Annotated in this window: 37 protein-coding genes and 1 pseudogene; 24 read left to right on the top strand and 14 right to left on the bottom strand. The window is 60.0% G+C overall.

From position 1 onward, the window contains the following. Positions 1-211 (top strand): amidohydrolase family protein (locus FJ320_06385; GenBank protein MBM3925603.1); only part of this gene is annotated, 211 nt, incomplete at its 5' end. A gap of 507 nt (positions 212-718) precedes the next feature. Here FJ320_06385 and FJ320_06380 read toward each other — a convergent pair. After that, a complete protein-coding gene (locus FJ320_06380) occupies positions 719-1726 on the bottom strand; it encodes a polyprenyl synthetase family protein (GenBank protein MBM3925602.1) in 1008 nt (335 codons plus the stop codon). Between the two features lie 497 nt (positions 1727-2223). Then, positions 2224-3912, bottom strand: coding sequence for a methionine--tRNA ligase (gene metG / locus FJ320_06375; protein ID MBM3925601.1), 1689 nt, complete (start codon positions 3910-3912; stop codon positions 2224-2226). A 780-nt stretch (positions 3913-4692) separates the two neighbouring features. Here metG and FJ320_06370 point away from each other — a divergent pair. Continuing rightward, positions 4693-5067: a hypothetical protein gene (locus FJ320_06370; protein ID MBM3925600.1), complete on the top strand. Its 375-nt coding sequence runs from the start codon at positions 4693-4695 to the stop codon at positions 5065-5067. A 320-nt stretch (positions 5068-5387) separates the two neighbouring features. Here FJ320_06370 and rsmI read toward each other — a convergent pair whose 3' ends face one another. Next, entirely contained in the window at positions 5388-6236 is an 849-nt protein-coding gene (gene rsmI, locus FJ320_06365) for a 16S rRNA (cytidine(1402)-2'-O)-methyltransferase (GenBank protein ID MBM3925599.1), read from the bottom strand. A gap of 270 nt (positions 6237-6506) precedes the next feature. Between rsmI and rpsO the strand changes: the two genes are divergently transcribed. The 4 genes from rpsO to FJ320_06345 all read left to right on the top strand — a co-directional run bounded on the left by rpsO (position 6507) and on the right by FJ320_06345 (position 12165). After that, positions 6507-6770, top strand: coding sequence for a 30S ribosomal protein S15 (gene rpsO / locus FJ320_06360; GenBank protein ID MBM3925598.1), 264 nt, complete (start codon positions 6507-6509; stop codon positions 6768-6770). A 72-nt stretch (positions 6771-6842) separates the two neighbouring features. Beyond that, complete coding sequence (locus FJ320_06355; protein MBM3925597.1) at positions 6843-9302, top strand: polyribonucleotide nucleotidyltransferase; 2460 nt, start codon at positions 6843-6845, stop codon at positions 9300-9302. A gap of 340 nt (positions 9303-9642) precedes the next feature. Then, positions 9643-11565, top strand: coding sequence for a hypothetical protein (locus FJ320_06350; GenBank protein ID MBM3925596.1), 1923 nt, complete (start codon positions 9643-9645; stop codon positions 11563-11565). Between the two features lie 201 nt (positions 11566-11766). Further along, a complete protein-coding gene (locus tag FJ320_06345; protein MBM3925595.1) occupies positions 11767-12165 on the top strand; it encodes a phage holin family protein in 399 nt (132 codons plus the stop codon). Positions 12166-12185: 20 nt separating this feature from the next. Here the strand turns inward: FJ320_06345 and FJ320_06340 are convergent, their stop codons facing one another. Next, the gene (locus FJ320_06340; GenBank protein ID MBM3925594.1) at positions 12186-12626 is read right to left on the bottom strand and encodes an ester cyclase; all 441 of its coding nucleotides are present in this window, start codon (positions 12624-12626) and stop codon (positions 12186-12188) included. Positions 12627-12818: 192 nt separating this feature from the next. After that, complete coding sequence (locus tag FJ320_06335; GenBank protein ID MBM3925593.1) at positions 12819-14261, bottom strand: HD domain-containing protein; 1443 nt, start codon at positions 14259-14261, stop codon at positions 12819-12821. Between the two features lie 174 nt (positions 14262-14435). Here FJ320_06335 and FJ320_06330 point away from each other — a divergent pair, with 174 nt between their 5' ends. From FJ320_06330 to FJ320_06315, 4 genes are all read left to right on the top strand, one after another. Further along, positions 14436-15233 carry a 4-hydroxy-tetrahydrodipicolinate reductase gene (locus FJ320_06330; protein MBM3925592.1) on the top strand — a complete coding sequence of 266 codons (798 nt, stop codon included), beginning with the start codon at positions 14436-14438 and terminating at the stop codon, positions 15231-15233. A 16-nt stretch (positions 15234-15249) separates the two neighbouring features. Beyond that, entirely contained in the window at positions 15250-16365 is a 1116-nt protein-coding gene (locus tag FJ320_06325) for an aspartate-semialdehyde dehydrogenase (protein MBM3925591.1), read from the top strand. A 278-nt stretch (positions 16366-16643) separates the two neighbouring features. Then, on the top strand, positions 16644-17555 hold the full coding sequence (gene dapA / locus FJ320_06320; protein MBM3925590.1) for a 4-hydroxy-tetrahydrodipicolinate synthase: 912 nt from the start codon (positions 16644-16646) through the stop codon (positions 17553-17555). Positions 17556-18279: 724 nt separating this feature from the next. Continuing rightward, entirely contained in the window at positions 18280-18720 is a 441-nt protein-coding gene (locus FJ320_06315) for a hypothetical protein (protein ID MBM3925589.1), read from the top strand. 94 nt (positions 18721-18814) lie between these two features. On the opposite strand, the gene FJ320_06310 is transcribed toward FJ320_06315, so the two are convergent. The 5 genes from FJ320_06310 to FJ320_06290 form a co-directional block, all read right to left on the bottom strand. Beyond that, on the bottom strand, positions 18815-19828 hold the full coding sequence (locus FJ320_06310) for a hypothetical protein (protein MBM3925588.1): 1014 nt from the start codon (positions 19826-19828) through the stop codon (positions 18815-18817). A gap of 24 nt (positions 19829-19852) precedes the next feature. Next, positions 19853-20434, bottom strand: a complete 582-nt coding sequence (locus FJ320_06305; protein ID MBM3925587.1) for a hypothetical protein — start codon at positions 20432-20434, stop codon at positions 19853-19855. 487 nt (positions 20435-20921) lie between these two features. Next, on the bottom strand, positions 20922-22205 hold the full coding sequence (locus tag FJ320_06300; protein MBM3925586.1) for an adenylosuccinate synthase: 1284 nt from the start codon (positions 22203-22205) through the stop codon (positions 20922-20924). A gap of 556 nt (positions 22206-22761) precedes the next feature. After that, positions 22762-23433, bottom strand: a complete 672-nt coding sequence (locus tag FJ320_06295; GenBank protein MBM3925585.1) for a response regulator transcription factor — start codon at positions 23431-23433, stop codon at positions 22762-22764. A 3-nt stretch (positions 23434-23436) separates the two neighbouring features. After that, positions 23437-24816, bottom strand: a complete 1380-nt coding sequence (locus FJ320_06290; GenBank protein ID MBM3925584.1) for a HAMP domain-containing protein — start codon at positions 24814-24816, stop codon at positions 23437-23439. Positions 24817-25090: 274 nt separating this feature from the next. Here FJ320_06290 and FJ320_06285 point away from each other — a divergent pair, with 274 nt between their 5' ends. After that, complete coding sequence (locus FJ320_06285) at positions 25091-26161, top strand: ABC transporter substrate-binding protein (GenBank protein MBM3925583.1); 1071 nt, start codon at positions 25091-25093, stop codon at positions 26159-26161. Positions 26162-26168: 7 nt separating this feature from the next. On the opposite strand, the gene FJ320_06280 is transcribed toward FJ320_06285, so the two are convergent. Then, positions 26169-26498: a hypothetical protein gene (locus tag FJ320_06280; GenBank protein ID MBM3925582.1), complete on the bottom strand. Its 330-nt coding sequence runs from the start codon at positions 26496-26498 to the stop codon at positions 26169-26171. A 246-nt stretch (positions 26499-26744) separates the two neighbouring features. Between FJ320_06280 and FJ320_06275 the strand changes: the two genes are divergently transcribed. The 6 genes from FJ320_06275 (at position 26745) to FJ320_06250 (ending at position 34910) form a co-directional block, all read left to right on the top strand. Continuing rightward, positions 26745-27695, top strand: a complete 951-nt coding sequence (locus FJ320_06275; protein ID MBM3925581.1) for a ribose-phosphate pyrophosphokinase — start codon at positions 26745-26747, stop codon at positions 27693-27695. A gap of 192 nt (positions 27696-27887) precedes the next feature. Then, a complete protein-coding gene (secA, locus tag FJ320_06270) occupies positions 27888-30590 on the top strand; it encodes a preprotein translocase subunit SecA (protein MBM3925580.1) in 2703 nt (900 codons plus the stop codon). A gap of 301 nt (positions 30591-30891) precedes the next feature. Continuing rightward, positions 30892-32667 (top strand): DNA polymerase/3'-5' exonuclease PolX, encoded by a 1776-nt coding sequence (gene polX, locus FJ320_06265; GenBank protein ID MBM3925579.1) that lies wholly within the window; start codon positions 30892-30894, stop codon positions 32665-32667. 335 nt (positions 32668-33002) lie between these two features. Next, a complete protein-coding gene (locus tag FJ320_06260) occupies positions 33003-33710 on the top strand; it encodes a hypothetical protein (GenBank protein ID MBM3925578.1) in 708 nt (235 codons plus the stop codon). Positions 33711-34034: 324 nt separating this feature from the next. Further along, complete coding sequence (locus FJ320_06255; protein MBM3925577.1) at positions 34035-34436, top strand: hypothetical protein; 402 nt, start codon at positions 34035-34037, stop codon at positions 34434-34436. Between the two features lie 120 nt (positions 34437-34556). Next, positions 34557-34910: a hypothetical protein gene (locus FJ320_06250; GenBank protein MBM3925576.1), complete on the top strand. Its 354-nt coding sequence runs from the start codon at positions 34557-34559 to the stop codon at positions 34908-34910. Positions 34911-35155: 245 nt separating this feature from the next. Here the strand turns inward: FJ320_06250 and FJ320_06245 are convergent, their stop codons facing one another. Further along, a complete protein-coding gene (locus tag FJ320_06245) occupies positions 35156-36643 on the bottom strand; it encodes an aspartate aminotransferase family protein (GenBank protein MBM3925575.1) in 1488 nt (495 codons plus the stop codon). 568 nt (positions 36644-37211) lie between these two features. On the opposite strand from FJ320_06245, the pseudogene FJ320_06240 reads away from it, so the two are divergent. After that, positions 37212-37337 (top strand): annotated as a pseudogene (locus tag FJ320_06240) (peptidoglycan-binding protein). Positions 37338-39289: 1952 nt separating this feature from the next. Here the strand turns inward: FJ320_06240 and FJ320_06235 are convergent. Both FJ320_06235 and FJ320_06230 read right to left on the bottom strand, forming a co-directional pair. Further along, positions 39290-39706, bottom strand: a complete 417-nt coding sequence (locus FJ320_06235; protein ID MBM3925574.1) for a PIN domain nuclease — start codon at positions 39704-39706, stop codon at positions 39290-39292. Further along, positions 39696-39902: a type II toxin-antitoxin system VapB family antitoxin gene (locus tag FJ320_06230; protein ID MBM3925573.1), complete on the bottom strand. Its 207-nt coding sequence runs from the start codon at positions 39900-39902 to the stop codon at positions 39696-39698. The genes FJ320_06235 and FJ320_06230 overlap by 11 nt, the downstream gene beginning before the upstream one ends. A gap of 136 nt (positions 39903-40038) precedes the next feature. Here FJ320_06230 and FJ320_06225 point away from each other — a divergent pair, with 136 nt between their 5' ends. The 6 genes from FJ320_06225 to hisB form a co-directional block, all read left to right on the top strand. Further along, positions 40039-41280, top strand: coding sequence for a histidine--tRNA ligase family protein (locus FJ320_06225; GenBank protein ID MBM3925572.1), 1242 nt, complete (start codon positions 40039-40041; stop codon positions 41278-41280). 379 nt (positions 41281-41659) lie between these two features. Next, complete coding sequence (gene hisG / locus FJ320_06220) at positions 41660-42676, top strand: ATP phosphoribosyltransferase (protein MBM3925571.1); 1017 nt, start codon at positions 41660-41662, stop codon at positions 42674-42676. A gap of 385 nt (positions 42677-43061) precedes the next feature. After that, positions 43062-43826 (top strand): zinc dependent phospholipase C family protein, encoded by a 765-nt coding sequence (locus FJ320_06215; GenBank protein MBM3925570.1) that lies wholly within the window; start codon positions 43062-43064, stop codon positions 43824-43826. Between the two features lie 149 nt (positions 43827-43975). After that, complete coding sequence (hisD, locus tag FJ320_06210) at positions 43976-45322, top strand: histidinol dehydrogenase (protein MBM3925569.1); 1347 nt, start codon at positions 43976-43978, stop codon at positions 45320-45322. Positions 45323-45762: 440 nt separating this feature from the next. Beyond that, entirely contained in the window at positions 45763-46866 is a 1104-nt protein-coding gene (gene hisC, locus FJ320_06205; protein ID MBM3925568.1) for a histidinol-phosphate transaminase, read from the top strand. Then, positions 46863-47447, top strand: a 585-nt coding sequence (gene hisB / locus FJ320_06200) for an imidazoleglycerol-phosphate dehydratase HisB (GenBank protein MBM3925567.1), incomplete at its 3' end; no start/stop codon positions are given. The genes hisC and hisB, both read left to right, overlap by 4 nt.

The following is a 47447-nucleotide window of genomic DNA, read 5'->3' as shown; positions in this document are numbered from 1 at the left end:
GGGGGGTGGAGTGGTGGGGGAGAGGGAGTCGGTGGGGGTGGAGGAGGCGGTGCGGGCGTGGACGCTGGGAGGGTCGTACGTGGGGTTGCAGGATGGGTTGCTGGGGTCGGTGCAGGTGGGGAAGGCGGGGGATTTGGTGGTGGTGGAGGGGGAGTTGGGGGAGAGGGGAGCTAGGGTGGGGATGGTGGTGCTGGGGGGAGAGGTGGTGTAGGAGGGGTGAGGGGGAGAAGGGAGTGCTAGGAGTGGGAGGACCCCTAACTAACCTTCTCCCGCCGAGCGGGGGAAGGGGGCAGTGGAGAGGAAGGGGCTATGTGAGAGGTTGGTGATGACACAGCATCGTTGAGCCAGGGTTACACCCTCACCTTTTATCCTCTCCCGTCAAGGGAGAGGAAAGAAGAGGGGCCAGGCAAAAGGTTGGTTTTGGACATAGATCCTTCGGCTGCGTCGGAGTACCGACTTCGCTCAGGATGACAATCCTGTTTTTACTGCCTACTCTGGGAATGTTTAGCCGACGCTTAGGAACAGTGTGGTCAGCAATATGAAAGGTGATGGTAGCGGACGGGACGTTGAGGTCTCTCGACTTCCCCATTCGGCTACGTCCGAGTACGGACTTCGCTCAGGGCTAAAGGCTCACCTAAATGACGTATATGGCGCTTGGGTGCTAATAACTAATAAATGGTAAGTGACAGGAGCTGCTTAAGTCTATTAGAAGATGTCACTATTTGCGGCGGGTGGTGACGTAGCCGGCGAGGGTGAGGAGGGAGTCGCGGGAGGGGGAGAAGGGAAGGGCGGAGAGGTCTGAGGTGGCGCGGCGGCAGTAGGCCTCGGCATCGGCGTAGCAGCGGTCGATGATGTCCGAGTTTTGGATCATGGACAGAGCTTTGTCTAAGTGCTGGCGCTGGTCCGGGGCGGCAAAGAGTTTGGGGATGGGGTTGTCGTCAGGGTAACGCTCCAGGAGCATGAGGGTGGGGAGGGTGAGGACGCCCTGGAGGAGGTCATTGCCGACGGGCTTGCCCATTTCGGCGGCGGTGCTTTTGACGTCCAGGATGTCGTCAACGATCTGGAAGGCCATGCCGACGTTGTAGCCATATTGTTTGAGGGCCTGAACGGCGTTTTCCGGGGCGCCGCCCAGAATGGCTCCGGTCTCGGCTGCGGTCTGGAAGAGGGAGGCGGTCTTTCGGAAGATGCGGCCCTCGTAGGTCTTACGGTCCACGTCCGGGTTGCGGGTGTTGAAGAACTCCATGAGCTGGCCGCTGGATAGCTCCATGATGGTCTCGGAGAAGCGTCGGATGACGCGGACGTTGTGGGTGTCGCAGACAAAGGTGGCGGAGGTGGCGAAGACGTAGTCGCCGAGGAGGACGGCGACGTTGCGTCCCCACCGGCTGCTGATGGTCTGCTGGCCGCGCCGCAGGTCAGAGTTATCGACGGTGTCGTCATGAATGAGGGTGGCGATGTGGAGGAGTTCGACGGCGACGGCCATGATGACGGCGGCGTCGGAGCCTTTGCCGAAGAGTTTGGAGGCGAGGAGGGTGAGGGCGGGTCTCATGCCTTTGCCGCCGCGTTCGAAGAGGTAGGAGAGGAGGTCGTCGAGGTGTTGTTCCTGGCCCTGGCCGAGGTCTCGGAGGCGGGTTTCTACCTGGGCGAGTTCCTGCCGGACGGGGGCGTAGATCTGGGTGGTGGTGGGATCTAGGTTTTTAAGCATTCTGGGAACACCGCCCATCACCACCCCGACCCCCCATCTTAATCTTCCCCCTCAAGGGTGGAAGAGACCAGAAGGAGAAGTCCAGAGGGAAGGGTAGTCTGGCCTGGCGGACGGAGCGTTGTGCTAGTGATTCACCCTCTCTTCTATTCTCCCCCATCAAGGGGGAGAAGGAGTGGAGAGGGCGTGGCGACCTTGCCTCTACATTAAAAAGAGGTGAAGTAGACAATGGGGTGTTGGGGTTTCTCCACTTCGGTCGCAATGACGGGACACCACACCTGGCCACGTCCCGAGAAGGGCGAGAAGCCAAGGTGTAGGTAATCGATAGGTTGGTGCTGGGCATAGATCCTTCGGCCGCGTGCGAGTACGCTCTTCGCTTAGAATGACAAGAGAGAGAGGGCGAGGCGACCTCGCCCCTACATTTAGAAATTGAGACGGGAGTAATGGATGGGATGTGGCAGCGGTCACGGCGATTAGATCCTTCGCGGGGCTCAGGATGACATGTTCGCAAGGTAGGCATAGGGTTAGGTGGGGGAGCGGAGTTTGGCGGTTTCGGATTCTATTAGGGACTCGTCTAGTTTAGTGAAGAGGGGGGTGGGTTCGGGGAAGGGGTGTCCACCTTTGATGTTGTGGAGGCGCCAGCCGGAGGACTGGACATCGCCGGCGAAGCCGAGGAGGGTGTGGAGTTTCTGGGCGGAGAAGGGGAGGAAGGGGTAGGTGATGGTGCGGAGGCAGGAGATGACGTTCAGGCAGACCCAGAGGGTGGTGGCGGTGCGCTGGATATCGGTCTTGCGGGTCTTCCAGGGGGCTTTGGCGTCGATATATCGGTTGGCGTCCTGGGCGAGACTCATGGCGACGCCGAGGGCTTGCCGGAAGCTGCATTTGGACAGGGCGTCGCTGGTGGAGTCGAGGGCCTGGGGGAGGCGGTGGAGGAGGGCGTGGTCGTCGGGGTCGAGGGGGCCTGGCTGGGGGAACTTGCCATCGAAGTTGCGATGGACCTGGGTGAGGGTGCGGTGGACCAGGTTCCCGTAGGTGGCGACCAGCTCCTGATTGTTGCGTCGAACATAATCGGCCCAGGTGAAGTTGGCGTCGCTGGTCTCGGGCATGGCGGCGGACAGGACGTAGCGCAGGGGGTCGGGCTCATACTTATCGAGATAGTCGGGGAGCCAGACGGCGTAGTTTCGGCTGGTGGAGAACTTCATGTCGGCCAGGTTGAGGAACTCGTTGGCGGGGACATCGTGAGGGAGATTGAGGCCGCCGTGGCCCATGAGCATGGCGGGCCAGATGATGGTATGGAAGGGGATGTTGTCCTTGCCGATGAAGTAGTAGGCGCGGCAGGAGGGGTCTTGCCAGAAGTGCTGCCAGGCGTCCGGCGCGCCCTGTTTCTGGGCCCATTCTTTGGCGGCGGAGAGGTAGCCGCAGACGGCCTCAAACCAGACGTAGATGCGCTTGGAGTCGAAGCCTGGAACGGGCACGGGGATGCCCCATGAGATGTCTCGGGTGATGGCGCGGTCCTTGAGGCCGTCGGCGAGATATCGGGCGGTGAAGTTGCGGACGTTGAGCCGCCAGCCGGCCTTCTCACTCTGCTGGGCGACCCAGTCCTGGAGGGGCTTCTCGAAGGCGGTGAGCTTGAGGAAGAAGTGCTCGGACTCACGGAACTCGGGGGTGGACATACAGACGCGGCATTTGGGCTCGATGAGGTCCTGGGGGTCGAGGGTGCGGCCGCAGTTGTCGCACTGGTCGCCGCGGGCGCCGACGTATCGACAGTGGGGGCAGATGCCTTCGATATATCGGTCTGGCCGGAACTGGCGGCAGGTGGGGCAGTATGGGAGGAGCATCGTACCCTTAGTGATGTAGCCCTTGTTGAGGAGGGTGAGGAACATGTCGTGGGCGACCTGGCGGTGGTTGGGGGTGCCGGTGGTGGTGAAGAGGTCGAAGGTGATGCCGAGTCGCTTCCAGGAGTCGAGGAAGCTGGCGTGGTACTTATCGACGACCTGCTGGGGGGTGAGGCCCTCCTGCTCGGCGCGGACGGTGATGGGGGTGCCGTGCTGGTCGGAGCCGGAGACCATGAGGACTCGATTGCCTTTGAGGCGGTGGTAGCGGGCGAAGATGTCGGCGGGGAGGTAGCAGCCGGCGATGTGGCCGAGGTGGAGGGGGCCGTTGGCGTAGGGCCAGGCGACGGCGATGAAGACTTTTTCACTCTGTGCAGGCATGGGGATAGTCTAGCATACGAAGGGAGAGGGGGGCAGATGTGGAAGGGGGAGCCCTACCGCACCATGAATGGTGCGGCATTGGTCTAAGCGGGCTGTGGCAGGGTGGGGGTTGGGACAGGGCAGGTCTAAGACCTGCCCCTACGAGGGAGAGAGGGGAGGGGATCAGTACCGCCCCGATTGTCATCGGGGTCTCCGTTATGTGTTTTTAAGGTGCTCGACGCACTGAAGGGTGCGGCATAGGCTCGTTCAGTGCGTTCGCTGGCTACATGGTGTGATTCGTTTTCAGGGAGTCGTTTTGCGATTTTTTCTCAAAGCGAATCGAATATTTAGGCACGAGCTAGGCATGGAGCCGTTTTGGTCGTTTTTAAGGTGCGGGGTTGGTTTTCGGAGGTAGGGAAGGCGAGATGATTAGCGGGGATGGGAGGAGGTTGTTTCTCCAAAAAGGGGGATGTTTGGTGCCTAAAATGCCTGAAAACAACCGGAACAACCTCTCGGCAATCGGTTCATTTTGGTGTCTGACAGAAATTAACATCTTTATTATTTGACGAACGAATCACAAACGAATCCGAAATTCGTAGAAGGGGAATGAGAGGAAGGGCGAGATGACCTCGCCCCTACATTATAGGGACAGGTGGCGATGGGATAGCGGTTGGTGGGCATGGGGAGAGGATAAGGGAAGGGAGGAGGTTGGCGCAACAAAAAGTTGTCACAACAGACAAGGTCTATTAGTGGGTCGTTGGTCAAGGTACAATCACCGGCAATCGCGCCTTTGGAGGATAGATGTCTAATCACACGGAAGCTGGCCAAGGGTCCAGAGATTTATGCGATGCTCTCTATTCAAGCCTAAAGGCAAAGGTGCCAGATTTGCAGAGGTCGCAATCAGCTAAGTGGTGCGGCTATTTTCAAAAAGGAAACAAGAGATTTGCCTATATGAACCATAGAAAGGAGCAGGGCCGCATCGAAGTTTGGTTCCTGGGGGAGGTTGATGATGAGTCGAAGTATCCCAACATTAGTATTCAGGCGAGGATGCCGACGAGTGGAGGCTTCGGAAGGGACTTTGGGGCGAGGTTTTTCTTGGACAGCCCAAGAGCGGTTCCGGAGGCTGCCAGATTATTGTTAAATGTGTCGCATGCGGCCTCACTGGAGCATAGTTAAAAAATAGGGGCAGGCCTTAATGCAATGTCAAAAGTGTCATACTAATGAAGCCACGAGGTGGGCGTGCTTAGAACTGGGTATGTATCACCTGGATGAGGATGGAGAACCTCATTGGGGGCACGGAGACCATTTTGATGTTGGCGAGCCGCTTAAGCTTTGCGACGATTGCTACTTTGCGATTGACCTTGATGATATAAAGCCCTTGTCGTTGGATGACATAAAGAGTTCTCGTTAAGACTACCATGGCAGCAAAAACAGCGGGTAAAGGTGGCGGACGGCACGCTGAGGTTTCTCCGCTTCGGTCGAAATGACGTATCACCTCACCCCACCCCTTTGCCAGCTTGCTTTCCTAGCTCCAGCCAGGCCTTGTAGACGTCTCGTTTGGGGAGGCCGGTGGAGGCGGTGACTTGGGCGACGGCGTCTTTGGCGCGGAGGCCCTGGGCTTTGAGGGCGGCGAGTTGTTGATGGAGAGGGATGGCTTGGGGTTGGGGGGGGAGAGAGGGGACGGATGAGGAGCCTTCGATGACCAGGGTGAACTCGCCGCGGGGGGCGGTGAAGTGGGCGAGGGCGTCGCTGATGGAGCCTCGGAAGATTTCTTCGTGGAGTTTGGTTAGCTCGCGACAGACGGCGATGGGTCGGTCGCCGAGGGCGGTGAGGAGGGATTGGAGGGTGTCTTGAAGGCGGTGGGGGGCCTCGAATATAACCAACGTATGCTGAAGAGAGACGACGGATTTGAGGGTGGAGAGCCGGTCTTTGGAGCGTCGAGGGAGGAAGCCGAGGAAGGTGAAGGTGTCGGCGGGGAGGCCGGAGGCGGAGAGGGCGGCGGTGATGGCGGAGGGACCGGGGATGGGGACGACGGGGCAGCCGGCCTGGGCGGCGGCGCGGACGAGGTGGGCGCCCGGGTCGGAGAGGGTGGGTGAGCCGGCGTCGGTGACGAGGGCGACATCGTGTTTAGCCAAGGCGTCGAGGATGGCGGGGATTCGGGCGGGCTCGTTGTGGGCGTGGAGGCTGAGGAGGGGTGTGGAGATGGAGTGACGGGCGAGGAGCTTGCGGGTGACGCGGGTGTCCTCGGCGGCGATGAGGGGGGTGTCGCGGAGGATGCGGAGGGCGCGGAGGGTGATGTCTTCGAGGTTGCCGATGGGGGTGGAGACTATAAATAAAGTCGGCATATCCTATCCTTAGCGGGGACTCGTGTTATTGTACGGCATGTTGTTCACCTACAAGCCAACTCATCCCCCTTTGTCCCCCTTCTCTTTTCTGAGAAGGGGGAAAGATAAATAGGAGCACCTCATCATCCCCTAGCCCCTTCTTCTCCTTTGCAATAGGAGAAGAAGGGGAACCAGAGGGGATTGGGACGGGAGGGGCGGGGGTTGCGGATTTGGATTGTGTGGTATAATGGCTGCGAGTAAAAAGAAAAAGATAAGGGAAGTAAGGGATTAGTGGATAAGGACAGGAAGGCGGAGGTAATAGCCGCTAACAGGCTCAGCGACAGCGATACAGGTTCAGTGGATGTACAAGTGGCGGTGCTTACCGAGAGGATTAACGAGTTGACGCGCCACCTCAAGACCCATCGCAAGGACACCTCCACACGAGCAGGCCTCCTGAAGATGGTAAGCCGTCGAAGGAAGCTATTAAGCTATCTGACCCGGCACGACGTCGCACACTACAGGACCCTTATCGGCAGATTAGGTCTGCGGAAATAGCACCCTGCGGGGTGCTTTTTTCTTTTCTGCGCTCCAATTTTAGGAGGTATTGCTTTACCTATGGTTCAGAGCATGGTCCGCGTTTTTGAGAGGCAAATTGGAAGGCAGAAGCTAGTCCTTGAGACTGGCCGCATGGCGTTTCAGGCCAGCGGGTCGGTGCAGGTGAGGTATGGGGACACGGTGACGCTGGTGACGGCGACGATGTCGAAGTCGGCGAGGCCGGATATCGATTTCCTGCCTTTGACGGTGGAGTTTGAGGAGAGGCTGTACGCCGTGGGGAAGATACCGGGCAGCTTCTTCCGCCGCGAGGGGAGGCCCACGTCGGAAGCGGTGCTGAGCGCGCGATTAATCGACCGCCCCATGAGGCCGCTTTTCCCCAAGTCGTTACATAACGATTTACAGATTGTTGTCACAGTGCTGTCGGCAGACCGGCAGAACCCGCCGGACGTGCTGGGGATTGTGGGGGCGTCGGCGGCGGTGTCGATATCGGACATACCGTTTGGCGGGCCGGTGGGGGCGTGCCGCGTCGCGTATAAAGACGGGCAGTATATTGTCAACCCCACATATGAAGAGATAGAGGCCAGCCAGCTCAGCGTGGTAGTGGCGGGGGCAAGGGACAGCGTGGGGATGGTGGAGGCCGGGGCCACGGAGGTTTCGGAGGAGGTGGTGATAGAGGCCATCAAGCTGGCGAAGCGCACCAACAACGAGATCATCGATCTGATTGAAGAGATGGCCGGAGCCGTTGGGAAGGCCAAGCAGGAGCCGCCGCCGGAAGCTGACAAGTCGGAGCTAGAGGGCTCCGTGAGGGAGATACTGGGGAACCGGCTGGTGGAGACACTGGAGCGGGCGCCGATGAAGTCGGAGCGAGAGGACGCCATCGAGGCGCTGCGGTCGGAGGCGGAGGAGGCGCTGAAAGAGAAGTATGACGCCAAGGCCGTCGCCGGCGTGTTCAAGAGCATTTTGAAGGACCTGGTGCGGAGCCGCATCCTGGAGCGGGGCGTTCGACCGGATGGCCGCAAGTCGGACGAGATACGGCCCATATCGATAGAGGTGGGGCTGATACCTCGGACGCACGGCAGCGGGCTGTTTACTCGAGGGCAGACGCAGGTGCTGAGCCTGGCGACGCTGGCCAGCATAGGGATGGAACAGAAGCTGGACACCTTGAGCCCGCAGGAGAGCAAGCGCTATTTGCACCATTACAACTTCCCGCCGTATTCGACGGGGGAGACGGGCCGCATGTTCACGGGCCGCCGTGAGATAGGGCACGGGGCGCTGGCGGAGCGGGCGTTGGAGCCGATGCTGCCGAGCGAAGAAGAGTTCCCCTACGCTATTCGTGTGGTATCGGAAGTGGTCAGTTCCAATGGCAGCACATCCATGGCCAGCGTCTGCGGCAGCACGCTGTCGCTGATGGACGCGGGGGTGCCTATTAAGGCACCGGTGGCGGGTATTGCCATGGGCCTTATTATGGGCGAGGACGGAAAGCACGCCGTTCTGACGGACATCCAGGGAATCGAAGACTTCCTGGGGGACATGGACTTCAAGGTGGCGGGGACGTCGGAAGGCATCAACGCCCTGCAGATGGATATGAAGATTCACGCCCTGCCGGACGAGATTCTGGCGATGGCGCTGGAGCAGGCGAGGGCGGCGCGATTGTTCATCCTGGACAAGATGAAGGCGGCACTGCCGGAGCCTCGCGCGACGCTAAGCCCTTACGCGCCGAAGATGTACCGCATGACCATACCTGTCGAGAAGATTGGAGCGGTCATAGGGCCGGGAGGCAAAAATATAAGGTCGATCATCGAAGAGTCCGGCGCCACGGTGGACATAGACGACGCGGGCGTGGTGGTCATCGGGGCGGTGGACGACGCGTCGATACAGAAGGCGCGAGCGAGAATCGAGGGGATGACTCGCGAGCTGCAGATAGGCGACATCTTCACCGGCAAGGTGACGCGAACGGCCAACTTCGGCGTGTTCGTAGAGCTGCTGCCGGGGAAGGACGGGTTGCTGAGGCGCGAGGAGATGTCCGAAATGGACAATGGATATTCGATAGGACAGGAAGTCACGGTGATGATCCACGAGATAGACTCGATGGGCCGCGTGAACCTGTCCCGCCGGGCGCTGTTCGAGGACAAGGACAAGCCCAGGCCGGTGGCCGAGAGGGCGCCGGACCGCGGGTTTGACCGGGACCGGGGGCCCAGGGGCGGGTTCGGCGGACGGGACCGGGGGCCGGCGCCGTCTCGAGACCGGGATAGCGGGCCTCGCGATTTTGGCCGTGGCGGAGACCGGGACCGCGCGCCCAGATACGGCGATGGAGACCGGGGCGGCGATAGAGGGCCGGATAGAGGTCCCGATAGGGGGCCAGACCGTGGCCCTGATAGGGGCGGAGACCGCGGCCCCAGGTATGGCGGAGGCGGCGACCGCGGCGGTTACGGCGGAGGCCGGGGCGGCTACGGTGGCGGCGGCGGCGGTGGTGGATATCGCGGAGGCGGCGGTGGAGGCGGCGGGTACCGGAAGCCGTATCAGAGGCCGTAGGAAGAGACAATAGAGATAATGGAGAGAAGGCCCCCGATATATCGGGGGCCTTCTGGTTTTTGGGGAAGCGTGGTGAGGGCGTAAGGGGATGGGCGCGGTCACCGCGCCCCTACATAAATAGTTGCATCGTTTAATAGTAGGCGAAGACTAGGCCGCATTTGGAATGACACAGGTGGTTGGGCGTCTAGCGGGCTGGTAGGCATCCTTTTGGATTAGTGCGGGCGATAAAGGATTCGTCTGTCTGTTTGTTGTCGCAGAGGCGCGGGACGAAGCTAATAGTAGTAATGGTTTGTGAGCGCATTGCACCAAAAGCAGCGCCTAGCTGCGTCGCGAGTTAATGATGCCCTTAAAAGTCGCCGGATGTATTATCTCATTTACTTTGCTGCTGCTGGCGGCGGGGTGCGGCGGCACGGATGCCTGGGTGCCACCGACGCCGACGCCGACAACGGTAGCTAATAATCCGCAGGGGGAGGGGCCTACGGCGACGCCAACACTTACGCCTGCGCTGGGCCCTCTGTCCACACCGACGCCGACGCGAACGCCGTATCAGGCGCCGACGGGGATTCCAAGCCCGACGCCTACTACAGAGCCGACGCCCACGCCCACAGCGCTGCCGACACCCACACCAACACCAACGCTCGTACCGGTACCCACGCCTACGCCGATAATAATTGGGAATCTGGAGCCGCAGGTCTATATATCGAAGTGGGGACAGCGGGGATTGGAGCCGGGGCGGTTGAATCTGCCCAGGGGGATCGCCTTCGACAGCGCGGGGAACGTCTACATCGCGGACACATATTCGCTGCGAGTGCAGAAGTTCACGGCGAGGGGGGAACCTTTGGCGTCGTGGCCGACGCAGGGGAGGCCGTGGGGGATTGCGGTGGACGCGCAGGGGTTTGTGTACACCCTGCATCCCGGGGAGAACCTAGTGGAGAAGTGGTCGCCCGAAGGGGTGATGGTCAAGCAGTGGGGGGGCCAGGGCGACGGGCAGGGGACTTTCGAGACGCCCTTCGGCATCGCGGTGGGGCCGGATGGGAGGGTGTATGTGGCGGACACGGCCAACGGCCAGATCCAGAGGTTCACTTCCGAGGGCTTGTATGTGGACACCATTGGAAGCTGGGGCACCGGGGACGGGCAGCTCCAGTCGGTGAGGGCGGTGGCGGTGGACGAGGTGGGGGCGATATATGCGCTGGATGGAGGGAACCACAGGGTACAGGTCTTTGGGCCTGACGGCAGGTTCAGGGCCAAGTGGGGGAAGCAGGGAACGGGGCCTGGAGATTTCAACTACCCCACGGGGATAACGGTGGACAGGATAGGAAATGTTTTTGTCACGGATATGGAGAGCTTCAGGATAAAGCAGTTCGCCAGGGACGGGACATTCATATCCGAGTGGGGAGGCTTTGGGGCGGGGGACGGGCAGTTCCGATTTGCCAGGGCGCTGTCGTCGGGGCCGGACGGGCTGTTGTATGTGGCCGATGGGAATAACGATAGGGTACAGATATTCGGGCCTGAGAGGCTGCGGGCCAGCGTGCCGCCGCCGGCGCCGCCCGTGGCGGTGACGCCGCCCACGCCGCCGTCGTATTTTGTTCGGATGTGGGGCGAGCCCGGCAACGGCCAGGGACAGTTCAACTTTCCTCGAAGCATTGCCAGCGGCGGCGGATTTGTCTATGTGGCGGACACATTTACCAATCGAGTGAAGAAATACACGCCCGCAGGAGCGCTGGAGGGGATATGGCCTGTGCCGGGAAGGCCGTGGGCGATAGCGGCGTCGAAGGATTACGTATACGTGTCGCTGCCGGCGGAGGGGGTCATAATCCGGTTCACGCCGAATGGGCAGGAAGTGAATCGATTGACCGGGGTTGGGGGCGGCAGCGGAGGCGGCGAAGGTTTCGATAACCCCTTTGGGCTGGCGCTGGACGCGGTGGGGAATTTATACGTGGCGGACACATTCAACTTTAGGGTGAGGAAGCTGTCGCCGGATGGGAACCCGCTGATGAACATAGGGTCGCACGGCGCGGGTCCGGGGCAGTTCCTGTCGCCTCGCGGCATAGCGGTGGACCGCGCGGGGAACGTGTACGTGGCGGACTATCAGAACCAGCGAGTGCAAAAATTCTCGTCGGAGGGGGCGTATTTGGGGGAGTTCGGGGGGTTCGGGACGCATGAAGGGCGGCTACGGTTCGCGCGGGGCGTGGCGGCGGACGAGGGCGGGTTTGTTTACGTGGCGGACGGGAATAACGACCGGGTGCAGGTGTTCAAGGGGTAGGGCAGTACGGTATAAAGGAGCTACCCATGACGCTTTGGAGGCTGCTGTCGATTGGCTTGGTGGCCTTAGGGTTCGCGCTAATACTCGAGGCGCTGGATATGTCATCGAGGGACCTGGCGTTTGTGTTGGTGGGGATTGTTCTCATCATGTCGGGGGCGGCGATATGGTCGAGGCCCGGCGGGTCGATAATAAGACGATAGCATGGCTGGAATAATTACATTCGTCATTTGGTGGGCGATACTGGCGCTGGCAGTGTGGGTGGCGGCGGCGCTGGTGGATGGGATTGAGCTGGAGGGGGCGGTGTCGATCATCGCGGTGTCGCTGATACTGGGGCTGCTGAACGCGTATGTGAAGCCAGCGCTGCAGATTCTCACGCTGCCGATAACGATTTTGACTCTGGGCATCTTCTTGATTGTCTTAAACGCGCTGCTGCTGCTTTTGACGGAGTGGATTGCGGAGAAGATTGACGACCTGAACTTCGCCATCGACGGGTTCTGGCCGGCGGTGCTGGGGGCGCTGATTATTAGCCTGGTGACGTTTGTGGTGACTCGATTTGTGGACGAGGAGAGGATTGCGGGGGATTTGACGAAGAGGATGTGAGGGGGAGTGGCGCTGGCCGCCTATCTAGGCGCAGGCTGCGGGGGCCACTTTACTACCCCAAGCTGGCTGACCAGGCCAAGGGTATCGTAAAAGATGTGGATTTCCTGGATTCTGCCATTGGCGAACTTGAACACGTCGGCGCCGCTTAGGTCGATCTTGTTGCCGGTGGCGGGCAACCCCATATATTCTGCCTTGTGGGTGCCGTGCATTCGGAAAGTACTGGCGATGGTGTTGCCGTCGCCGAACTCCTCACCGAGGTTGAACTGGAAATCGGGGAATGCACGCCGCAGCGCGGTGAACCAGCCGCGCACCGCATCGATGCCGCGCAAGGGTTCACCCATGTACGCAGGCGGGTACACCGTTACGTTGTGGGCTAAGATCTGATCCATAACTGCCAGATTACCCTTGCTGAGGAGTTCGTCAAAGTAGCGATGGATAAGTGTTCGATTCTGCTGGGTCATGACAGGCCTCCGTGGAAAGGTGATTTGATTTTAGGAGGCGCAGTCGGGAGGGGGCATCGCTTAAACAGGCTATTTTTCGGAGAGGTCAACGGGCTCTAGCAGTTGGTGCTGCATGGCAAAGAGGGTCGCAGCGGCACGTGTGGATACTCCGATCTTGTTGTAGATGTGGCGGATGTGGTGGTTCACTGTGAACTAGGAGAGATAGAGGTCTGCTGCGACCTGCTTTTGGGAATATCCCTGTGCGATGAGGCGTAGCACCTCTACTTCGCGAGAAGTCAGGCTAGCGGGCCATTCCTTACGGGCGGCTTTGTGACCAACGGCAGTAAGAACTGCGGCCAAGGCTTCACTATCGATCCGCCCCTGATTAGCCAGGGATTGCAGTTCTGCGGCGGCGTCCTGCGGGGCCAAGGCCGCGCGGTGTGGGCGGTGCTCAATCTTTGTTTGATATGTGTCCGCCGCCGCTAGGATGCGTGAGGTAATAGGCTGGGCTTGTCGAGTCACACCACGATGGTATCCGGAACCGTCAATACGCTCGTGATGCATAGAAGCCACGGAGGAGATGGCGGCGAGGGCAGGGGGGCGTGCAAGAACGCGCTCGGTATAGTAGGAATGCAAACGTACCTGTTCCCACTCGCCGTCGGAGAGGGAACCTGGCTTTTCCCAAACGCTGTTGGGAATACCTGACTTTCCTAAGTCATGAACCAGGCCGGCGCGGCGCAAGAGGCGCACATCCGCCTCGGGAAGCCCATGACACTGGGCAGCCAGGGCGGCGAAGGAGGCAACGCCTCGAGAGTGGCCGGTGAAGTAAGGTGACTTCAGATCGGTAAAGTCTGCCATGGCTTCGAGAGCTCTGTCGAACTCAGCCTCAGAGAGCAACTTCGGCGTGCCTGGCTCTTCGGCCATGACCGCTTCCCAGGGCGATAGGACATCGATCTGGCGGAACAATTCCGGCCCCATTTTGCAGAAGAGGTCTGCCAAGGCCGGGTCGTGGGTGTGGCCGGAGCGTTGACGCACGATGGCAACGGCTGCCTCGGGGCCGCCCAGCCGGTGGTAGACCTCGGCGTCTTCCGTTACCTGGGCGATGCGAGTAGAGAGGGCAAGCTGTTCCCCCTTTATATTCTTAGGAAAGCCCTTGCCGTCCCATCGCTCGAAGGTCTGGTCAAGAGGTCGGAGGACGTTATCTGAAAACTGCAAACGCTCCGCTAACCTTTGCGCCACCTCGCAGCTTGAGCGGAAGAACACCTCAACGCCGCTCTTTCCGCCTGTCAAAGCGCCTACTAGCATGCGCGCCCTGCGCACGGTGCCTGCGCCCCCACCGGCGTGTTTTACAACATCGCGGAGGACTTGAGAAGGCTTGGCGAAGTCGATGAGGAACAGCCGGGCGTGGGCAGCGATGTCATCTGGGAACCAGCCGGCGAGGTCGTGGGAGTCGCTGGTACAGCCGATGCGGCGCAGGAGGGAGACGTAGTACAGTCCGCCGAGTTCTGATTCCTTAAGATTCAGGGCGCGCCCTATCCGCATGGACAGGAGGCAGGTGCGGAGGGCGTGGCCCATGGGCTGGCCCATGCCGAGGTCAGTGGCAAAGGAGAGAGCAGCGACGACTTCGGCGAGGCGGGGAGGGAGTGGCTGGCTCACGGCTTCTCCGCTTAATACCGGGAGTCGTGGCTTCCGGGTTTTTCAGATATAAACACGAAGGATTTCACCATGGCGATATAAGCATAATACGGCGGATAGCCTTTTCCCAAATTACCTCTTGACCTCCTGCCAAATAGGGGTACACTTTAAACAATTTATTGTAGGAAGGGTTGGATGGCGGCCATAAGGGTTGTAGTCCACGGCGTCCTGGGCAAGATGGGCCAGGAAGTGCTGAGAGCTGTGACCAAGGCCCCGGACATGGAGGCCGTAGGGGCAGCGGACCGCACGGCTAAGACCAACTTGCTCAGCATTCCTGGAGACAGCCGGACTATACCGCTGTCGTCAGACCTGGGGGCGGTGCTGGAGGAGACGAAGCCGGACGTGGTGGTGGATTTCACCAACGCCGAAGGATGCAAGTCTGCGGCCAGCGAGTCGATAAAGCGGGGGGTGCGGTTTGTGTCGGGGAGCACAGGGCTGAGCGAGGCGGAAATATCGAGAATTGAAAGCATGGCGGCGGAGCGGAAGGTGGGGGTGGTGCTGGCGTCCAACTTTGCGCTGGGGGCGGTGGTGCTGATGGACCTGGTGAGGAAGGCGGCGCCGTATTTCGACTATATTGACATAATCGAGTCGCATCACGAGCAGAAAATAGATTCGCCGTCGGGGACGTCGCTGTCGATAGCGCGGGCGGCGACACAGTCGAAGAAGGCGTTCAAGCGGAACAGGCCTGAGAAGCAGACGCTGGCGGGGACTATGGGCGGCGAGCAGGGGGGAGTCGGCATACACAGCCTTCGACAGCCGGGACGGAGTGCGCACCACGAGGTCGTCATGGGGATACAGGGGCAGACGCTGACGCTTCGCCACGACGTGCTGGGGCGCGACTGCTACATGCCCGGGGTGCTGGCGGCGGTCCGGGAGGTGGTGAATCGGAAGGGCCTGGTAGTGGGGCTGGACAAGATTTTGGGGCTGCAATAGCCAAGGACAGGAGCATATGGCACGGGAAGTGAACATAGCGGTGGTCGGGGCTACGGGAGCTGTCGGGCGGGAGTTCCTGAAGATACTGGAACAGCGTCCGTTTCCTATCAACCACCTGAAGCTGCTGGCATCGCATCGTTCGGCAGGGAAGAGGATGTCGGTGGCGGGGCAGGAGATGGTGGTGCAGGAGACCAAGCAAGAGTCCTTCAAGAACGTCGACATCGCGTTCATATCGGTAAGCTCGACCATCAGCAAACAGCTACAGCCCTTTGCCAACGAGCGGGGGTGCCTGGTCATCGACGACAGTTCGGCGTTCCGGATGCGGGACGACGTGCCGCTGGTGATACCGGAGGTCAACGGCAAGGACGTGGAGTGGCATCGCGGAATTATATCGATACCCAACTGCTCGACGACGCAGCTAGTGATGGCGCTGCATCCTTTACATAAAGCCAACCCTATCAAGCGGGTGGTGGTGGACACGTACCAGGCGGTGTCGGGAGCGGGAGGACAGGCCGTGACGGAATTAAACGATCAGTCGGTTGAATTGTTAGGTTTAGATCTTTCGACTACGTCCGAGTACGGACTTCACTCAGGACTCGCTTCGCTCGGCCCCCGCCCCAAGAGGGTGGACGCCAAGGCGCTGCCGCATCAGATCGCGTTCAACCTGGTGCCGCAGATTGGGAGCTTCGCCGCTAGCGGGTACAGCGAAGAAGAGGAGAAGATGATTGCGGAGACGTGCAAGATAATGCACGATTCGAGCATCAAGGTGTCGGCGACGTGCGTGAGGGTGCCGGTGTACACGTGCCACAGCGAGGCGGTACATGTCGAGTTCCAGCGGCCTATGTCGGTGGAGGAGGCGCGGCGGCTGCTGTCGTCGATGCCGGGGGTGACGGTGGTGGACGAGCCGGGGTCGTCGAAGTACCCGATGCCGTGGGACCTGGGCGGCACGGACGATGTGTATGTGGGACGGATTCGGAGGGACCCGACGGTGTCGAACGGCCTGGCGATGTGGGTGGTGAGTGATAACCTGAGGAAGGGCGCCGCGCTGAACGCCTTGCAGATAGCGGAGGAGGTGCTGAAGAGGGGGTGCTTGAAGGTTGGGAAGGATAGCGCGTCGGCCAGAGGAGAGTAGGGGAGGACACCTAATTTTCTTAGAAGATATGATGAATTGGTTTGCCAGATGCATCGAGCCTACAGGGTTTCACCCTCACCTTATGTCCTCTCCCATCAAGGGAGAGGAAAGGAGAAGGAGAGGCAAGGCGACCCCCTTCATTTCCAGGGGAGACGTAGTGGCAAATAATGAGGCGAGGTTGCAGGCAGAACAGATTCTTCGACTACGTCGGGGTACCGACTCCGCTCAGAATGACAATAAAAGCCGCCAGTCCCATTCTCGCAAAGGAGTGAACTAAAATGGCTAACTCGCAGGGGTCTGACTTAGGACGACTTCTAACGGCGATGGTGACGCCTATGGACGAGCAGGGGCGCATCGACTGGGGGCAGGTGAAGAAGCTGGCGAAGGGGCTGATAGAGTCGGGGAACGACGGGGTGGTGGTGTGCGGGACGACGGGGGAGAACCCGACGCTGACCAACGAGGAGAAGCTGCGGATGTGGGCCGAGACGAAGGCGGCCATCGGCAAGAAGGGGAAGGTGGTGGCCAACACCGGCAACTACAACACCCACGAAAGCATCGAACTGACCAAACAGGCGGAGGAGGTGGGGGTGGACGGGCTGCTGCTCACCGTGCCGTACTACAACAAGCCGCCCCAGGAAGGCATCTATCAGCATTTCAAGGCTATCGCGGGCTCAACGCATCTGCCGTGCATGATGTACAACATACCGGGCCGCGCGTCGGTGAACATGTCGGTAGAGACGACGGTGCGATGCAGCCAGATTGACAACATCGTCGGGGTCAAAGAGGCCAGCGGGAACATGGAGCAGATTGCGAGAATAATCGACGGGTCGAGGGACGGGTTCAAGGTGTGGAGCGGGAACGATGGGGAGACGTACCCGATTATGGCGCTGGGGGGCTATGGCATCGTCAGCGTTATCGGGAACCTGTTCGGCCGGCAGATGAAGCGGCTGGTGGAGCTGACGGCGTCGGGGAAGATGAGGGAGGCGCAGGCGGAGCATCTGAGGCTGATGCCGATAGGGATAGGGTTCTGCAGCGTGTCGACGAACCCGATACCCATCAAGTACGCCATGAATAAGGCGGGGTTCCGGGTGGGGAAGCCCCGGCTGCCGCTGGTGGAGCCGGACGCCAAGGCTGCGGCGGTGATAGACAAGTGGCTGGAGGAGTATAGGGTGGATTTGGCGGTGGGGTAGGGGGAATATACAATTCGCGGACTTTAAGGCTCCGCTCACTCGTAAGGGTGGGCGGAGTTGCTTTTTGTGTAAACTATTCGCTGGCCTGCTCAAAGGCAGTATTAGTTAGGCTAGCGATAAAGAGTGAAAATCCTATTCTTAAAACCCAGAAGGGCAATATATTGGGGCGTAGGACTATTTTTCTTAGGGGCCGTGGGTGAAGTTCTTCTAATTGAACACGGAGGGACAACAGCAGAAGATGCGGTGGCTGTAATTGGACAGGTATTGATGGCTATCGGGTTTTTTGTGGCTACAACTGGAATCTTTCTCATCGCGAAATCATGGTCTAAAAATAAGTCAACTAGATCATTGACTTGGCGAGACCGTATAGCAGCTTAGTCAAGGGCTAACCTAAGTTGGATGGGAGCCTCTGCGTTAGGATGCTTTGTTTCCATGATGCTTCTACTAGCGACCACTGAAGCCACAAATTCGGGCTTGGTGAAGGCATTTTCTGGTATATCTGGGGTTCTGAGCGTTTTTCTGTTATTTGGAATAGTGGCAGTATCTGCATGGGAAGGGCAAACCGATGGTCAGGTTGAGGCAGCGCTGGAAGAAATACCAGACTTTAAATTTATAGTATTGGAACTAGCGGCATGGGCTTTTTTTAATCTTCGGCATTGTGGGCGCTTACCTTTCAATATTATTCCTCAGTCTCTTCGGGGGGCTGCATATAGCATCTTTGGTCTTGGACAGGGACTTGGACATTTGGGTGATAATGTTGCCCTACTTGGCATTATCCTGGGTATGTTCGCTCGGTCTTCTTTTGGCAAGCGCGAAGCTGGCAAAGATAGTAAAGGGGCCTGAGAGTAGGTTGGCCGCAGCGGTCACTAAGGAGATGACTTCTAATGACGAGAAGAGACGCGGGGGAGAGATCAAGCTGTTGTTACGTTATAAAGATGCGCTTGGTGTATGGCTATGGTTGACAGCAGCAGGCCTTATAAAGGCAGGGGCACTGATAACGCTAGTTACTTTTATTGCATGGGTTACGGAATTTTCTACAAGTAGTGTTGATAGACTTGCAATTGTCCTTGTTATTGGCCTTTCAGAAATTGTCGGTGGGTATTTAATAGTTTTGATATTAAAGCGCCAGTATCCAAAGACGCCCAAAAACAAAGAGGCGTTTTGAATAAACCCATGGGATGACGGAAAGGAAATGAGCGAGCGCCCCGATTTATATCGGGGCGCTCGCTCTGGTTTCGGCAGGCTAGCGAGGAGGCGTGCTAGCGGATGCCGGTGTCGATTCTGATTTGGAGTTCTGTGACTTCGCCGGGGCGGATGTCGACTTTGAGGGGGAGGGCGGTCTTGCAGCCCATGAAGTCGCAGTCGCTGAGGTTGACGACGTAGGTCCCGGCGTTTAGCTGCCACTTGAACCAGCCGTCGGGAGTGAGGGGGACTTCCAGGAGGATGTCCCGGCCGTCGGAGGGCTGGAGGAGGAGGGAGCGGGACTCGAAGGGGTTGGGGACGCTGGGGGAGCAGGGTTCGACGGGGCAGAGGGGGCCGATGTGGACCTGGCCGTAAAGAACGCCGAGGTTATCAGAGGGAGGGGGAGGTTGAGGAGGGTCGGTAGGCTTGGGGCAGACCGTGTCGTAGGCGTAGGGGGCGATATAGCGGGCGTGGATGATGAGGCTGCCGCCGCTCATCTCCCACTTGCCGACGACGATGACCTCGCCCTCGTAGGGTCTGGAGGCCTGGCAGCTGCAGCAGGGGGTTGGGGCGTCGTAGCCGCCGCTAGCTAGCCAGGACTTGGCGGCCTCGCCCTGGAGGAGGATTTTGCCTGCGGGGGTCTCAAGGTAGACGGCGTCGCCGGATTTGACGATTTTGCCGACGGCGGCCAGCTCGCCAAACTCGAGGCCGAAGCTGGGGTAGATGGGATCGGCGTAGATAGGACCGGAGTCGATGGGGGTGACGCCGCCGCAGGGGTAGTCGGCGATGTAGATATCCGGGATAGGGTCGCCGGGCCGGTGGGCGGAGTCGACTTTGATGGTCTGGCGCATGTAGATGCTGGGGTCGCGGGAGACCTGGCCCCAGATGATGACTTTCTGGCCGACGTTGGCTTCCATTCGCCGGGCGACTTCATCAGACTCGGCGACGAGGACCCAGCTATCGCAGCCGCGGTCCAGCTCCAGGTGTCGGCCTTCGATGTCGCTGACGACGACGGCGCCGATCCAGGCGTACATCTGGTCGATCATGTCGTCGTCCATGCAAGGGTATTCCTGGACGTAGATTCTGGGCATAGGCTCGTCGGCGAGGTAGACGGCCTAGACGGCGATGGCGGGGCGGCTGTAGACGGCGGTGTCGGCGGAGGCGGTTGGGGCTAGAGGTTGAATGCTTACGTCGCTCTTGGTGGACACCTTGCCCCAGATAATGACCTTTTGACCATCACTGCTAGCAGCCTTCTTTTCGAGATCGGGGTCGGCGAAGGTCAATGCCCAGACCTCGCCGCCGCAGATAGAGGAGCGGAGCTCGATGCCGCGGCCGTCACCGGCCAGGATTTCGCCGATCCACTGATAGGTCATGTTGGGGTCGGGGGCGGCCATCATGGGCTGGGTGGCGCCGCCAGACCCGCCGGCGCTGGTCTCGCTTTTAGAGAGGGCGGAGCGCTGAGGTCCTTCGACAGGCTCAGGACTCGCTTCGCTCGGCCCCCGCCCGGAGGAGCCGCCGTCGTTGGACTGGTCGGCGGTAGGTCCTTCGCTGCGCTCAGGACTCGCTACGCTCGGTTCCCCGCCGGCCGGGGTGGAGGCGTCGGCGCAGGCGACGAGGCCGAGGGCCAGGGTGAGGGTAAGGAGGAGGAAGGGGAGGAGGAGCCGCCAGGGTCTGGGTGCGAGGGAGGGTGCGCGCATAGGGTTGTCCTTTCAAATACCTTTGGGGCGTGGGCCCATGATGAGGGGGTGTTCTATTAGAAAGGACGGCGGGAAAAGGGGGAAGGTTCCATGGCGAGGGGAGGGAATTAGGGGAGATTATGCGAAAGGACTAGGGAAGAGAGACTCCTAGTCAAGGCCTAGCCTTCAGCCTAAAACCACTTTTTAGTCGGGATACCATCCCCTGTGTCCCCTTCCTGCTGGAAGGGGAAGGAAATAAGGATCACCTCATCACCCTCCATCTCCCTCTTCTCCTTTGCAATAGGAGAAGAGGAAGGGCCAGATGGGAAGGTGCAGTGTGGGACGTGACTTGTCCGAGATGGAGCGTGATGGCGGCGGACGGGCTGTTGAGGTTTCTCCCGCCAGAGGCGGGTCGAAATGACGTATCACCCTACCCTGCTACCCAGCAATAGAAGAGGAGGCACTGGATTCCAGCTTTCGCTGGAATGACAGAGAAAGAGACGGGGGGTTAGATGAGGGGTTTGAGGGGGATGGTCTCGTTGCGGTGGGGGCCGGTGGAGATCATGTGGAAGGGGGTGCCGATGAGTTTTTCCAGGCGGCGGACGTAGTTGAGGGCCTGTTCAGGGAGCTGGGCGATGTCGGTAGCGCCGGCGGTGGGCTTGTCCCAGCCGGACATCTCATCGTAGACGGGCTGGCATCGCGCCAGGAGATCGACGCTGGCAGGGAAGTGGTCGAGGGTCTGGCCGTCGACCTTATAGCCGACGCATATTTTCACAGGGTTGAAGCCGTCGAGAACGTCCAGGCGCGTGAGAACCAGGGAGGTGAGGCCGTTGATATTGTTGGAGTAGCGGGCGGCGATGGCGTCGAACCAGCCGATGCGGCGGGCGCGGCCGGTGGTGGTGCCGTACTCCCAGGCGCGCTCTCGGAGGATATGGGCGGTGTTGTCGGTCATCTCGCTGGGGAAGGGGCCGCCGCCGACTCGCGTGCAGTAGGCCTTGAAGACGCCGATGACGCCTTTGATGTGGGAGGGGCCGAAGCCGAGGCCGGTGAGGGCGCCGCCGATGGAGGAGGAGGAGGAGGTGACGTAGGGGTAGGTGCCGTGGTCCATGTCCAGGAGCGCGCCCTGGGCGCCTTCCAGGAGGATGTTTTCCTTTTTAACCAGGGCTTCTTGAAGAACAAGCTCGGTGGGGCGAAGGAGGTCTTTAAGCTGGTCGGCCCAGGAGACGCACTTGTTGGAGAGTTCGGCTAAGGAGATGGGAGGGGCGTCGTAGAGCTTGGTGAGGACAGCGTTCTTGGCCTCGACCACGGTCTTGAGGCGGGGGATGAGTGCTTTGAGGTCGAGGAGCTCGCCGGCGCGAATGCCGGTGCGGGCGGCTTTATCGACATAGGCGGGGCCGACGCCCTTTTTGGTGGTGCCGATGGCGCTTTTGCCCCGCGAGGCCTCTTCCAGGCCGTCGATGAGGATGTGGTAGGGCATGATGAGGTGGGCGCGGTCGCTGACGTAGACGCGGGAGGTGTCGACGCCGCGGTCTTCGAGCTGGGCGAGCTCGTGGAGGAGGACGTCGGGGTCTACGACGACGCCGTTGCCGATAACGCAGGAGACGTTGGGGCGGAAGACGCCTGAGGGGACGAGGTGGAGGGAGAAGGAGCCTTTTTCGTTGATGACGGTGTGGCCGGCGTTGTTGCCGCCGGAGTAGCGGACGACCCAGTGGGTCTGGTTGGCCAGGTAGTCGACGACCTTGCCTTTACCTTCGTCGCCCCACTGACCGCCGATGAGTCCGTAAGCCGGCATCTGAGTCCCCGCAAACAAAGAAAGTGGCACCGAGAGGCGCCCAAGGGGGAGTATAACAAAAGGGGAGGGAAGGCGCTAGGGAGGGGAGGCCCCCGCCTCATCTCCGACCCCCATCCTTTATCCTTCCCCCGCTTCCCGCGGGGGAAGGGAGGAGCGGAGAGGGCCAGGTGGGGGTGTGGTTTAGCCTGACGGACGGAACGTAGTGCTAGGGCTTCACCCTCACCTTTTATCCTCTCCCATCAGGGGAGAGGAGACCAGAAGAAAGGGACCATGTGAGGCCAGTCTATGGGCGCAGATCCTTCGACTACGTCCTAGTACGGGCTGTGCTCAGGATGACAGGACTATTTTACTGCCTACTCTCGGAATACGTTAGCCGACGTTTGGGGGAGGGCGTGGATGCTGAAGTGAGGGGTCGTCAGCGGACGGCACGCTGAGGTTTCTCCCGCCTGAGGCGGGGCGAAATGACTTTTCACCACCCTAACCCCACCCCATAAGGAAGGGACTGGACTTTATCCTCTGTTGGAATGACGAGGCGGGAGACGTAGTAAGCGGAGGGTTAGCTGGGGTTTTCGTCGGGGAGGCGGACGAGGCCGGTGCGGAGGGCGTGGAGGACGGCCTGGGTCCTGTCGTTGACGCGGAGCTTAGCGAAGATGTTGCTGATTCGGTTTTTTATAGTCTTTTCGCTGAGTACCAGCTTGTGGGCGATCTCTTTGTTGCTCAGCCCTTCGGCGGCCAGCCGGAGGACTTCCAGCTCTCTGGGGGTAAGCTCCTCGTAGGGGATGCCGGCCTGGCGAGGCTGGTCGGCGGGGTGGAAGCGGCGCAGCAGCTTGGAGGCAATGGCAGGGTTCAAAAGGACCTCGCCACGGTAGGCGGCCTCAATGGCGTGCCGCAGCTCCTGGGGTTCGGCGCCCTTTAGAACGTATCCTCGCGCGCCCGCCCGCATACCGGAGTAGACGGACTCCGCGTCGTCAAACATGGTCACCAGGATGATGCCGATGTGCGAGTTTTCTTGAATTATCTGCTTGGTGGCCTCAATGCCGCTGAGGCCGGGCATCTTTATATCCATTAGCACAACGTCAGGAACAAGCTTTTCAGCCAGGGCCACAGCCTCCGGGCCAGCCGTCGCTTCCCCCACCACCTCCAAGCCGAACATGCTCTCCAGCAGCGAGCGAAGGCCCTTGCGGAAGAGGGTGTGGTCATCGGCCACCAGAATGCGTATAACGTCCAAGGCTTACCTTCTAGCCGGGATGCGGAGGACGGTCTGACATCCGCCGCCGGGGCTGCTATTAATTGTAAAGGCGCCGCCGACCAGTTCCGCCCGCTCCCGCATACTGGCGAGGCCAATGCCTTTAGCTTTAGATACGGCGGCCTTTTCCGCATCGAAGCCCTGGCCGTCGTCGGACACGATGATTTCGACATTGCCGTCGGAGCCGCGAAGGGATACCCGGGCGGTCCTGGCCTGGGCGTGCTTTCGCACGTTGGTCAGGCTTTCCTGCACCACACGGTATATGGTCACCTCGGTCAGAGAGTCCGCGGGGATAGCGCCCGCTACTGTAAGGGAGGCTTGAATTCCGGACTCTTCGCTGAATCGGTCAATGTATTGACGGAGGGCGCCAATCAGTCCCAACTGGTCCAGGGTTAAGGGCCTGAGCTGGTTGATAAGCTCCCGAATCTGTCCGATGTGGCCCCGCAGCAGGATGGCGGCCTCATCCAGGCCGGTTTCCGCTTTTAAGGGGTCGGAGCGGACTAACTGCCGGCAGACGGTGAGGCGGTTGCCCAGGTCCGCCAGGGAAGGGCCCAGGCCATCGTGCAGTTCGCGGGAGATACGCCGTCGCTCCTCCTCCTGGGCCAAGGTGGCCTGGGCGATACGCTCCTGGAGGGACCGAGCGCGTTCTTCTGCCAGGAGGGCCGCTTGGAGGCGGCCCAGGTCTTGGGCCGCGTTGTTGAGGCTTTGGGCCAACTCGCCTACCTCGTCTCGATTTGGCACGTGAACGGGTTGGGAGAAGTTGCCGCCGGCGATCCTGCGGGTCGCCTCGCCCATCCTTTCGAGGGGGCGGACGAGGGAGGAGGAGAGGGCGGCGCCAAGGCCAACCGCGATGAGACCGCCCGCGAAAACGATCCAAGGTGTCCAGGCGAGGATGCCGTGCTGGGTGTTCTCCAAGTCATCAAGGGCGGCGGACATCCGTCCGTTTCGGGCCTGCATTTGCCTGAGCAGTTCGCCCTGGGGACCCTGCGTGTCCTCCAGGATGCGGGCTATCACGGGCTGCACCGATATGTCGCGGAATCCTTGAATGTCATGGATTTCGCTATGGGTGTAGTTAATGGCGGCGAGGCCGGCGATGGAGACCGCCAGGAAGATACCTAGCATCAGGAAGATGGTGCCCGAAACCTTCCATCGGAGGCTCAGTGGAGCGCGGGCGCTCAGCTGGGCCAGCCCTCCGGCGCCCAGCTTGAGGGCCAGAAGAATGAGGGCGACGGCCAGAAGCGGCGTCGCAGCCCGCAGGCCGTAGAAGGCGTACAGGGCCACCGCGCCTGCGACGAAGCCTAAAGCAATTAGCAGCACCCACCTTTGGCGGTCCAGCATTCGCGAAAGCATTGCGGACTTCCTCATGGCGTAAGGATACTCTATGTTCCAGCGTCAACCGAGGGACTGGAGGCCCTGGCAGAACGGGACTCCCGGCTTGGCGCCCAACAGTATGGACTTAAAGGTTCCTGATGGTCTAGGGACTCTTTCCTCTGGTAAAAAGGGTTCGCGGCCTCCTGACGGCCCGAAGAAGCGCCAATAGCCTATGGTCAATCTCCGCAAGAGCTAGCGAAACAGGAGGAGTCATGAAGTCTTTAGCGCTGTTTATTATCAGCATTGCGGGCGCTTTTCTTCTCGCAGGGTGCGGAGGGGCCGAGCCCAGCCCCACGGCGACCGCCACACTTCCACCCGCAGCGACGTCTGCGCCGTCGCCCACCGCCGTGCCATCGCCCACAGCGACGGCGACTCAGCCGGCGCCGGCCGCCCTTACCACGGTGCGGGTGATGGTCCCCACCTTGGACAACTTGCAGTTTGTGAGCTTCTGGGTGGCCCTGGGCGCGGGCCTTTTCAAGGAGGAAGGCTGGACGTCCAATTGGTGACGCCGCCGGTCCCGCAAGGCGCACCCCAAATGCTGCTTCAAGGAAGGGCGGACGTGGCTGTCATGCCGCCACCTATGTATTTGAACCTAATTGGACAGCAACAGCCAGTAGTTGTCTTCGCGAATCTGCTTACAAACGATCAGATCAATCTTATCGTGCGCAAAGATATCCTTGAGGCGCATAAGCTGTCGCCCACAGCGCCCCTGGAGGAGCGGCTGCAGGGGATCAAGGGGCTGAAGGTGCGTGTAGCGCCCGGACCGCCGACCAGACTGCGGGCGCTATTTGCGTCGGTGGGGCTGGATGTGGACAAGGACATTGAGATGGTGGTCATTCATGGCGAGGAGCAGAACCAGGCGTTTGGGGATAAACGGGTGGACGCCTTGTACGCTCACACGCCATTTTTGGAGAAGGCGTTGGTGCAGCAGGACGCGGTGATCCTAGTTAATCAGTCCAAGGGAGAGGTCCCGGAAATATCAGGCCGGCAGATACATTCGATGGTCACTACTCGAAATTATGTCGGAGCCAAGCCTGAGGCCCTGGCGGCTATGACGAGGGCGATTCTGCGGGCGCAGCGGCTGGCGCACTCAGACCAGAAGGCGGCGGTGGAGGCTGTTCTGCAGGCCGTCCCTGGCCGTGACCGGCAACTGGTGGAGACTATCGTCGCCATCTATGAGCCAGCCGTGCCTCAGACGCCGGAGGTCTCCGTGGAGGGCATTGAGATTGCACACAAGCTGTTTCCGGAGAGCCAGACACCTCCGGATTTGAGCAAGGTTAACCTGGCGGACTACGTCGCGCTACAGTTTGCCAAGGAGGCGGCAGCCAGCAGACCCTAGCTTGCGTTTACAGACCAGGCCGTGCAGGCGAAACGATAGCGCCGGCGGCCTGGTCCTTTCCAATGGCCTCATAGGCTTGCAGGCATTCGGTGTCACGGATGGCCAGGGGGTCAGCATCGAGGGTGGGTTGGGGGATAGGCTTTGCGCAGTCGAAGCACACGCCGTAGGTGCCGACTTCCAGGCGCTTGAGGGCGGCGTTGACGTCGCGAAGGCGCTGGTCTGGAGGGTTGGCGCGGGTATGGGATTCCGCCTGCCGCTCAAGTTCTTGACGCTGAGCTTCGAGACGGCTTTGCAATGATTCACGGGCTGACGGCGATAGACCTTCGGAACTTTGCATGTGTATAACCCCCTCTAAATCCCATCCACTCCGCATGACACATGAGAAAGCTGATAAATAAATTGTAACTTCTCCATGAGGGGCTGCACAGGGAGACCATGATGATATCGACGCGGAAGGCATTCTAGCGACTACAGCTTTGGACTACCCCACGGTATCCGCGCCAGTGTATAATCCCAATGGGTACGGCACATTTGGATAAGGGGAGTTTATATCTAAATTGCGAGCTAACGGGGGATTAGCTTAATGGTTTCTTTAAGCGAAGAGCTTTGTGTACTGAGCGGGAACGCCCACCCGGAGCTGTCGAGAAACATCTGCCGCTACCTGGGCATACCCCAGGGCCAGGCGGAGGTGTTCAAGTTCACGAACGACAACACCTTCGTTAAGATACTGAACAATATTAGGGAACGGGACGTATTTATAGTGCAGCCAACATGCACTCCCGTGAACGACCACATAATGGAGCTGCTGATAATGATCGACGCCGCGAAGCGGGCGTCGGCGGGGCGAATAACGGCGGTGGTGCCGTACTACGGGTATTCGCGAACGGACAAGAAAGACCAGCCCCGTGTACCTATAACGGCAAGGCTGGTGGCGGACTTGCTGACGGCGGCGGGGGCGGACCGGCTTTTGACGGTGGACCTGCACGCCGGCCAGATACAGGGGTTCTTTAACATACCGGTGGACGAACTGACGGCCCTGCCGCTGCTGGTGAGCTATTTCAGGGATAAAGCTATCGAAGACCTGGTGGTGGTGGCCATAGACATCGGCATAAGCAAGAGGGCGCGGGACGTGGCGGAGCGGCTGGGCTGCCCGCTGGCGATCATCGAAAAGCGGCGGGACGGGAATAATTCGATGGCGCAGAGCCTGAACGTCATCGGCGATGTGAAGAATAAGAACGTGATAACTTTCGACGATGAGATAGACACGGGGGGATCAACGCTGGCGGCGGTGGAGGCGCTGAAGGCCCGGGGCGCCAAGGAGATATACTCGTGCGTGACGCACCCCATATTTTCGGGGCCGGCGACTGATAGAATCGTAAAGAGCGAGATACGTGAATTTGTGGTGACGGACACGGTGCCTCTGGACAACAAGCGGCGGAACGGGAAGATAACTGTCCTGTCGGTGGCGCCCCTTTTGGGGGAGGCCATCAGCCGGATACATAGAGGGGAGTCAGTGGGCGCTCTGTTCCAGTAGGAAAAACTAGTGCTTGGAGATGGTGGCAGCAACTCCCCGCCCTACCCCGACCCCCCCGCTCTAGCTCTCCCTCCTTCGACCAGGCTCAGGACAGGCCTCAAGGGGGGAGAGAACCAGACAGGGGACAGGGATAGGGCCTTGATTCAAAACCAGCTTGCCGCACCTCCAAGCCGATAGGACCCATAGGAGACCATGGTTAAAATTCTAGAAAAGGTCATGGGGACGCCCCAGGACCGCATAGTCAAGAAATACAAGGGCCTGGTACAGCGCATCAACGACCTGGAGCCTGAGTACGAGAAGCTGACGAGCGAGGAGCTCAGGGGCAAGACGGAATGGTTCAAGAAGCGTCTCACTCAGGGCCACGATTTAGAAGATATTATGCACGATGCCTTTGCCGCCGTTCGCGAGGCGGCGAAGCGTACCATAGGCCAGCGCCACTACGACGTGCAGCTTATCGGCGGGGCGGTGCTGCACAGTGGGAACATCGCAGAGATGAAAACGGGTGAGGGGAAAACGCTGGTGGCGACGCTGCCCAGCTATCTGAATGCGCTGATGGGGAAGGGCGTCCACGTAGTGACGGTGAACGACTACCTGGCCCGCCGCGACCCTGTTTGGATGGGACCTATTTATCACATGCTGGGCATATCAGTGGGGTGCTTGCAGCACGATTCGTCGTTTATGTACGACCCGTCGGTAAAGGACGGCAATCCGAGCTATCTCAGCTTGAGGCCGGTGACCAGACACGAGGCCTACCGGGCGGACATCACCTACGGCACCAACAACGAGTTCGGCTTCGACTATCTGCGAGACAACATGGCGCTGGACTTGAGCCGGCAGGTGCAGGCGGAGCTGAACTACGCCATCGTCGACGAGGTGGACAACATCCTGGTCGATGAGGCGCGGACGCCGCTTATTATCAGCGGCCCGGCCCAGGAGCCGGTGCAGCTTTATTACACTATGGCCCAGCTGGCGCCGAGGCTGAAGCACGAAGACGATTTCACCATCGATGAGAAAACGCGGGCGATATCGATTACCGAGGAGGGAGTCGATAAGCTGGAGGGGTGGCTGAAGGTGGAGAACCTGTACGCGCCGGAGAACTTCCATCTGGTGCAGTACCTGGAGAACGCGGTCAAGGTCCATGTTACGTATCTGAAGGACCGCGAGTACGTGGTGAAGGACGGCGAGGTAATCATAGTCGACGAGTTCACGGGACGGTTGCAGCCGGGGCGGCGCTGGTCGGATGGGCTGCACCAGGCGGTGGAGGCGAAGGAGGGGCTGAAGGTGCAGCGGGAGAGCGTGACCTACGCCACCATAACGCTGCAGAACTATTTTCGCATGTACAAGAAACTGGCGGGCATGACGGGAACGGCCCTCACAGAGGCGGAGGAGTTCCTGAAGATATACCGCCTGGACGTAGTGCCGATTCCCACCAACGTGCCGATGATTCGCAAGGACAGCTCTGACCTGATCTTCCAGACGGAGCAGGCCAAGTGGAAAGCAGTCGTGGGCGAGATTGAGGAGATGCACAAGCAGGGGAGGCCGGTACTGGTGGGGACTACGTCGGTGGAGAAGTCGGAGCGGCTGAGCGAGCTGCTACGGCGCAAGGGCATCAAGCACGAGGTGCTGAACGCCAAGAACCACGAGCGGGAGGCGCAGATAGTGGCGCAGGCGGGCCGCCCCGGCACGGTGACGGTGTCCACTAACATGGCAGGCCGGGGCACCGACATTATCCTGGGGGGGAACCTATCGGCGGTCCCGGATATGACGAAGGAGCAGTGGGAACAGGACCACAAAAGGATTGTGGAGATGGGGGGGCTTCATGTGGTGGGGACGGAGCACCACGAAGCGCGGCGCATCGACAACCAGCTAAGGGGACGGTCGGGACGCCAGGGGGATCAGGGCTCCACCCAGTTCTACGCGTCGATGGAGGACGAGATAATCCGCCGGTTCGGGGGCGAACGGGCGAAGAATATGATGCAGAGCGTCTCCAAGTGGGCGGGGATAAGCCCGGACGACCCGCTGGAGAGCGGCATGATCGGCAAGCTCATTGGCAGCGCGCAGAGCAAGGTGGAGGGATACCATTTCGAGATACGGAAGCACCTGCTGGAATATGATGACGTCCTAAATCAGCAGCGCGCCCATATTTACGCCGAACGGAAGAAGATATTGGGCGGCACGGACTTTCGTGAAGCGGTGATGACTATGGTCAAGGACGCCATTGAGGAGCTGGTGAGCAGTCACCTGTCGGCCAATGAGCCGGAGGACTGGAACGCGGAGGGGTTCATCCAGGAGATCAACGGCATAATGCCGCCGCCGCAGGACCTTTCGACCAAGGAGCAGGTGACGCGGCTCAGCCCGCAGGAGATTAAAGATAAGCTGTGGGCGCATAGTGAGGCAATGTACGCCCAGCGGGAGCAGGAGCAGGGGGCGGAGTCTATGCGGGTGCTGGAGCGGCTGGTGATGCTGAGGTCTCTGGACCTGCACTGGGTGCAGCATTTGACCAACATGGAGCGGCTGCGGCAGGGCGTAGGCCTCCAGGCTTATGCGCAGCGGGACCCGCTGACGGTGTACAGGACTGAGGGTCGGAAGATGTACGACGAGCTGCTATCCAGGATGCGGCATGACGTGGTGCACAGCATCTATCGAGTGTATTTGAAGCAGGCTCCGGGCCCGGAGGAAACGGAGGAGACGGACGGGAAGGCTCAGGGCGCGCCCCTGGCGGACGGCGAGTCGAAGGCGAAGAGGCTTCAGGGCGGAAGCCGTCCGCAGCAAAGCCCTATGGCAGCGATGGCGCGGAAGGAGTCGGTGGCGGTGACGGCGACGAAGATAGGGCGGAACGACCCGTGCTATTGCGGCAGCGGCAAGAAGTACAAGCGCTGCCATGGAGCGGCCTAGAGAGGGCTGGTTCGGTCGCTTGCCCTTATACCAATTGGGGATGAAACGACGATGGCAGGTGGCTCTAATGTGTGTCTTGTAGTGCCAGGGTTTCACCCCTTATTCCTTCGGCCCTTCGACCAGGCTCAGGGCAGGCTCCAGGGGAGAAGGGATTTTCTCGGAGGCGGTCAGCCCTATCATAGACTTCAACCCTCGGTTAGCACCCGGCTTTCGAGCGGAGATATAGTTTTCTTAGCGCTGCTGATCCCGTTCATGAAAATCAGACCTCAGCTAGCACCGGACATGTAGGAGAGTTGAGCCAGTGAAGACCAAAGGTGTATCTAATCAGGAGATAGCCGGGGTCTTTGATGAGATGGCGGGGCTGCTGGAAGCCAAAGGCGACAGTATTTTCAAGATTCGGGCTTACCAGAGGGCGGCGCGCGTCATCGAAGGGCTGCCGGGGTCGCTGGAGGAGGCGGTGGCGGCGGGGGAGGAGCTGAAGGGGCTGCCTGGGATTGGGGAGGCGATTCGGGGGAAGATACACGAGTACGTCACTACCGGGCGGGTGTCAGCGCTGGAAAAGCTGAAGGCGGAGATGCCGGACGGGGTGCTGCAGTTGATGAACGTTCCGGGCATTGGGCCCAAGACGGCGATGCTCATCGCGAGGGAGGCGGGGGTATCGACGGTGGAGGGGGTGGAGAAGGCCATCGCGGATGGGAGGCTGCAGAAACTGCCCCGGATGGGCGAGAAGACGGCGGAGAACATACTGCGGAACATTCGCACGCTTCGCACCAAGGATAGACGCATCCCGCTGGGGCGGGCGATGCCTGTGGTAGAGCGTATTATGGCCGACTTGCGGGAACGATGCCCGGCCCTGGAGAAGATAACGCCGGGCGGCAGCGTGCGGCGGTGGCAGGAGACGGTGGGGGACATCGACATGATGGCTACTACCGATGACCCGGAGCAGGCGGTGAAGGCCTTTGTGGGCCTGCCGTACGTGACACGAGTGCTGGGCAAGGGTGTCAAGAAGACCAGCGTGATACTGGACAACGGCCTGCAAGTGGACCTTCGGATTATCGACAAAGAGTCCTTTGGGGCGATGCTGCAGCACTTCACGGGGGACAGGCAGCACAATATTCAGTTGAGGGACTACGCCAACAGCATGGGCCTGTCTTTGAGCGAGTACGGTATTACGGATATGAAAACGGGGAGGATGGAGAAATTCACCGAGGAGGAGGCGTTCTATCGCCGGCTGGGGATGGACACGCCGACGCCAGAGATTCGACATGCGAGGGGAGAGATTGAACTGGCGCGGCGTCACGCGCTGCCTCGACTGGTGGAGGTGGGGGACATTCGGGGGGACCTGCACATGCACAGCGATTGGAGCGACGGCCGCGCGCCGATTGAAGTGATGCTGGAGGCGGCGGAGGAAGCGGGATATCAATACGTGGCGCTGACGGACCACTCATCGGGGAGAGGCATCGCCAATGGGCTGACGGAGGAGCGGCTGAGGTCGCAGATAGGGATACTGCGGTCGATGAGAGGGATGGCGATGAAGGTGCTGTGCGGGTCGGAGGTGGACATCAGGGCCGACGGGACGTTGGACTACCCAGACGAGGTGCTGGCGGAGTTGGACGTGGTGGTGGCATCGGTGCATTCAGCTATGGGGCAGTCGTCTGAGAAGATGACGGAGCGCATTATCAAGGCCATGCGCAACCCGCACGTGACGGTCATAGGCCATCCGACGACTCGATTGCTGGGGAGCAGGGAGCCGGTGCAGGCGGACATGGAGGCGTTGTTCAGGGCGGCGGTGGAGACGGGGACGGCCATGGAGATAAACGCGTCGCCGGAGCGGCTGGACTTGAACGACACGCATGTGATGCGGGCGAAAGAGTTGGGGGCGCCGCTGGTCATCAGCACGGACTCGCATTCGACGGGAAGCCTGGAGAAGCTGCGGTACGGCGTGGCGGTGGCGCGCCGGTGGTGGTGCGAGGCGCGGCATATTTTGAACACGCTGCCGCTGGAAGATTTCATGGCGTTTATCAAGACGCCGAAGCCGGAGAGGATGAGGGTGTTTAACCAGAGGCTGGGCGGTTAGGGCGGCTCCTAAGCCACAAGATGTCGCCAATGCTTAAGCGGTATACCATCCCCTGGCCCCTTTCCCGACTGCATCGGGACTGAGTACAGCCTGCTGGAAGGGGAAGAATTAGTAGGGTCACCTCATCATCCCCCTTCGACAAGCTCAGGGCAGGCTCTAGCCCCTTCTTCACCTTTGCAATAGGAGAAGAAGGGGAACCAGAGGGAAACCCCCCGACTCACCACCACCGATTGCGTCGGGGCGGTTTCTTACATTGGACTGAGGCAGTTCAGCAGCTTTGGCACAACATCGTCTCGATCAACTTGGGGAAGCAGTAACTGGTAAAATTAGGGCTTATGGAGAACCAGACCTACGCCGCGGTAACAAATTCGATGGAGGCGCTGGCGACCGTGGAGGCGCCGGCGTTGTCGCATTTCAAGAATGAGCTTCGGATGGGGCGGCCGTGGCATGAGGCGCTGCTGGAGTCGATGGGAATGTGGACGACACCGGAGGAAGAGCGGGAGGGGCGGATATATCGATATGTGATAGCGGAGGAGGCCTTCGACTGGCTGCTTCTGGCGGAGCGTTTGCTGGACGGAGTGAACGGGCTGGCGCCTCAGGAGGCGGTGGAGGAGCTGCTGTTTCGCGGGCGGCTGCCAATGGGGACCAGTGAGAAGGAGATGCGCCGCATCCTGGGATACAACAAGTACCGGGGGGCGCTGAATTACTGGTACGGTGTGGTGGTGGAGGAGGCGCTTCAGCAGGCGGTGGAGGAGGAGGTGCGGAAGGAGATGCGGGGGTCAGGGCGGGTGGTGGGGGACGACCTGGGGGAGGAACCGTTCCAGCGGTTGTATGCGGACTCCAGGGATAGCTTGATGCGGCGGTTTCGGAAGGAGAAGGGACATGCGTCGCGGGTGTCCTTCAGCCTGACACAGATGAAAGAGTTCACGTACTGGCTATTTAAGCATCGAATGCAGTACTGGGACCCGGCGCGGGTGGCCAGCGACACGCGGAAGGCGTTGATAAAACTGAAGGAGTTGAGGGGAGAGACGGCGCCGTTCTGAGGGTTGTGGGGTTGGGAGGCGGCGGAGAAAGGGCTTGGCGAGGGTATAGAAGGCACGGTCAGGCACGATTTCCTCTGCCGAAAACCAATGGGACTAGAAGCAGCACATCCTAAATAGTCATCCGCACCTCATAAGTTTCTTAGTCTGTATGACCTAATTTTTGCCCTACCAGGCAGTTTTAAGGATTTTTTACTGGCAAACCTAGTATTTGGGTGCTTTAATAAATTTATACCCCCAAGGCAGCACAGCCTACTCGCAAAGTGAATTCTAAAAGGTTTCAGGTGAGGACTGATTAACAGCTAACGACAAAGGCAGGTACCCAGGATGGATACCAAAACAATTCAGTTCAGCATTAACGAGTTGTTGCTTTTAGAGAGAGTCATTTCCTATAACGCCCCCCGCACAGTACTCGGCGTTCCACCCATAACAGATGACGACCTGGTAAAGATGGCCCTGCAGATTGGACATGCTCTGATCTCGGCCAAAGAAGATAAACCGATTGAGCTTGCGCTGACCCACAAAGACTGCTGGCTGTTTAGAGAAGTTATCAGCATCTTTGACCGGGTTGGGAAATCAGAGGTGGCGGAAGGGTTTTCGATCAAGTCGAAACTTTACAACGCGATTCTGGAGTTCAATCTAGCGACACACGTGAAGGACATACCACAACTAGGCCTCCCTGAAGCCATGGAGGTTACTTATGCCAGCCAATCCGATGACCCCAGTTAGGACGACGCCAGAGACGAAGCCGGATGCTCAGCCAACTCGAAGGTACGCGCCGGACGAGGTCCGCCCCGAACAGAAGAGAGAAGTAGTGAGGCGGATAAGAAGAATCTAAGGGGGTGGAAGATGGAAGTCTACTCGGCGGAGATTGACGTTCAGACAAAGGAGTTAGAGGCGGTCCTGACTATTCTACGCTCCTATTATGATTCGCTGGAGGATGGGACCGCCTCGACGATAGTTCCCAAGCCTCTGTACAGGTGGCGTTACTGGACGGACGGTCTGACGGTGGAGAGGATGGGGGCCGGGCTGGAGGACATTGACGAGTATTTGAACGAGGGGCCGCAGCACCAGTGGGCGGAGAATAACGCCCCGGGCGGCCCGACCAAGTTTGATACCGGCCCGGACCTTGCCCGCCTTTCGGACGGCGCGTTGATAGCGATGTTCCAGGAGCTGGACGCGGCGCTGGCGGAGAACAGGTAACTCTGGGGATAGAGACCTCACCTTAATCCCCACAAATGCCTGGTGCTGATTCTCCCAGTATTAAGGGGAGAAGAAAACAGAGGCTACTAGAAGTGATAAAGGGTCGTGGCGCTAGGGTTTCACCCTCTCTTCTATTCTCCCCCATCAAGGGGGAGAAAGGGTAAAAGAAGGGCCGAGCCATGACAAGCGGCATCTCAAGGGGGAAGGGAGCCGGGAGAGCGTCGGAAAGAGCAACTAGTCCTAGACTAGATAAGCTCACGCTCGGCGTAGGTGAGGGTCTTGTCGAAGGCGGCGACCATGAAGTCGATGTCCTCTTTGGTGATGGTGAGGGGCGGGTGGATAAAGAGGACGGAGCCGCCGCATCGCTGGTAGAGGCCCTGGTCGACCATAAATCGAGTGAGCTTTTTGCCCACCTCTTTGCCGCCCAGGGGTTCCCGGGTCTTCTTGTCCTTCACCAGCTGGATGCCGGCCAGCAGGCCGATGGATGTAACCTCGCCGACGACGGGGTGTTCTTTGAGGGTCTCCAGCTGGGTCTTTAGATAAGGCCCCATCTTGGCGGCGCGCTCGACTAGATTTTCGCGCTCAATGATTTCCAGGTTGGTAAGGGCGGCGGTGGAGACGACGGGGTGGCCGCCGAGGGTGTGGGCCTGGACTAATGTCTTGTCGGGGCTGCCGAGGAAGCGTTCATAGACGTCCATGGTGGTGACTACGGCGCCGACGGGCTGGTAGCCGCCGCCCAGGGTCTTGCCCAGGACCATGAGGTCGGGGATGAGGCCCCAGTGGTCGCCGCCGAACCAGGCGCCGGTGCGGCCAAAGGCGGTGACCACCTCATCGGTGATGAGGAGGATATCGTTCTTGTCGCAGAGTTCGCGGACGGAGGGCCAGAAGTCGTCGCGGGGGATGAGGGCGCCCTTGGCGATGGGCTCGACGATGAAGGCAGCTATGGAGGCGGGGTCTTCGTACTTAACAGTCTTTTCGATGGCCTTGAAGCAGCCCATGTTGCACTTGCCGGTGCAGTAGAGGCATCGATAGGGGTTGCCTTCGGGGACGACGACGCCCATGGGGATAGTCGGCTCGAAGACGTTGGAGCGGATGGCGGGGTCGCCGCTGACGCTCATGGCGCCCCAGGTGTAGCCGTGGTGGGAGTAGTCTCGGTAGAGGACTTTGTACTTTTTGGGGCTGCCGTTCTGGGCGTGGTACTGCCGCACGATTTTCAGGGAGGCTTCCACGGCTTCCGAGCCGGAGAGGGTGTAATAGACCTTTTGAAGGTCGCCGGGGGCCAGGTCGGCGATTTTTTTGGAGAGCTTGGCGGTGGCCTCGCTGACGAAGGGGAGGATGCCGGAGCTGGCGAACTCGAGATTAAGCATTTGCTTATAGACGGCGTCAGCGATCTCTTTTCGCCCGTGGCCGATGCCGCAGCAGTGGGAGCCGCCGGTGACGTCCAGGTAGCGCTTGCCGTCGGCATCGATGATATAACAGCCCTCGCCTTTGGCCATGATGCCCATGGGGGTAGGGTCGTCGTGGTCGCGGACTTGCATGTGGCCGAGCCAGAGGTGGTCCTTGGCGTCGGCGATGATCTGCTGGTTGCGCTTGCTGGTCATGGGGGCCTCCTGGGTGGTTGTTGGGGAGGGGTCTTGGGTGGGGCCATTATCGGGGAAGGGAGGGGAGGGGGCAAGGGGAGAGAGAATAATTAAGAGGCTGCAAAGCGGGTTACTAGCAAGGTGTGGTAACATCGGACAATGTTTTCGTGGGTTGGTATGCTGCTGGTCTTAATTGTGGTGGCGGCTGCCTGCCAGTCGGCCGCGCCGCAGTCGACCCCAACCGCTACAACGGACTTTCAACTGGTGCGGCGTTACGCATCTGTTGAGATAGCCGCCTGTACGCTAACGTACGAGGGCGAGAAATCCACTACAATCAGGGTTGCCGCGGGCGGCATGGCTACGGCCAGCGAGGTCGGCCAGGGAGTCAACATATATTTCCGCCTTAATGGCGGAGATGACGAGTTTGAGTTTGATGGAGTCGCGGCGAAGGAATGGCGGCAATTAACTCTAGATACATCGAGAGGTCGTCCAGGCCGGCCCTTAGCGAGGGGAATGGGCGAGCCCGACAGAACGGAATGGAGTGGGATCTGGGAGAGAGTTGCTGAAGCGCACGTGGAATCGCTGCATGGGGACCTGTTTGTCACAAGGCATGATCTAAACGATCCATCGACAGTGATTTTCGCCTCGGCCAGTTTCGATTGCCCCGATGGGGGGGAAGACAGCCGCCGCGCTTAACCAGGATATCCTTCAGCAACTGCAGGCCACCCCGACGCCGACGACCCGTCCTGTGAGCAGCACGGCCACGCCGACGCCTAAAGTCACGGTAACGGCGACACCCACACGAGTGCCTACGCCGACGGCGACGCCAGAGCCAACGCCGACGCCCAAAATAAATCCCATCATCAAGCCGTCCGGCGAACTGCTAATGACGTTCGAGCAGTTTCCCCTACCCGGCTACACGCTTACAGTTGAGGATGAGACATTTGCAGCAGGCGGCTTTATCCGCCAACTGAGAAATTCCGGTTCCGACGGGTATAGGACTTTCAGTCTGACTGTCTTTACCTATGAAACACGTGATGAACCAGCGAAAGCGGCGCTGGATCTAGTGAAACGGGGTTGCACAGGGTCCTCCCTGGATAAGGTGAAGCAACTTTCGCTATCGCGGACGGTGGGAGAGGCGGCCCGCGCCTGTGGCCAGACCTATAGTGATGGAAGTGGGCGACAGGTAGAATTATCCATTGCGTATCGAACCGTACTGATCCACTTTTTCGTACAATTCGACCCTGGCAAGGTGGAAGATGACGACGTCCTCGAGGTTTTGACTGGGCTGGCCGAGCTTCAAGTTGCCATAATTGACCAGAATGCGCCGCCGGGGCCGACGATGACTGTGACTACAGGCACACCCAAGTTCCAGTTCAACACGCCTGCGACGCTGGTACCTGCAGTCGCTGGTAAACCTTATAACCTGCCGCCCTTCTCCTTCTGCGACCCTCCGACAATTGGTTTCACTACCCAGTGTCCGCCGCCCGGCACAACCGCTCGGAACCCGTCGGGAGGAAGTCCTCCCTACCACTTCCAACTGGGCACCGTGGGCGGATTCCCCCCGTTCGGTATGTATCTCGGGAAGGACGGACAACTGACGGGCACGCCTCACAAGAGTACAGCGGGGAAGACCTATCGGTTCGTGGTCTGCGCGGTGGACCTAAGGGGCGACTTCGTGTGCCGGGAGGTATCGATCAAGGTGGAGGGGCCGGGTCCGTGTGCGGGGATAGTTGATTTGTTGCTGCGAAGCATTTGCGAGCGAAGGCAGAGCGCGACGCCGACGCCAACGGCTACGCCGACGGCAACTTCAACTGCCGGGCAAATAAGCCAGGTACGGCTCACATTGGGATGCTCTGGCACGAGCCGACAGATCACTAACAGGGCCACCCAAGTCGCATCAGCAGTTCCTTCATCTCCCACCATTGACCAGATCGAAGAGACGCTCCAAGCAGGCGGAACAACATGCGCCATCCAAGGGAGCCTTACTAGCGAGAGAACGAATTCAACAACATGGCGATTCGTCCTCGATTCCGATATGGATGCCAACCGGGCGGAACTGTTCTCGCTGGGACTTGAGGTCTTTGTCAGCCCCCAAACCTTTGGCACCCCATTTACTATAGGATGTAGCATTGCTACACAGTCGTCGGAATCGCGTATTGTCATTAGACAACAGGGCTGCGCCCCGAGCGTTCGGGCGACCGGTACAAGTGATGTGGTCCCTCGTGGAACTGCGGTGGTCGACGATTATTCTTGCGGTACGTGTACGGGGCCTCGCAACGCTAACCCCGTAGCCGGACGGGTGCGGATCGAAATCAGGGTCGAGGTCGGCCCTGGATAGGCCGACCTAAACCTGCGGACTGCCGAAGCCCGCTGAGCAATGGGGTTTCTAAGGCTGGAATAAAGTTAGATATGTTACCGCGGACAAGAATCGATTCACTTGGCCCTTCTGCGGGCCGCTTTTGGTTGAAGCGTGACGGCGCACTAAGTGACATCATTATGGTAAAAAGTGATAACATCGATATCCAGGGGTATATTATGATCCGTACACAGGTATAGCTTACCGAATCGCAGATGCAGCAACTGAAAGAGCTGCCCGTAGGCGGGGGGTCTCGGTAACGGAGTTCATCAGGGAGGGCGCCGACTATGTCATCAAAAGTGGCGGCGCTGTGGATGAGGAGCAGAAGCAACGCCGAGCTATGGCGGAGGCTGGGCGGTCTCATTCAGGTTACAGGGATTTGGCAGCAGAGCATGACCGCCACCTGGCGAAGGTGTTATCTGCCTAGCCCTGAGCACATCTCACATCGTAACCCGGCTTTCCACCTTTAAGGAGACATGCGCCGCCATTAGATCGAAGTGGCGGTCGCGATGAAGCACTACGGCCCCGTCCCGCATGGCGACTGCTCCAACGAGCAGGTCAGTAAAAGGAACAGCAATTCCTTGCCTTCGGAGTCGGAAACCCAATTGGGACGCCTCATCCCAGTGGTCCTCATCCACAGGTAAGAGGTGAAGGGCTGAGAGGAGGTCACGCAGACGCCGCCATTCCTCTTGGGTTCGCGCGCCTCCCAGGAGCTCCAGCCTAATCATGCCCGTCGTCGCCACGCGGTCTGCCGCCAGGAGTTCATCGATTCGCTGTCGAAGGGCGCCAGTTCCCCTGTCGGGCGGCAGCACCTCTAGCCACACAGATGTGTCCACCAGGTAGCGCTCAGCGTTCATCCCTTAGCCTCGCCAGTTCTTCGGAGGTCAGGTCCAGCTCCACCTTACCCAACGAGCGGCGCAGCTCTTCCAGGCGCTGGCGACGGATGGCTTGTCTAAGTCCGACCTCGATGGTCTCGCGGATGCCTCTGGTACCCAGAACCCGTCGCGCCTCATCAAGCAGCTTATCGTCAATCACAACGGTGCGCCTCACGATAGCACCTCATTTATACATACTGGATATGCATAATAATATACGGCATCACATGTCTCCATCAACCTGGGGGGATGAGTTCGCAGATTCTTTGGTTGAAGCGTGATTGCGTACGGATGTACAATCTACACTTCAAGCCATGGAAAAATTACGGAAACTGCCTGGGATGCGGGACATGCCGCAGGAGTCGTGGGCGGCGCTGAATGAGGCCCAGGCCAAGCTGACACGCCTTTTTGCCAAGCGCGGGTACGCGCTGATGGAGACGCCCATTTTGGAGCCGACGGAGCTGTTCTTTAGGAAGGGCGGCGGGGAGATGGCGTCGCAGATGTACTCGTTTACGGACCCGGGGGGCAACCAGGTCAGCCTGCGGCCGGAGTACACGTCGTCGATAGTGCGTTCGCTCATTGAGAGGGAGCGAATGCCGAAGCTGCCGGTGCGGGTGCAGTACGCTGGGCCGGTGTTTCGATACAGCGACGATTCGAAGGCATATCGACAGTTCAACCAGGCAGGGGTGGAGCTTATCGGGTCAGGGGAGCCGGAGGCGGACAGCGAGGTGCTGGGGCTGGCGTGCCAAGGGCTGGCGTCGATGGGCGTGGGGAAGGTGCGGCTGGTATTGGGGGACCTGTCGTTATTCAACGCGCTGCTGGAGAGCCAGAAGTTGAGCGAGCGGGCGCGAGTATTTGTATTGAGCCAGGTGGGGCTGCTTAGGGAGGGCGGCAAGGGGCTGGAGGCGGCGATGGAGCGGGCGAGGAGATTTCGGTTGTTGGGGAACGGTAAGACGGTGTTAAAGGAATTAGATCCTTCGACTACGTCCGAGTACGGACTTCGCTCAGGACTCGCTGCGCTCGGCCCGCTCCCCGAGGGACTGTCGGAAGCGCCGTCTAAGGCGTTGATCAGCAGCCTGCTACAGCGGGAGGAACCGGGGGCGCTGGGGCAGCGGCAGCCGGACGAGATATCGGAGCGGCTGATGCGGAAGCTGCAAGGAGGGGAGGACCCGAAGCGGCTGGAGAAGGCGTTGGAGCTTTCGTCGAAGCTGGCGGGGATTCGAGGGGAGCCGGGGAAGGCGTTGAAGCAGGCCAGGGTGCTGTTTTCGTCAAACAAGCTGCCGATGGAATCGGTGGAGCGGCTGGAGTTGGTGATGTCGCTGGTGGAGAAGGAGGAGCTGGGTGGCGCCGAGGTTACGCTTGATTTAGGTCTGGCGCGGGGTATCGCGTATTACACGGGGATTGTATTTGAGATTATGGACTCGAAGGGCGAAGCCTCTTTGGGCGGAGGCGGGCGGTACGACGGGCTGGCGAGGGCGATGGGTGGCAGTCGGGACCTGGCGGCGCTGGGGTTTGCCTACACGCTGGACAGGGTGCTGGAGAGGGCTGGGGTATGAATCAAAGCCCCATCGCTACTCCACCCCGACCACTCTCTCTAACTCTCCCCCTCAAGGGGGGAGAGGACCAGACGGAAGGGAGGACCCCTATCCTTTGTCCCTCCCCCGCTTATTGCAGGAGAAGGGAGGAAGGCAGGGTGGCAAGTGGCATTGATAAAGCATTGTACTTCCAGGGTTTCACCCCTCATCCTGCGCCTTCTCTCACAAGGGGAGAAGGAAGTTCCTCGGTGCTAGGCAACCCTTGGATATACATCACACCTCAATTAGCACAAGCCGTTCAAGGAGGGAAGGGACCAGAGGGGGCTCCGACGCTGGCCTTATTTGCGGGCGCTGCCTGGAACATTGTGCAACGAATAGAATCAAAGGCGGGGTCGGGGGCATGAGCTATAACGGAAGCAACGGATTGCGGCTTATCCTGCCCAGCGACGGCGCGCTGGACGAGCCATCGCGCGATTTTATGAAGGCGTGCAGCCTGTCGGTGAAGCGGCCAAGCTCGCGTAGATATACAGGTTTTATTCCAACGATAAAGGGCGCGACGGTGCTGTTCCAGCGGGCGGCGGACGTGACGTCGAAAATTGAGGAGGCCAGCGCTGACCTGGGTATTACGGGGCTGGACAGGTATTTGGAGTACCATCGGGAGGGCGGGGACGCCATCCTGATTATGGAGGACCTAGGGTTCGGGCAGTGTGACCTGGTGCTGGCGGTGCCCAACGCATGGCTGGACGTGACATCGATGAGCGATCTGGCGGACGTGGCGCTGGAGTTTCGGCAGCAGGGCCGGCCATTGAGAATCGCGACTAAATTTCATCGGCTGGTGAGGCGGTTCTTGCTGGAACACGGCATCAACCACTTCAACCTTATCATGACCAGCGGGGCCATCGAGGCGGCGCCGGCGGCGGGCTTCGCCGACCTCATCGCCGACCTGACGGCCAGCGGGGAGACGCTGCGAGAGAACCGGCTGCGGCCGTTGGAGGACGGGACGGTGCTGTCGGCGCAGGCGTGCCTGGTGGGGAACCGGGCGACGCTGCGAAAGAACTCGCAGGCGCTGCGGCAGACTCGAGCGATCCTGGAGATGATGGAGGGGTATCTGCAATCGAGGGGGTACTACCGGCTGTCGGCTAACTTGAGGGCGAAATCGGCGGAGGACGTGGCGTCGAAGATACTGACGAAGCGGGAGCTGGCAGGTTTTCGAGGGCCGACGGTGTCGCGAGTGTATAATGTGGACGGCGAGGGGTGGCACACCGTGAACCTGGTGATATCCAGGGAGCGGATGTTGGAGGTGACGGACCACCTGCGGAGCGTGGGGGCGACGGATATATCGGTGTCGCCGCTGGGGTATATGTTCAAGGAGCAGTGCGCGGCGTACGAGGCGCTGCTGAGGAAGCTGGGGGTGTAGGGATGCAAAACAACTTCCGCCCTACCCCACCCCGACTCCTCTCTCCTTCGACCGGGCTCGGGACAGGTCTAACTCTCCCTCCCGATTGGCATTGGGATCTCAGATTGATGTTAGGTAAGGAGCTCGACCTCAGGAGGGAAGAGGACCTAAGTGAGAGATCATGGAGGGTATGGTCTCGCCTGACGGACGTGATGTGTCCACAGGGCTTCACCCTCACCTTAAATCCTCTCCCATCAAGGGAGAGGAGACCTGAGAGGGGCGCCCCATTCCTAATCTTCCCCAGCCGAGTGAGGGAAGGGGTAGAGAAGAAGGGCGAGGCGACCTCGCCCCTACAAAAGGACAGGGGGCTTGAAGTGTGCTATGGTGGGTATGGAAGTAAGTGAACATGCCTAATTTAGCTACACATTTCAACTTTGCGTTACGCACTCTGGAGGCGCTGCAGGACCCGATGGTGGAGGCGCACAAGGGGAGTTTCTTGCTGGGGTGCACCACGCCGGACATTCGCGCGGTGACTAAATGGAAGCGCGACTATACGCACTTCACGCCTTTGGAAGTGGAAGGTGTGGGCGACGGCACAGCGGGGATGTTTATCGCCAACCCGAGGCTGAAGGAGGCGATGCGTCGTAGCCCGGCGACTCGCGCGTTTATCGCGGGGTATATCAGCCACCTGACGACGGACGAGACGTGGATTACGCATGTGTACCAGCCGCACTTCGGAAATCGGGAGGAGTTCCCCAGCGAAGTCGAGGCCAACGTTTCGGACAGGGCGCTGCAGTTGGACCTGGACAGGCAGGCGTGGGAAGAGGTGCTGAGTATAGAGTCGGTGTTGGATATGCTGAACGGGTCGGATGATGGAGTGAGCATCGGGTTCATCGACTCGCCAACGCTGGCCCAGTGGCGGGCGTGGGTAGTCGATTTTGGGCGGAGGCCGTTTTCGTGGGGCAGGCTGTCGTTCCTGGTGCGTCGCATGTACAAAGAGGACCAGGAGGCGCAGATGGTGGTGGAGAGCTTCCTATCGGGCCTCTACACCAACTTGAATCGAGTGTATAGCCGGGTGCCGAAGAAGCGTATAAAGGAGTTCAACGAGAAGTCCGTGAGCGAGTCAGTGCGGCTGATCAAGGAGAACCTGGGTGAGGCACCACTTGCTTAAAGTTGGCGTTAATCAAAGACGCGTCCCCGCCAAGACCCCGACCCCCCATCCTAACCTTCCCCCTCAAGGGGGGAAGGGACCTGAGGGGATTCCAAGAGGCCTTGCTTACAAACCATGCTTGGGACACTCCCAAGGAAACAGGACTTTCGATGAAGCTTAGGGTAGTGCGAGGGCTGGAGGAGGGGAAAAAGGCCCTGGCGCGAAAAGGGACGCTAGACCTATCTCGTATTACTGACAGGGTGAAGGAGCGGAGCAGGGAGGTCTTCGGCGAGGCGTTGGGGCCGGAGGAGGCAGTGCGGCGGATACTGGACGACGTGCGGAGTGGTGGGGACGAGGCGGTGCGTCACTACAGCCGGCTGCTGGACAAGACTGAACTGGACTCGCTGGAGGTATCGAAGGACGAGATTTCATGGGCGTTGGAGCAGACGGATAAAGAACTGCTGACGTCTCTGAGGCTGGCGGCGCAGCGGATTCGCGATTATCACGAGTCGGCCATGCCTAAGGGATGGATGGACGTAGAGCGGGGACTGGGGGAGCGGTTGGTGCCGCTGGAGCGGGCGGGGCTGTACGCGCCGGGCGGGACGGCGGCATATCCATCGACGGTGTTGATGAGCGCGGTGCCGGCGCGAGTGGCGGGCGTGAAAGAGGTTATATTGTGCAGCCCGACCACCAGCCCTGTGGTGCTGGCAGCGTCGTCGGTGGCAGGGGTGGACAGGGTATTTCGAATCGGGGGGGCGCAGGCGGTCGGGGCCATGGCCTACGGGACGGCGTCGGTGCCGAAAGTTGACATAATCTGCGGCCCTGGGAACATTTTTGTGACCCTGGCGAAAAAGATGGTATATGGGGACGTGGGCATCGATGGGCTGTACGGACCGACGGAGACCGTTATAGTGGCCGACAGGTCGGCAAAGGCTAACCACTGCGCGGCGGACCTGCTGGCGCAGGCGGAGCACGACTCGATGGCGTCGCCTATATTTATTACGGACTCGCTGGCGTTGGTGGCGGAGGTGGAGGCGGAGCTGTCGAAGCAGGCGGCGTCGCTGGAGCGTCGGCAGATAGCCGAGTCGGCGGTGAGCAACGGCGGGTGCCTGGCGCTGGTGGAGGATTTAGACGAGGCTATAGAATTGGCGAACTACGTTGCGCCAGAGCATATGTGCCTGGTGGTGGAGGAGCCGTGGAAGTGGGCGGGGAAGGTGCGGAACGCCGGCGGGCTGTTCCTGGGGCACTGGTCGCCGGAGGTGGCGGGGGACTACATTGCGGGGCCGAGCCACGTAATGCCGACGGGTGGGACGGCGCGGTTCTCGTCGGCGCTGGGGGTGCGGCAGTTCCTGCGCACTATGCCGGTGGTGGCGCTTCGAGAAGAGGACATGGACGGCATCGCCGAGGCGGCGGCGCGGATGGCGCGGGCGGAGGGGCTGACGGCGCACGCGCGGGCGATGGAGATGAGAATTAGAGATACCAGGGGACGAATAACGCCCAAGGCAAAGGATTCATAAACGTATGGCAAATGTAGTCCTTCCATCTAAGAGGGGAAGGAACGGGGAGGTGACGCTAGATTGGTCTGCCAGATGGAGTGTATCTTCAGGGCTTACCCCTCATCTCTCCACGGCCAGTCTTCGACCCGCGCCTTCTCCCATAAGCATGGATATCACCGGTTCTTCCAATAGCGAGTATAGAAGAAAAGGGGGTTACTGGAGGTGATAAAGGATTGTTGGTGGCAGGGTTTCACCCTCTCTTCTGTTCTCCCCCATCGAGGGGGAGAAGGGGTAAAGGGGAGGCCCGGTTATGATAAGCGGCAACTAATCTGGACACTGGTCACATATCATCTAGCAACACCCATCACAAGAGGAGAAGGGATATCCTTGTTAGCCGACGATTCGTTTTGCCGTTTTCCGACCTCAATTGAAACCAGGCGTACTTAAGGGAGAAATTATTCATGAACAAAAAGGTCAACGTCAAGGGTATGGTGCAGCCGCATCTTCAGACGCCCAAGGGGTACGACGGGATACGGTCGCTGGAGGCTATGGCCGCCGACGCCGGCATACCGCCGGACAAGATTATTCGACTGAACGGCAACGAGAACTCCTACGGGCCGTCGCCGAAGGTGGCGAAAGCACTGGCCAGCTACGGCAACTACAATCGATACCCCGACCCGCAGCAACGGGAGATAAAGAAGGCGCTGGCGGTGTACACAGGCTCACCGGAGGAGCGCATCGTCGCGGGGAACGGCAGCGACGAGATGATCGATTTGGTGATGCGATTATTCGTTGGCCCAGGCGACAACATCATCGAGCCGGTGCCGACCTTTGGCATGTATCGGTTCTCGGCGCGATTGATACCGGCAGAGGTTATATCGGTGAAGCGGGACAAGAACTTTGAGCTAGATGTAGAGGCCATTGCGTTAGCCAAGAACAAGAAGACTAAGATTATATTCATCGCGCATCCCAACAATCCGACGGGGAACGCGCCCAGCGAGTCGCAGATACGGGCGCTGCTGGAGATGGGGGTTATTGTGGTGGTGGATGAGGCGTACTACGAGTACTGCGGACAGAGCTTCATCGGCCTACTGGACGAGTACCCCAACCTGATTATTTTCAGGACCTTCAGTAAGTGGGCGGGGCTGGCGGGGCTGCGGGTGGGCATGGGGGTCATGGACCCGGAGATAGCCAAGCTGATGATGACCATCAAGCCGCCGTACAACATGAATGTGGCGGCGGAGGTGGCGCTGAAGGCGTCGCTGGAGGACAAGGAACTGCTGATGAGCCGCATCACGCCCGTTATCAAAGAGCGGGAGCGGATGTTCGATTTGATAAAGAAGATACCCGGGGTGACGCCGATACCGTCGCAGGCCAACTTCATGATGGTGCGGCTGCCCAAGGGCCGGGGCGTCGAGATATACCAGTCGCTGGCGAGGAAGGGCGTGTTCGTGCGCTACTACCAGGACGGTGACATGGCGGACTGCCTGCGGGTGAGCGTGGGGCAGGGGTGGGAGACGGACGGGTTCGTGAAGGCGCTTCGAGAGGCGGTGGCGGGGAAGTGAAGTCGCACCGCACGGCCAAGCTGGAGCGTAAGACTCGCGAGACCAGCATAAGCCTGTCGCTGGACCTGGACGGGCAGGGGAAGTACCAGGTGTCCACGGGGAACGGGATGCTGGACCACCTGGTGTCGCAGATAAGCCGGCATAGCTTGATCGATATATCGTTACAGGCCAAGGGCGACGTGGAGGTGGGGTGGCACCACCTGGTGGAGGACTGCGGCATCGCGCTAGGCCGCGCGTTTAAGGACGCGCTGGGGGAGGGCCGGGGGATTCGGAGGATGGGGCACGCGCTGGTGCCGCTGGACGAAAGCCTGGCGATGGTGGCGGTGGACCTAAGCGGGCGGGGGTACGCCAGCGTTGATTTGCAGTTGGACGGGCAGATGGCGGAGAGCCTGCCGGGGGAGATGGTGCATCACTTTCTAGAGTCGATGGCGCTGGAGGGGAAGTTCAACCTTCACGCCAAGGTGTTGTCGGGTCAGAACGCGCACCACAAGGCGGAGTGCACTTTCAAGGCGCTGGCGAAGGCGCTGCGGATGGCGGTGGAGGAGGACCCGCGGTCGCCGGGGGACGTGCCGAGCACGAAG

This window comes from SAR202 cluster bacterium (assembly GCA_016872285.1).
Taxonomy (GTDB): Bacteria; Chloroflexota; Dehalococcoidia; order Lucifugimonadales.
This window is presented reverse-complemented; position numbering and strand designations above follow the sequence as displayed.

Excerpts from the sequence above, each read along its gene's own strand:
- metG (MBM3925601.1), bottom strand. The coding sequence starts at position 3,912 with ATGCCTGCACAGAGTGAAAAAGTCTTCATCGCCGTCGCCTGGCCCTAC.
- FJ320_06370 (MBM3925600.1), top strand. The coding sequence starts at position 4,693 with ATGTCTAATCACACGGAAGCTGGCCAAGGGTCCAGAGATTTATGCGAT.
- rsmI (MBM3925599.1), bottom strand. The coding sequence starts at position 6,236 with ATGCCGACTTTATTTATAGTCTCCACCCCCATCGGCAACCTCGAAGAC.
- FJ320_06355 (MBM3925597.1), top strand. The coding sequence starts at position 6,843 with ATGGTCCGCGTTTTTGAGAGGCAAATTGGAAGGCAGAAGCTAGTCCTT.
- FJ320_06350 (MBM3925596.1), top strand. The coding sequence starts at position 9,643 with ATGCCCTTAAAAGTCGCCGGATGTATTATCTCATTTACTTTGCTGCTG.
- FJ320_06345 (MBM3925595.1), top strand. The coding sequence starts at position 11,767 with ATGGCTGGAATAATTACATTCGTCATTTGGTGGGCGATACTGGCGCTG.
- FJ320_06340 (MBM3925594.1), bottom strand. The coding sequence starts at position 12,626 with ATGACCCAGCAGAATCGAACACTTATCCATCGCTACTTTGACGAACTC.
- FJ320_06330 (MBM3925592.1), top strand. The coding sequence starts at position 14,436 with ATGGCGGCCATAAGGGTTGTAGTCCACGGCGTCCTGGGCAAGATGGGC.
- FJ320_06325 (MBM3925591.1), top strand. The coding sequence starts at position 15,250 with ATGGCACGGGAAGTGAACATAGCGGTGGTCGGGGCTACGGGAGCTGTC.
- dapA (MBM3925590.1), top strand. The coding sequence starts at position 16,644 with ATGGCTAACTCGCAGGGGTCTGACTTAGGACGACTTCTAACGGCGATG.
- FJ320_06310 (MBM3925588.1), bottom strand. The coding sequence starts at position 19,828 with ATGCCCAGAATCTACGTCCAGGAATACCCTTGCATGGACGACGACATG.
- FJ320_06305 (MBM3925587.1), bottom strand. The coding sequence starts at position 20,434 with ATGCGCGCACCCTCCCTCGCACCCAGACCCTGGCGGCTCCTCCTCCCC.
- FJ320_06300 (MBM3925586.1), bottom strand. The coding sequence starts at position 22,205 with ATGCCGGCTTACGGACTCATCGGCGGTCAGTGGGGCGACGAAGGTAAA.
- FJ320_06290 (MBM3925584.1), bottom strand. The coding sequence starts at position 24,816 with ATGAGGAAGTCCGCAATGCTTTCGCGAATGCTGGACCGCCAAAGGTGG.
- FJ320_06280 (MBM3925582.1), bottom strand. The coding sequence starts at position 26,498 with ATGCAAAGTTCCGAAGGTCTATCGCCGTCAGCCCGTGAATCATTGCAA.
- FJ320_06275 (MBM3925581.1), top strand. The coding sequence starts at position 26,745 with ATGGTTTCTTTAAGCGAAGAGCTTTGTGTACTGAGCGGGAACGCCCAC.
- secA (MBM3925580.1), top strand. The coding sequence starts at position 27,888 with ATGGTTAAAATTCTAGAAAAGGTCATGGGGACGCCCCAGGACCGCATA.
- FJ320_06260 (MBM3925578.1), top strand. The coding sequence starts at position 33,003 with ATGGAGAACCAGACCTACGCCGCGGTAACAAATTCGATGGAGGCGCTG.
- FJ320_06255 (MBM3925577.1), top strand. The coding sequence starts at position 34,035 with ATGGATACCAAAACAATTCAGTTCAGCATTAACGAGTTGTTGCTTTTA.
- FJ320_06250 (MBM3925576.1), top strand. The coding sequence starts at position 34,557 with ATGGAAGTCTACTCGGCGGAGATTGACGTTCAGACAAAGGAGTTAGAG.
- FJ320_06245 (MBM3925575.1), bottom strand. The coding sequence starts at position 36,643 with ATGTTACCACACCTTGCTAGTAACCCGCTTTGCAGCCTCTTAATTATT.
- FJ320_06235 (MBM3925574.1), bottom strand. The coding sequence starts at position 39,706 with ATGAACGCTGAGCGCTACCTGGTGGACACATCTGTGTGGCTAGAGGTG.
- FJ320_06225 (MBM3925572.1), top strand. The coding sequence starts at position 40,039 with ATGGAAAAATTACGGAAACTGCCTGGGATGCGGGACATGCCGCAGGAG.
- hisG (MBM3925571.1), top strand. The coding sequence starts at position 41,660 with ATGAGCTATAACGGAAGCAACGGATTGCGGCTTATCCTGCCCAGCGAC.
- FJ320_06215 (MBM3925570.1), top strand. The coding sequence starts at position 43,062 with ATGCCTAATTTAGCTACACATTTCAACTTTGCGTTACGCACTCTGGAG.
- hisD (MBM3925569.1), top strand. The coding sequence starts at position 43,976 with ATGAAGCTTAGGGTAGTGCGAGGGCTGGAGGAGGGGAAAAAGGCCCTG.
- hisC (MBM3925568.1), top strand. The coding sequence starts at position 45,763 with ATGAACAAAAAGGTCAACGTCAAGGGTATGGTGCAGCCGCATCTTCAG.